Genomic DNA, 56,544 nt, shown 5'->3' on the forward strand with positions numbered 1-56,544 from the left:
GGACGCCGCGGCCCTTGAGTTCGTTGGCCCAGCCCCGCGCGAAGGTCCGGACGGCGGCCTTGGAGGCGGCGTACAGACTGAAGGCCCCGCGCCGTTGTCGGCGGCGGTGGAGGCGTTGAGGATCACCGAGGCGCCCTCGTTGAGCAGCGGCAGCGCCTTCTGCACGGTGAAGAGCACGCCCCGCGCGTTGACACCGAAGGTCTGGTCGAACTGCTCCTCGGTGATCTGCTCCAGCGGCACGAGCGAGGCGGTCGCCGCGTTGGCGAAGACCACGTCGAGGCCCCGGCCCCGGGCGCGGACCGCGTCGTAGAGCCGGTCCAGGTCGGCCAGGTCGGTGACGTCACCGGCCACCGCCGTGACCTTCGCCGCGCCGATGGTCTCCACCGCCGCGTCCAGCTCGGCCTTGCGCCGGCCGGTGATGAACACGTGCGCGCCCTCGTCCGCCAGCCGCACCGCGGTGGCGAGGCCTATCCCGGTGCCGCCCCCGGTGATGACGGCGGTCTTGCCTTCCAGCTGTCCCATGCGAATGACCTCCGTGAAATTCAGTACCGTTCGGTACCGAAAGAGAACGTAGCACATCTGCACCGGCCGGTACGGAAGGCGTAGAGTGGGGGCATGGAGACGCGACAGAAGGGGCCGATCGGCCGCCCGAGGGGCTTCGACGCCGACGAGGCCCTCGAACAGGCCATGCGGGTCTTCTGGAAGCAGGGCTACGAGGGCGCCAGCCTCACCGACCTCACCAGCGCCATGGGCATCACCCGCACCAGCATGTACGCGGCCTTCGGCAACAAGGAGGACCTGTTCCGCAAGGCCCTGGAACGCTACGAGGAGGGCCCCGCCGCGTACGTGGCCCGGGCCCTGCTGGAGCCGACCGCCCGCGAGGTCGCCACCGCGTTCCTGAACGGCGCCGTCCAGGTCAGCACCCGCCCCGACTGCCCGCCGGGCTGCCTGGGCGTCCAGGGCTCCCTGGCCGCCGGAGACACCGGCCTGCCCGTGCGGGACATGCTGGCCACCTGGCGCAACGGGGGCGTCAGCCGGCTCCACGACCGGTTCCGCCGGGCGATCGACGACGGCGACCTGACCGCCGGCACCGATCCCGTGGACCTCGCCCGCTACCTCATGACCATCGGCAACGGCATCGCCGTCCAGGCCGCCGGCGGCGCCACCCGGGAAGACCTCCAGCGAGTGGCCGACCTTGCCCTACGGGGCTGGCCACCCGCCTGACGCCAACACGGAGCGGCTCCCTCTACGGCCGTACGCTCTCGTGGTTCGTCCTGCGCAGCCGGGCCTTCAGCACCTCTTCCGGCCGCGCCACGGCCACCGACGCCTGCGGGCAGTCCCACTCCCGACCCCCGGCGACCGGCCGCAACTGCACGCTGCCTCCGACATGCCCCCTCACCTCCCCCACACGCCCGTCCCTCGCGTCCACAGCATGCGTACCCACTGCGGGCCGCTCCCCCCGCACCACCGACGCCAGGCGCTCGGCCACCCGGACGTTGCACCGCCCCAGGTCGACCAGGGCGAACGGCTCGTCACTCGCGCCGGTCACCGGATCGACACACAGGGACGGCAGTACGACACCGGCGCCCACGAGGGCCTGCCGCAAGGACTCGACGACTTCTTCGGTCGACCGCACCCTTCCTCACCTCCACGCTGAGTTCGTGATTCGCGACACAGCGTGTCTGTTCCGCCCCTAACCTGGCCATACAGGGCGCCCCAACAACCCCTGCTGTGCGACCGGGAGTTCCGTCACCATGCCAGGACCGAAAGACCTCGACCCGTCCTCGTCCCCCCGCGCCCTCCTCGGCGCCGAACTGCGCCACGCCCGCGAGAAGTCCGGCCTGAGCCAGGAAGAGCTGGGCGCCCGCCTGTTCGTCAGCGGCTCGTTCATTGGCCAACTGGAGTCCGGCACGCGCCGGATGCAGCCGGAGTACGCACGTCTGCTGGACGACGTCCTGGGCACGGAGGACTTCTTCCGGCGAAACTGCGCGGCTTCGGCCAAGTCGAAGTATCCGGAGCACTTTGCGGAGGCTGCGGAGGCGGAGGGGGCGGCCACGGAGATCAGGGAGTACGCAACCCTGTTGATCCCCGGACTGCTGCAAACACCCGCGTATACGCGAGCGGTGTGCCGCGCCTACCAACCCACCGCGCCTGACGATGTGATCGAGGCGCTCGTAGCGGCCCGAATGGAGAGGGCCCAACTCCTCGACGATCCAACAGAGCCGCTGTTGTGGGTGGTGCTGGACGAGGCCGCGTTACGTAGGGCGACGGGGGGACGCGAGGTGATGGCCGAGGCGCTTGGCCACATCGTTGCTCTGGTCCGCCGGAACCGAATCATCGTGCAGGTGCTTCCCTTCGCGGCGGGTGCACACGCAGCGCTGGAGGGCGCCATCAAGTTGATGAGCTTCGCCGACGCCCCACCGCTGGGCTATTTCGAGGGCGTTGGGACGGGCCGCCTTGAGGACGATCCCGCAATCGTCCGCTACCAGCGGCAGACGTACGACCTCCTCTCGGCCTGCGCCCTGTCCCCTCAGAACTCCCTGGCTCTTATCGAGGCGATGGCGCAGGATTACGCCCATGAGGAGCGACACTGAGGCGACTTGGTACAAGTCCAGCTACAGCGGCGGCAGCGGCGGCAACTGCCTCGAGGTCGCTCGCTGGCGCAAGTCGACGTACAGCGACGGCAGCGGCGGCGACTGCCTGGAAGTCGCCACCGGGAACCCCGCCGTCATCCCGATCCGGGACTCCAAGAACCCCGACGGCCCCAAACTCCGGTTCCAAGCCGATGCCTGGTCGGTCTTCGTCGACGGCATCAAGGGAGCCCCAGCTTCCACGTGACCTTGGGGCCACTCGCTTCCTTGCCATGGTCGCGCTTCCACGACCCGCGTAAAGGGCGCTCCAGCACGAGGGAGAGGCGAGCGAGCGGCCCGGAAAAGCGGGTGGCCGAGGCACGCCGGTCCCTTCCGTCGGCCACCCAGTCCCCGGCATGAGGGGCGCGATCGCGCCTCGCCAGCACGGCCCGCCGTCTCAGCGGCGAACGGCCGGTGGGTGGTGCGAACCACCAATCGCGAGTGGCAGGGTGGCCGGACATGGGTACGGCGGCGCAGTCGACGGAACGGCGGGCTGGGAGCCATCAGCCCGGCGCCACGAGGGCAATCGGACACTCTGTCCCATCCCTCACCACACCCCACCAGCCAATTCACCCCACCCACGCGGCACAGACCGTCCAATCACCGCCCCCAGCCCCCAGACCGCCCACCGCTCGCCATCCACCACCCACCGGCCGTCAGCCGCCAAGCCGTGGCGGCGTGTCGGAGGCGCCGACGCGCGTCCCGCACCGCCCACCCACCGATCGCCGCTGAGCCGACCCGGCGTGCAGGCGAGACGCGAGCGCGCCCCTCACCCGGCCGACGACGCAGCCGACCCGAGGGACCGACACCGCCGGGACACCCGCTCTCCCCCGGCTGCCCGCACGCTTCTCACCAGTGCTGGAGCGAGCCGAGTCAAGGGTGGGCCGCAGGCCCATCGGCGGAGCCGACGCGACCGCAGGGAGCGCCCTTTACTTGGGTCGCGGAAGCACGACACTGACAAGGAAGCGGGCGGCCCCACGACCACCTGGAAGTCGGGGATGCCTGAGGCGCCGCCAAGGCCTGTGCCTCATGAGCGGCGGCGCTGCTGGCCGAGGCGTGGGCAACGACGCACAGGCCAGGCCCAGCAGGGCACCGGGAACGTCACGTCTCCGTGCCCGACAACGGAAACGGGGCGAACTCGTGCCCCTCCCAGAATCGTCGGAAGGTCTCCTCCGAGTACGGCGCGACGGTCGGCTTGGCGTCCAGGACCTGCACCCGGCACCGTTCCATGTGGCCAGCGCCCCCTCGGACTGCTCCGCACCGGCGGACCGGATCAGCGCGAGGTTCACCTGGAAGGTGCCGAAGAGGTGGGCCTCGGCCAGGGACGGCATGGCGAACAGCCAGTCGGTCTGAACGCGTTCTTGAAGTGTTCTCCCGGCTGAAGCCGGGAGATTCCTGCTTACCTTGCGGTAGCGGGCTTGACGCGCGCGCGCCTGACGACTGCCCTCCCGGCAGCCGGGACGAGCGCGAGGCCCATCCGGTACAGGTGCAGGACGTTGCGTGCCGCGTTGTGGTCGGCGTTGCCCGACCAGCCGCAGTCCGGGTTCCTGCACACGAACACGGCCTGGGACTCCCGGCTGCCCGGCGTGGTGATACCGCACGCCGAGCAGCGCCGGGAGGTACCGGGTGCGGGGACCTTGTGCAGGGTGCCACCATGCTGGGCGGTCTTGTACGTCAGCAGAGTGACCGTGCGGCCCCATGCTTCCCCGCTGATGGAACGGTTCAGCCCGGACTTCTGGGCGACGTTCGTCCCCGGTGCCTCGGTGGTTCCCCTGGCGGATTTGACCATGTTCGTGATGGTGAGTGCTTCGACCACGACAACCCCGTAGGTGCGGGCGATGGCGGTGGTTGTCTTGTGCTGCCAGTCGAGTGCCCGGCGCTTGGCTTTCGCGCGCAGTCCTGCGATCTGGTCATAGGTGTGGTGCAGTCGGCGGCTGGTGCGCTCGCCGGGCTTACGGTGCCGCTTACGCTGGGCGGCGCGCTGTTCCAGGTGCAGGAGCCGTGCCTTCTCCTTGACGGTCAGCCACTCGCCGTGTTCGTGGGTTTCGCCGTCGGAGAGGGCGATGGGCACGTTGATTCCGACGTCGATGCCGACTTCAGGGCCGGTGTGGGGTTCGGGCTTGTTCTCAAGGGTCTGGACTCGGAAGGCGATGTGCCATCCGAGGGCGTCTTTGACCAGCCGGGCCCCGGTGATCCGGTTCTCCGGGTTGCCGCGCTTGCCGACAGGCAGGTCCTTGGTCCAGCGGAAGCGGACCCGGCCCACCCCGGGAATGTTGGCCATTCCCCAGCGGCGGTGCACGCGGACGATGTTCAGGTCCCGGCCCTGCGGAACGTCCACCGACATCACCGACCGGAACCGGCCCTTGAAGTTCGGTGCGTCCGCCCGCCCCTCCCAGCAGTTCTTCCACGCCCGGAAATAGGTCTTGAGGACCGCTTGCGCGGCCTGGGCGGGGAGAACCGCCAGGAAGTCGACGTCCTGACGGGCTTGCCGGATCGCGGCGTCCGCGATCGCGAGTGTCCGCCTGTCTTTCGGCATCATCCGCCACCACGCGTGCAGGCAGTTCCACATCGTGCGGGCGGCGTGCGCCTGAGCATCGGTCTTCGACACCTCGGCAGGCGACAGCGCGAGCCGGGCACGGTGCCCGAACTGCCGCTTCACCAGGATGCCTTGACTCACGAGCGAGAAACTAGCATTGGTTTGCGCCAGCTCGCTGGAACCTCAGTACGGATGTCAGAACGGGTCGCCATGTTGTCCAACTCTCACCGCAACGGGACTGTCCACCCCTCACATTCCGACCGATCACCATGCGTGACGCAGCTCACACCCACGCGGCTAGATGATGGACAGGTACTCCTCGATGGAACGGGCGACCTCCCGCAGGATCGTGCGGGGTACGGACACCGGGTCCCAGATTCCCGCCGTCGATGCCTCGGCACACGTGGCGGCAGCAGCATCGTACGTGCGGTCCGGCCAGGCCGCCTGGACAGTGGCGAGCATGGCCGCGCCGTCAGAGTCCCCGCTGTTGTCGGCCACGGCTCGCAACGGCTGGACCAGTCCGTGGGCCAGTGCCCGGGCAAGGACGTCGGCGGCTGCACGCGTCACCTCTGCGTCGGGACCGGAGTCGGCCGAGGGGACCAGGCGGCCACCGACGGCCGCCAGCGCGGCTGCCGAACCCGGTACGACACCCTCCATGACTGCGGCCTTCGCCAGACGGATGGCAAGGCGCAAGGTGTGCGCCTGTTGTTCGCGCTCGGTATGAGTGGGGGCTCCCACGCGGACGACGGCCACGCCGCCGGCGAGTCGGGCCAGCCGCTCGCGAAGCCGGTCACGGTCGGCGCCGGAACCGCTGTTCTCGATCTCTGTACGTATCTGGTTGACACGGCTGATCATCTGATCCGCTGAGCCGGCACCATCGATGATGGTTGTTTCATCCTTGGTCACCACTGCTCTACGAGCGCGGCCGAGCACGTCTCGAGTGGCAGTCTCCAGCCTGAGCCCGACCTCCTCGGCGATCACTTCGCCTCCCGTCAGGACGGCGAGGTCCCCGAGTTGCGCAAAATGGCCCTGCGATCCGCAGTGCGGTCCCTGGACGGCGACGGAGATGAAGGTGCCCTTCGCGTTGTTGACAACAAGCGCCGACAGGACATCGGCCTCAACGTCACCTGCGACCACCAGCAGGGGAGCACCCGTGGGCTTCACCTTCTCCATCAAGGGAAGCAGGGAGTCGACCGTCGAAATGGCCTGTTTGTGTAGCAGGACGTAGGGGTTCTCGAGGACCGCTACACCTGTCTCCTCGTCGGGGATGAAGTAAGGAGACAGACAATTTCCCCGGAAGGCTGTCCCCTCGACGAGCTTGAGTTCCAGCCCGAAAGTCTGGGACTCCTCGACGACGATGATCCCTTCCCTTCCGATCTTGTCCAGTGCCTCGGCGATCACACGGCCCATCTGCGGGGCCTGCAGAGTGGTCACGACGATCTGAGTCACCTCCTCCTTGGTTTCGACCACTCGCCCGTCGCCCAGGAGCGATTCCGCACGTTGAAGGGTGCTGGGGATGGCGCGGGCAAGGAGAATGGGACTCGAACCAGCGTCAATGGCCTGCTGTAGGTGCCGCAAGGACGCTTCGAGCACGAGGGCTGCGGTCGCAGCACCGTCCCCGGCCTGTCGCCTCATGCTGTGCACCAGGTCGCGCACCAGTTTCGCGCCCATGGCACCCCGGCCAGGAGGCGCCGCCACTTCGCGCACGATCACGAGCGTGTCGGTGAACGGTGCCACCGAGCCGTCACCGCGGCTGACCATGGCCGGGCGTGGTCGCGGGCCGACGGTACGTTTCAAGAGGGCGGCCACCGGTGCCAGGCCGGCCAGTATCTCGGCGCCGAGGCCTCGGACCGGTGTCGCCGGATTCACCGGCCCGGCGGAGAGAGGATCGATCCTCTCCGGCGGCGGCATGTGCGGCTTCCCGCTGCCTTGCGCCCGCTCGGCGATGACGAGGCTGCCGACGCCGTCCAGGACCCAAAGCTTCGGCGTCTGCCGCGCGCGGGCGACGCGCATCTCCTGGCTGAGGTACCGGAAGAGATCCTGCACGGAAACCCGACCGTCGCCGTCCACGTCGGCCGTGCCCTCCCTCAGTCCTTCGATGAGCGCGGAAGTGAACACGGACAGAGCGCCACCGCTGCCCGCCTCCTCCGGAACCAGTTCGAACGCCAACTGCGTTTCGTCGGTAGCGCTGATCACCACCGTGCCGCTGCCGTCGAACGGGCTGCCGAGGTCGACGTGCGCGCTGCCGCCCTTCGCGCCCAACCGAAAGGCGCCACTGAAGCAGCAGTCGAGCAGGAGTACCTTCCGCTCGGCACGGCAGCGCTGGAGCTGCCTGCTGACGAAGTCCGCCGGTACGGCGTAGGACTCAAGGAGGTCCAGGGCCTTCAGGGTGTCAGTACCGGTGAAGTACAGCGCTTCGTCGTAGTCCTTGACGCCGTGGCAGGAGAAATAGACGAGCAGCTCGTCACCGCGCTGCGCGTCGGTGAAGAACCGTTGCAACACCCGTTGGATCGAGTACGCCGGCTGATTCAGAACCTGGGTAACCTCGTAGCGGCCGATCGCGGGGTCCTCAAGGACCCCGGCCAATTCCTCGGCGTCCCGCAGAGGCGCTTCCAACGGGTTCCACCGGGAGTCTTCGTACTGCCCGGTGGCGATCAGGAGGGCTTTACGCCGGCTCATCGGATGCGTCCTGTTCCGCGCCCCCGCCCGTTCTCTCCAGGAAGCCGTCGATCAGTCGCTGCTGCTCCCGTCCGGACAGGCCATTCAGCTCCAGGCTGTCCTCGCCGAGCACCAGTAGGGCACTCCGCCCTGCTGCGCGCTCCGACCATGCCTGCACGGTGGCCACCACCGCCTTGAGCACGGCGGGAGCAAGCGTGACGATCAGAGTGCCGACCACCACCAGATCGCCCGCCTTGCTGCCGGACGGCGCGGTCTTCGTGCCGGCGGGCCCCACCTGCTCGACCCGTTGCCGCAGCAACATCTCCCGTAACTGCCTTGATGCTTCGACACGCTCCTTCTCGTCCGCGTCGGGCCCAGCGATAACGGCGATGCGAAGTCTCGCAGTGTCCATACTGAACATCCTGGCAGAGGCGGGGTGTTGAGTGGCTCTCAGTTGCAGATCGGCCCGCCGCTTCTCGTCCGGAAACGCCCGAGGGCGGCACCCCCGCTTTCGGGGAGTGCCGCCCTCGGTCCGTGCAGGACGGTCGATCAACCGGAACCGGTCGATCAGAAGTCCATGTCACCGCCCGGCATGCCGCCCGGAGCACCGCCGCCGGCGGCGGCCTTCTCCGGCTTGTCGGCGATGACGGCCTCGGTGGTGAGGAACAGCGCGGCGATGGAGGCGGCGTTCTGCAGAGCAGAGCGGGTCACCTTCGCCGGGTCGATGATGCCTTCGGCGATCATGTCGACGTACTCACCGGACGCGGCGTTCAGGCCGTGACCGACGGTCAGGTTGCGGACCTTCTCCACAACCACGCCGCCCTCGAGACCACCGTTGACGGCGATCTGCTTCAGCGGGGCCTCCAGGGCGAGCTTCACGGCGTTGGCGCCGGTCGCCTCGTCACCCGACAGCTCCAGCTTCTCGAAGACCTGGGAGGCCTGGAGCAGGGCCACGCCACCACCGGCGACGATGCCCTCCTCGACGGCCGCCTTCGCGTTGCGAACGGCGTCCTCGATGCGGTGCTTGCGCTCCTTGAGCTCGACCTCGGTGGCGGCACCGGCCTTGATGACGGCCACGCCGCCGGCCAGCTTCGCCAGGCGCTCCTGGAGCTTCTCGCGGTCGTAGTCCGAGTCGCTGTTCTCGATCTCGGCGCGGATCTGGTTGACCCGGCCCTGGACCTGGTCGGCCGAGCCGGCGCCGTCCACGATCGTGGTCTCGTCCTTGGTGATGACGACCTTGCGCGCGCTGCCCAGCAGGTCCAGCGTGGCGTTCTCGAGCTTGAGGCCGACCTCCTCGGAGATGACCTCGCCGCCCGTGAGGATGGCGATGTCGCCGAGCATGGCCTTGCGGCGGTCGCCGAAGCCCGGGGCCTTGACGGCGACGGACTTGAAGGTGCCGCGGATCTTGTTGACGACCAGGGTCGACAGGGCCTCGCCCTCGACGTCCTCGGCGATGATCAGCAGCGGCTTGCCCGACTGCATGACCTTCTCCAGGAGCGGCAGCAGGTCCTTGACGTTGCCGATCTTGGAGTTGGCGATCAGGATGTACGGGTCGTCGAGCGACGCCTCCATACGCTCCATGTCGGTGGCGAAGTACGCCGAGATGTAGCCCTTGTCGAAGCGCATACCCTCGGTGAGCTCCAGCTCCAGACCGAAGGTCTGGGACTCCTCGACGGTGATGACGCCTTCCTTGCCGACCTTGTCCATGGCCTCGGCGATGAGCTCGCCGATCTGGGTGTCGGCGGCGGAGATGGAGGCCGTGGAGGCGATCTGCTCCTTGGTCTCGACGTCCTTCGCCTGCTCGAGCAGGGCGGCGGAGACGGCCTCGACGGCCTTCTCGATGCCGCGCTTCAGGGCCATCGGGTTGGCGCCGGCCGCGACGTTGCGCAGGCCTTCCTTGACGAGGGCCTGGGCGAGAACGGTCGCGGTGGTCGTACCGTCACCGGCGACGTCGTCCGTCTTCTTGGCGACTTCCTTGACCAGCTCGGCGCCGATCTTCTCGTACGGGTCCTCGAGCTCGATCTCCTTGGCGATGGAGACACCATCGTTGGTGATCGTGGGGGCGCCCCACTTCTTCTCGAGGACGACGTTGCGGCCCTTGGGGCCGAGCGTCACCTTGACGGCGTCCGCGAGCTGGTTCATGCCGCGCTCGAGGCCGCGCCGCGCCTCCTCGTCGAACGCGATGATCTTGGCCATGTGAAGTGGTCCCTCCAGGACTGGGGGTGATTCCTTCGGACCGCGCCCGCGCCCGCGACGGACGGCTCGCCTGCCGCGTGGTTCCTTCCCCACCCGGCCTGCGGGCCTCACCGACCCGGTCCTTCGTTGTCACTCTCACCTTCAGAGTGCTAATGCCAATGATTAGCACTCGGCATGGTCGAGTGCAAGCGCCTCTCGGGGATCGAGCCGCGCGGTCAGCCACCCGCGAACAGGCCGAAGGGCCCGTACCCAGCGGGTACGGGCCCTTCGGATGAAGACCGGGTGCTGTGGTGGCCGCGCGTCTCAGGCGCTGAGGCGAACCATGTCGGCCTGCGGGCCCTTCTGACCCTGCGAGATCTCGAACTCGACCCGCTGGCCTTCTTCGAGGGTGCGGTAGCCGTCCATCTGAATCGCGCTGTAGTGGACGAAAACATCCGCACCACCGTCGACCGCGATGAAGCCGTACCCCTTCTCCGCGTTGAACCACTTGACGGTGCCCTGAGCCATGCCTAACTCCCCTATTACTGGCCCTTGCACAGATCCGCACTTCGCGAACCCGGGTCAGACCTCACCCCCCACGACTGGGGGCGTGCGCCGGAACGCGTCGACCGCGGCTGAATGTATCTGTCCAACTGCCGTCTGCAACAGGTCAATCGGACGAGAAATCTGGACGTGCCCGGTCCGGAATGTGGCGAGAATTCGCCTGAATTCGGGTCAAGTTGGGTCACGCAAAGGGAACAAAAGCCGCGAAATACGCCCGCACTTTGGCTACTTCTTGTCGGGCGAGCGGCAGGAATCCAGGGTCCCCGACCTTGCGATCGGGAGCGCGTTCCCCAACTCTACCGTGCTCAACCACATGGAATTGCCCCCTCCGTTTCTCTTACGGAGAGGGCAATACGCGCTACGAGGCGTGTCGGCGGATGTCAGCCGCCGGCGACCGCGGGAATGATGGAGACGCCGGCGCCGTCCGGGGTCGCGGTCTGAAGGCCCTGCTCGAAGCGGACGTCGTCGTCGTTGACGTAGACGTTGACGAAACGGCGCAGCTTGCCCTGGTCGTCCAGGACGCGGGCGGCGATGCCGGCGTGGTTCTTCTCCAGGTCGGCGATGATCTCACCGAGATCGGCGCCCTCGGCGCTGACCTCTGCCTTGCCGCCGGTGTAGGTGCGCAGGATGGTCGGGATGCGAACGGTCACGCTCATGCGAGGCCAGCCTCTCGGAAGGAGTCCAGGTTCGGGCGGATGGTGGCGGTCAGGCCGGTGCCGGCCACCGCGTCGAGGGTCTTCAGTCCGTCGCCGGTGTTGAGGACGACGGTGGTGAGCGACGGGTCGAGTACGCCGTTGTCGATCAGCTTCTTCGCCACACCGACCGTCACGCCGCCCGCCGTCTCCGCGAAGATGCCCTCCGTGCGGGCGAGCAGCTTGATGGCGTCCACGACCTGCTCGTCGGTCACGTCCTCCACGGCACCGCCGGTGCGGCGGGCGATGTCGAGGACGTAGGGGCCGTCGGCCGGGTTGCCGATGGCCAGCGACTTGGCGATGGTGTTCGGCTTCTGCGGGCGGACCACGTCGTGGCCCGCCTTGTACGCCGTGGAGACCGGCGAGCAGCCCTCGGCCTGCGCGCCGAAGATCTTGTACGGCCTGTCCTCGACCAGGCCGAGCTCGATCAGCTCCTTCAGCCCCTTGTCGATCTTCGTCAGCTGGGAGCCGGACGCGATCGGGACCACGATCTGGTCGGGCAGCCGCCAGCCGAGCTGCTCGCAGATCTCGTACGCGAGGGTCTTGGAGCCCTCGGCGTAGTACGGCCGCAGGTTGACGTTGACGAAGCCCCAGCCCTCGCCGGCCGGGTCGCCGATCAGCTCGGAGCAGAAGCGGTTCACGTCGTCGTAGTTGCCCTCGATGCCGACCAGCTCACCGCCGTAGACGGCGGCCATGACGACCTTGCCCTGCTCCAGGTCGTGCGGGATGAACACGCAGGAGCGGAAGCCGGCGCGGGCGGCGGCGGCGCCGACGGCACCCGCGAGGTTGCCGGTGGAGGAGCAGGAGAGGGTGGTGAAGCCGAAGGCGCGGGCGGCCTCGATGGCCTGGGCGACGACACGGTCCTTGAAGGAGTGCGTCGGGTTGCCGGAGTCGTCCTTCACGAACAGCTTGCCGGGCTCGACGCCCAGCTCGCGCCCCAGGTTGTCGGCCTTGACGAGCTTGGTCCAGCCGGGGTTGATGTTCGGCTTGGTCGCGACGTCGGCGGGGACGGGCAGCAGCGGGGCGTAGCGCCAGATGTTCGCGGGGCCGGCTTCGATCCGCCCCCGCAGCTCCTCGGTGTCGTAGGCCGAGAAGTCGTAGGCGATCTCGAGGGGGCCGAAACACTCCTCGCAGGCGAAGACCGGTCCGAGCGGGACCTTGTGGCCGCACTCCCGGCAGCTCAGCGCGGCGGCGGGGCCGAGGTCGACGATGCCGTCGGTGGGGTTCGTGGAGGTTTCGGCAGTCTGCACAGCCATGGAGGCGAGGCCCTTTCTCCTCATCTTCCTCACGACGCATCTCGCCGTGAGACGGATTTGGCACCTTCCCTAGTCGGGAGCCTCGCCACGTCTGTGTGACAAGAACCGACTGGAGGGTTGCCGGGGCTTCAACGGGCCGTATCCCTCTGCCCCTCTGGATGAGCGGTATGTGGTTGTTTTTCGGTGGTGCCCGCGGCGACCCCGGCATGCGGTGGTCCCACGCGTTGTTCAAGACTGTAACCGAAGGCCAGGACGGTTGAGATAGTCGTCCGTACCGCGAGATGGATCACAAAGGAGCCCCGGGACGTGCTGGAAGAAGTCGAGCGCTGGCTGAGCGCACGCTCCTGGTCCGTGTCGGACCGGCCGATCCAGCAGCTCCTGTCCGCCAAGAACGCCACCGGGCAGTCGGTCAGCGTGGTGCTGCCCGCCCTGGACGAGGAGGCGACGGTCGGCGACATCGTCACGGTGATCCGGCGGGAGCTGATGCTCCGGGCCCCGCTCGTCGACGAGATCGTGGTCGTGGACTCCGGTTCGGCGGACCGTACGTCGGAGGTGGCCGCGGCGGCGGGCGCGCGCGTCGTGCACCGCGACGCGATCCTCCCGCGCATCCCCGCCGTACCCGGCAAGGGCGAGGTGCTGTGGCGTTCGCTGCTGGTCACCGGCGGCGACATCGTCTGCTTCGTCGACGCCGACCTGCGCGAGTTCTCCGCCGACTTCGTCTCCGGGATCGTCGGCCCGCTGCTCACCGACCCGGGCGTGCAGCTCGTCAAGGCCATGTACGACCGTCCGCTCGGCGCGGCCGCCGGGCAGGGCGGCCGGGTCACGGAGCTGATGGCCCGCCCGCTGCTCAACATGCACTGGCCGCAGCTGGCCGGCTTCGTCCAGCCGCTCGGCGGCGAGTACGCGGCCCGGCGCTCGCTGCTGGAACGGCTCCCCTTCCCCGTCGGCTACGGGGTCGAGCTGGGCATGCTGGTCGACGCCCTGCACCTGGTGGGCCTGGACGCGCTCGCGCAGGTCGACGTCGGGGTCCGCAGACACCGCCACCAGGACGGGCGGGCGCTGGGCCGGATGGCCGCGGCGATCTACCGCACCGCCCAGCTGCGCCTGGCCCGCGGCCACCTGGTCCGGCCGGCCCTCACCCAGTTCGAGCGGGGCGTCGACGGCTTCGAGCCGCGCACCTACGCCGTGGACACCGAGGAACGGCCCCCGATGACGGAGATCGCGGAGTACGCGGCCCGGAAGGTGGCCTGAGCGTCAGCCGGGGACGCCGTCCGACCAGCGCCAGATGCCGCCGGAGTCCTGCCGGCAGGTCAGGTACTCGCCGCCGCGGCCGTGCGTGCTCAGGCCGTGGTGCTTGTTGGCGCAGAACTGGCCGTCGGCGTAGCAGTTGCCCGCGGGGCTCATCAGCTCGCACGCGCCGCTGCCGGTGCCGCCGCCACCCGTACTACCGCCGGTACCGCCCGTGCCGCCGCTCGTGCCTTCGTCCCGTGTCTTCGACGGCTTCGGGGTCGGCTTCGGGGTGTGCAGCAGGCGCCCGGCGCAGTCGCGGCCGTCGCGGGGGACGGTGAACGTCACGGCACCCGATCCGCCGCTCTGCTCGCAGACCTTCTCGCCGCTGCCCCAGGAGGAGGCCCGCTGCCGGGAGCCCTGGAGGCGGACGGTGTAGTCGACCTTCGCCTTCTTGGCGGCGAGGACGGCCGTCCCGATGCTGCGGCCGGTGAGGTCCGGCAGGGTGACGGGGGCCGGGGTCGGGGTGGGCGTCGGGGTCTCGGTGCTCGGGGACGCCTCGGGGGTGGGGCTGCTGCTGGGCGTGGCGGTCGGGGTGGCGGCGGCGGTCGCCTTCGCGGGCCGCGCCTCCGCCTTCGTACCGGCGTCCCCGTCGCCGCAGCCGGCCAGCGCCAGCGCGGAGGCCGCGATCAGCGCCGCCGCGCCGGCGAGTCTGCTCGTGCGCGGGTGTCTCGTGCGCGGGTGTCTCGTGCGTATGGGCATGGTGCGCCCACCCCCCAGAAAGTTGAAATGTGCACCGCACATCCTCAACCTGTTCACATCTTCTGCACAAGACGCGTGACCGAATCGCCGCCGGGTGACCCGTGGGCACGTTTGAGGTTTTGGGGGCCGGGCTAGGTTGACGCGTATGGCTTCAAGCTTCGGTGCTGCTCAGGTGCTGGTCGCCTCCAATCGGGGGCCGGTCTCGTACGAGGTGCGTGAGGACGGGTCGCTGCACGCCAAACGGGGTGGTGGCGGGCTGGTCTCGGGGCTGTCGTCCATCGGGCCGGACGCGGGGGCGCTGTGGGTGTGCTCGGCGCTGGGCGACGGCGACCGCGAGGCGGTGCGGCGCGGGGTCGGCGAGGACGGCGTACGGATGCTGGACGTACCGGCCGACGTGCACGCGGACGCGTACAACGGGATCGCCAACTCGGTGCTGTGGTTCGTGCACCACATGCTCTACCAGACGCCCCTTGAGCCGGTCTTCGACGCGGAGTTCCGGCGGCAGTGGGCCTCCTACGAGGCGTACAACCGGGCCTTCGCCGAGGCGATGGCCGAGGAGGCGGCCGAGGGCGCGGTCGCGATCGTGCAGGACTACCACCTGACGCTGGTGCCGGGCATGCTGCGCGAGCTGCGGCCCGACCTCAGGATCGGCCACTTCTCGCACACGCCGTGGGCCCCGGTCGACTACTTCCGGCTGCTGCCGGACGACATCGCCGAGCAGGTGCTGCGCGGCATGCTCGGCGCCGACCGGCTCGGGTTCCTCACCCGGCGCTGGGCGGACGCGTTCACCGCGTGCTGCGACGCGGTCGTGGGCGGGCTCGGCGGCACGGAGATCGGCGTGCACGGGCTCGGCGCCGACGCGGACTTCCTGCGCGAGCGGTCGCACGAGGCGGACGTCGAGGAGCGGATGGCGGCGCTGCGGCAGGAGATCGGCACGGCTCCCGACGGGAGCGCGCGCCGCACCATCGTGCGGGTGGACCGGACCGAGCTGTCGAAGAACATCGTGCGGGGGCTGCTGGCGTACCGGGAGCTGCTGACGGAGCGGCCCGAGTGGCGCGAGCGGGTCGTGCACGTCGCGTTCGCGTATCCCTCGCGGCAGGACCTCGCCGTGTACCGGGACTACACCGCCGAGGTGCAGCGGGTGGCCCGGTTGGTCAACGACGAGTTCGGGACGGCGGGGTGGACGCCGGTCGTGCTGAATCTCAAGGACGACTTCGCGCGGTCGCTGGCGGCGTACCGGCTGGCGGACGTGGCGCTCGTCAATCCCGTCCGGGACGGGATGAACCTCGTCGCGAAGGAGGCACCGCTCGTCTCCGACGCGGGGTGCGTGCTGGTGCTGTCGCGGGAGGCGGGGGCGTACGAGGAGCTGGGCGAGGACGCGCTGGTGGTGAATCCGTACGACGTGTCGGGGACGGCGCGGGCGCTGCACGAGGCGTTGTCGGTCGCTCCCGGGGAACGGGCGGAGCGGTCGAAGCGGTTGGCCGCGGCGGGGACGGCGTTGCCTCCGGCGCGGTGGTTCCTTGAGCAGTTGGACGCGCTCAGGGGGTGACTGCGGGGGGGGCGGGCCGGCGCTTGCCGGGTGCCGCCCTCTTTTGGGCGGGTGCCGCCTGGGGGTGCCTCCCAGGCCGTTCAGGCACTGGGGGAGGCACGGCTGCCCGCAGCTAGGGCTATGCGGTACGAATGCCCGTAGCCTGGGCCAGGGCCATAAGCAGCCTCACCACGCCCTCCGGGCCTTCCACCACTACGTCGGCGCGCTCCTTGAGGGCCGTTACCTCGTCGCTGCCGCTGCAGACCAGGAGGCCGGGGGTGCCCTCCTGGCGGAGGGTGTCGACCGCGGCGAAGGCGGGGAGGTCGCCGAGGTCGTCGCCGGCGAAGAGGACGGACGCGGCGCCGAGGGAGTGGACGTACGACCGCAGCGCGGCGCCCTTGTCCATGCCGGGTGGGCGCAGTTCCAGGACCATGCGGCCCGGCTCGACGACGAGGCCGTGCCGGGAGGCCAGGTCGGCGAGGGGGGCGCGCAGGGTTTCGAAGGCGGCCTGGGGGTCGGGGGCGCGGCGGGTGTGGACGGCGACCGCGTGGCCCTTCTCCTCGATCCACGTGCCCTGCTGAGCCCCGGACCGCTCCAGCAGCCCGGGCAGCGCGGCGCGGACGGCGGCGACGCCGGGGTGCGGGTCGGGCGTGGTGAGGGTGCCGGTGGCGGCGTCCCAGCGCTCGGCGCCGTAGTGGCCGAGGACGACGAGGTGGTCGAGGCCGGAGATGCCCGCGAAGCCTCCGTGGCGCACCGCGACCTCTGCGGGGCGGCCGGTGATGACCGCGATCGAGGCGACCTTCGGGGCCAGGGCCGCGAGCGCCGGTACGGCCTCCGGGTGGGCGCGGGCCCGGTCCGGGTCGGGCACGATCGGGGCGAGCGTGCCGTCGAAGTCGAGCGCGATCACCGCGCGGTGGGGGTGGGCGAGGAGGGCGTCGAGCCCTTCGCGTCCGGCCGCCGTGGCGGGCGTCGGCAGGGGGTGTGGGGAGTCGTCTCGGGTGGAGTCCTGGTGGCTGCCCATACGGCGAACCTATCCCGCCGGGGCCCGGCCCACGCATCGACCGTGACCCGCGTCCGGGCGTCCCGGACGCCCGGCACGATGTCCCGCCCTGGAGCGGGCAGCCTCAGCGCTCCGTGCGGCGCGACTCGCGTACCCGGCGCAGCCGGTTGACCGTCACCGGGTCGGACGCCAGGGCGCGCGGGTCGTCCAGGAGGGCGTTGAGGAGCTGGTAGTAGCGGACGGGGGCCAGGCCCAGTTCCTCGCGGATCGCGCGCTCCTTGGCGCCGGGGCCGGAAAAGCCCCGGCGTTCCAGTGCGAGGATGCTCCGCTCGCGCGGGGCGAGCGCGGCCGGGTCGGGTTCCGTCATGTACGGCACCGTAACGCCCGGCGCCGACAGCGGCCGCTACCCGACTACTCCGCGCTGCCCGCCCGCATCGCCGTCGCCTGGATCAGGTCGAGCACCTCCTCGGGGCTGCCGCCGGAGGCGACCGCCTGGCCGATGCGCTTCTTGACGTCCGCGCTGACCGAGGCCCAGGACGTCTTGCCGACCGGGTACAGCTCGGAGAGCAGCAGCTCGTCCAGGAACGGCTTGAGGTTCTCGTCCTCCGTCGCGGTGCTCATGACCTGGGACGCGGAGGTGGTCACCGGCAGCAGGTCGTACTCGCGGGAGAAGTCGAGGACGTTCTCCTCGCTGTAGACGAAGTCGAGGAAGTCGCCGATCTCCTCCTGGTGGCCGTTCTTCTTGAAGGCCGTCATCCAGTCGGAGACACCGAGGGTGCTCTTGCTCTCGCCGTCGACGCCGGGGGTGGTCACCATGCCGTACTTCACGCCCTTGTCGGACGCCGCCTTCATCAGCGAGGGGTGGCCGTTGAGCATGCCGACGTCGCCGTTCGCGAAGGCGGCGAAGGCGTCCGCGCGGTTGAGCTTGCCGGGCGCGACCGGGCCGGTGAGGCCCTTGCCGACCAGTTCGTCCTTGAGCCAGGTGAAGGTGGTGACGTTCTGCGGCGAGTCGATGGAGTAGGTGCCGACGTCGTCGGTGTAGCCGCCGTCGCCGCTGAGCATCCACTGCATCGTCTCGGCCTGTGCCTCCTCGGAGCCCAGCGGCAGGGCGTAGGGGTACTTCACGCCCTTGTCCTTGAGCGCCTCGGCGGCCTCGGCGAGGTCGTCCCAGGACTTGGGCGGCGTGACGCCGGCCTCGCTGAAGAGGGTCTTGTTGTAGAAGAGCACCCGGGTGGAGGCGGCGAAGGGCAGCCCGTACTGGACCCCGTTGACCTGGCCGGCGCCGGCGAGCTGGGAGACGAAGTCGGCCTGGACCGGGATGGAGAGCACGTCGTCGGCCCGGTAGAGCAGGTTCTTGTCCGCGTAGTCGGAGTAGGCGCCGATCTGCGCCATGTCGGGCGCCTCGCCGGCCTCGACCATCTCGCGGACCTTGCGGTCGACGTCGTTCCACGAGTAGACGGTGACGTCCACGTGCACGTCGGGGTTCTTCGCCTCGTAGGACTTGACCAGCTCGTCCCAGTAGTTCTTGGAGCTGTTGTCCTTGCCGTCTCCGTAGTCGGCGGCGACGAGCTCGAGGGTCACCTCGCCGGAGTCGCCGGTGAGGCCGCAGCCGCCGAGAACCGCCGTCATGCCCAGCGCGGACACCACCGCGATCGTTCCTGTCCTACGCCGCTGCACCCTGAATCCCCAACCCTGCGTTGTCCGTTTAACGGATTAAGGTCTACACCACGGCAGTGGACTAGACCTCTCCCGGGTAGACGGGCCACACTGTCCCCGTGAGACATGTCATCGCCCTCGATGTGGGCGGCACCGGGATGAAGGCCGCCCTGGCGGGGCCTGGGGGCGAGTTGCTGCACCAGGCGCGCCGGGCCACCGGCCGCGAACGCGGCCCCGAGGCGGTCGTCGCGGGCATCCTCGACTTCGCCGCCGAACTGCGGGCCTACGGCGCCGACCGGTTCGGCGAGCCCGCCGGTGCCGCCGGCGTGGCCGTCCCCGGCATCATCGACGACGAGCACGGCGTCGCCGTGTACGCGGCCAACCTCGGCTGGCGCGACGTACCGCTGCGGACGCTGCTCGGCGACCGGCTCGGCGGCATCCCGGTCGCCCTCGGCCACGACGTGCGCACCGGCGGGCTCGCCGAGGGCCGCATCGGCGCCGGGAAGGGCGCCGACCGATTCCTGTTCGTGCCGCTGGGCACGGGGATCGCGGGCGCCATCGGCATCGACGGCCGGGTCGAGTCGGGCGCCCACGGCTTCGCGGGCGAGATCGGCCACGTCGTCGTACGCCCCGGTGGCATCCCCTGTCCGTGCGGGCAGCGCGGCTGCCTGGAGCGGTTCGCGTCCGCGTCGGCGGTCAGCCAGGCGTGGGCCGACGCCTGCGGCGACCCGGACGCGGACGCCGCCGACTGCGCCAAGGCCGTCGAGTCGGGCGACGCCCGCGCGCTCGCGGTCTGGCAGGACGCCGTGGACGCGCTCGCCGACGGGCTGGTCACCGCGCTCACTCTGCTGGACCCGCGCGTGCTGATCATCGGTGGCGGCCTCGCCGAGGCGGGGGAAACCTTGTTCACACCACTGCGGGACGCCGTCCGGCGGCGCGTCACCTTCCAGAAACTGCCGGAAATCGTCCCCGCGGCACTGGGGGACACCGCCGGCTGCCTGGGTGCCGGGCTGATGGCCTGGGACCTGCTCGGCACCACTCCCACGACCGCGACTCCCCCGGAGGTAACCACCTGATGGCCCCAAGCAAGGTTCTCGCCGGTGCCCGGGTGGTACTGCCCACCGGGACCGTGGACGACGGCCGCGTGATCGTCGACGGCACGCGCATCGCGGACACGGCTCCCCCCGACGCGGAGGTCCTCGACGTCTCGGGCCACTGGGTGGTGCCCGGGTTCGTCGACATCCACAACCACGGCGGCGGCGGCGCCTCCTTCACCGGCGGCACGCCCGAGGACATCCTCAAGGGCGTCGAGACCCACCGCCGGCACGGCACGACCACGGTGGTCGCCTCCGCCGTCACCGGCGAGCTGGACTTCCTCGCCCGGCGCGCCGGGGTGCTCGCCGAGCTGGCCCAGCAGGGCGACATCGCCGGCATCCACTTCGAGGGGCCGTTCATCTCCCCGTGCCGCAAGGGCGCGCACGACGAGCAGCTGCTGCGCGATCCCGACCCGGCGGAGGTGCGCAAGCTGGTCGACGCGGCGCACGGCCACGCGAAGATGGTGACGCTGGCCACCGAGCTGCCGGGCGGCCTGGACTCCGTACGGCTGCTCGCCGAGCACGGCGTGATCGCGGCGGTCGGGCACACCGACGCCACCTACGAGCAGACGGTTCAGGCCATCGACGCGGGCGCCACGGTCGCCACGCACCTCTTCAACGCGATGCCGCCGCTCGGCCACCGCTCCCCCGGTCCGATCGCGGCGCTCCTCGAGGACGAGCGGATCACCGTCGAGCTGATCAACGACGGCACGCACCTGCACCCGGCCTCGCTCCAGCTGGCCTTCCACCACGCGGGCGCCGCCCGGGTCGCCTTCATCACCGACGCGATGGACGCGGCCGGCTTCGGCGACGGCCGCTACCTGCTCGGCCCGATGGAGGTCGAGGTCGCGGACGGTGTGGCCCGGCTGGTGGAGGGCGGCTCGATCGCGGGCTCCACGCTCACCCTGGACCGCGCCTTCAAGCGGGCGGTGACGGTGGACGGGCTGCCCGTCGGGGACGTCGTCGCGGCCATCTCCGCCAACCCGGCCCGGCTCCTTGGCCTGGCCGACCGGGTCGGCTCCCTGGAACCCGGAAGGGACGCCGACCTGGTGGTCCTGGACGACGCCTTCGACCTGGTGGGCGTGATGCGCCGGGGCGCATGGGTGGTCGATCCCCAACTGGGCTGATCCGTCCCCGGGTCCGCCACCCGAGCGATGGCCGGTGGCGGCCCGGGGGCTGGGCCCGCCGCCGTCTGTTTGGCATGATCGTGTCCACACGGCAGCCGCAGGCGATCGGGGGAGGTCGGCCCAGGTGATCCTCACCGTCACACTCAACACCGCGCTCGACATCACCTATCGCGTCCCGGCCCTGAGGCCGCACGCCTCCCACCGGGTCACCGGGGTGACGGAGCGGCCCGGCGGCAAGGGGCTGAACGTGGGCCGGGTGCTGGCGGCCCTCGGGCACGAGGTGACGGTCACCGGCTTCGCGGGCGGCACCACCGGAGACGTCGTGCGCGAGGGACTGACCGGCGTCCACGGGGTGAGCGACGCGCTGGTGCCGGTCGCGGGGTCGACGCGGCGCACCATCGCCGTCGTCGACGAGCGCACCGGCGACACCACCCAGCTCAACGAAGCAGGTCCGGTGGTCGCCCCCGCCGAGTGGAACGCCTTCCTGGAGGCGTACGAGGGTCTGCTCGCCGGCGCCGCCGCGGTGGCCCTGTGCGGCAGCCTGCCGCCGGGCGTCCCGGTGGGCGCCTACGCCGGGCTGGTGCGCACCGCGCGCGCCGCGGGCGTGCCGGTGCTGCTCGACACCAGCGGGGAGCCGCTGCGGCGGGGCCTGGCCGCCCGCCCGGACCTGATCAAGCCGAACGCCGACGAGCTGGCCGAGCTGACCGGTTCGCACGAGCCGCTGCGGGCCACGCAGGCCGCCCGGCGCCGCGGTGCCCGCTCGGTGGTCGCCTCGCTGGGCGCCCAGGGGCTGCTCGCGGTGACCCCGGAGGGCCGCTGGCGGGCCGCGCCGCCCGCCCACGTCCACGGCAACCCGACCGGTGCGGGTGACTCGGCGGTCGCGGGGCTGCTCTCCGGCCTGGTGGAGCACCTGCCCTGGCCGGACCGGCTGGCCCGCGCGGTGGCCCTGTCGGCGGCGACGGTGCTGGCACCGGTGGCGGGCGAGTTCGACCGGGCGGCGTACGAGGAGCTGCTCGGACGCGGCGTCGCGGTGACGGCGGAGGCGGGCGCGGCGTGATGACCGGGCACCGCCCGGGAGCGCCCTAGTCCTTGACCTGGCCCTTCTTCAGGGAGAACTGGTCCAGCAGGACGTTGCACTTGTCGCCGTCGGCGCAGGACAGCGAGATGGTGTTGGTGCCCTTGTTGAGCGTGGGCCAGGCGTAGGTCTTGGTCCAGCCCTTGGCGAAGTCGCCGTCCTCGGCGTGCGCGAAGTTGCCCAGGTTGAGCTTGCTGCCGAACTCCTTGCCGTTGACCGACAGGGTCATCGACTGGTCCTCGCCGGCGGCGCTGTACGTGGTGAAGAGCGTGTAGAGACCGTCCTCGGGGATGCCGTCGACGGTCCAGGTGACCGAGGCGCCCGGCTGGTTGAGGTTGGTCACGTAGACGCCGCCCTCGGACTGGGCGCCCTCGATGTCCGAGGCGAGGGAGGCCGTGCCGCCCAGCCGCATCGCCTTCGCCTCGACGTCCGGCAGCTCGGCCTCCTCCTCCGCGCCGTCGCTGGCGGAGGGGCTCGGCTGGGTGGTCTCGGACTGGGTGGGGGCGGTGTCGCCCCCCGCTTCGTTGCCGCCCTTGTCGTCCTCGGAGCCGCTGCTCGTCATGGCCACGGCGATACCGATCACCACGGCGGCGACGACCGCCACCGCGCCGATCAGGAGACCCTTGGTGTTGGGGCCGCGGCGTCCGCCGCCCCCGCCGTGCCCGGAGGGCTGCTGCGGGCCCGCGGGACCGCCGCCACCGCCAGGGAACGTCTCCGGCGCGGCGTAGTGCGCGTTCGGCTGCCCGTACGCCCCCTGCTGCTGCCCGTAGGCGCCCTGCTGCTGCGGGGCGGCCTGGCCGTAGGCGGCGGTCGGGGCGGTCTGGCCCTGCGGTGCCCCGTACTGCCGTGTGCCGACGGGACGCACCCGGTTGACCGAGTTCGGGTAGCCGTAGCCACCGGACGGCGGCTGGGCCCCGTTGGCCTGCCCGTCGGCGTAGAGGTAGCCGAAGGGGTCGTCGTCCTCGGGCGTGCTCGCGCCGTTGTTGCCGGGCGTCATCCCTAGGTCTCCTAACCAGATGCGGTGCGTGGTGCGGTACGGGTGAGATGGCGAGCCTACCCGTTCCTACTGACCCGAAAGGGTGACTCAGACCGCATCAGCGCGCCGACCTGGTGATCATCCGGCCCGGCGGTGCTGTTTGGGACGAGATCGTTTCTCGACGTACATCCGTTCGTCAGCCGACTTCAGCACTTCGTCCGCCGTCATGCCGCAGTGGGCCCAGCCGATGCCGAAGCTGGCGCCCACCCGCACGGCCCGGCCCTCGGCCCGGATCGGCTGGATGATCTCGCCCCGCAGCCGCACGGCGAGGTCCTGGGCGTCGGCGCGGCCGAGCCCGTTGGCGAGGATCACGAACTCGTCGCCGCCGAGGCGGGCCACCGTGTCGCCGTCGCGCACCCCGCCGCTGAGCCGGCGGGCGACCTCGATCAGTACGGCGTCGCCCGCGTTGTGCCCGAAGCGGTCGTTGATCGACTTGAAGCCGTCCAGGTCGCAGAAGAGGACGGCGAGGCCCTTGGTGCCGTCGTCGCGGCCGTCCTCGGGGGCCACGGCGTGCACATGGTGGTCGAAGGCGCCGTACGGCTCGGTGACGGCGCCGAAGTCGAAGGTGTGGCCGCCGGAGTCGAGCACGGCCGGGTGCCCGTACGCCGCGTCCATGGCGTCGGCCACGGCCGAGTGCGCCGACTGGGGGCGCTGGCACAGCCGCGCGGCGAGGCGGGAGCGCAGCTCGGCGGAGTTGGGCAGGCCGGTGAGGGAGTCGTGGGAGGCGCGGTGGGCGAGCTGGACCTCGTGCCGCTTGCGCTCCTCGATGTCCTCGACGTGGGTGAGCAGGAAACGCGGCCCGTCGGCGGCGTCGGCGACGACGCTGTTGCGCAGCGAGACCCAGACGTAGGTGCCGTCGCGCCGGCCCAGGCGCAGCTCGGCCCGGCCGCCCTCGGCGGAGGTGCGCAGCAGGGTGCCGATGTCCTCGGGGTGCACGAGGTCGGAGAAGGCGTAGCGGCGCATCGCGGAGGCGGGGCGGCCCAGCAGGCGGCACAGCGCGTCGTTGGTGCGCAGGATCCGGCCGTGCTGGTCGCCGCCCATCTCGGCGATGGCCATGCCGGAGGGGGCGTACTCGAAGGCCTGCCGGAAGCTCTCCTCGCTGGCCCTGAGCGCCTGCTGGTCGCGCTCCAGGCGGACCAGGGCGCGCTGCATGTTGGAGCGGAGCCGGGCGTTGCTGATCGCGATGGCGGCCTGGAACGCGTACATCTGCAAAGCCTCGCGGCCCCAGGCGCCGGGGCGGCGGCCGTTGCGCGGGCGGTCCACGGACAGGACGCCGATCAGCTCGCCGCTGTTGCCACCGCCCTGCGGGCCGGGCGCGTACATCGGGGCGAAGAGCCGGTCCGAGGGGTGCCACTCGTCCTCGAAGCGCGGCGCGGGCCCGTCGGTGTACCACTGCGGGACGTCGTCGTCGTCGAGGATCCAGCCCTCGGTGTGGGGTATGAAGATCAGGTCGCCCCACTGCTCGCCCATGTTCAGGCGCCGGTCCCAGGAGTCGCGGGAGCCCGCCCGGCCGGTGATCAGCGCCTCGGCGGCCTGGTTGCCGGCGAACGCGGCGACGACGAGATCGCCGTCGGGGCGGACCAGGTTGACGCACGCCAGCTCGTACCCGAGGGCCTGGACGACGCCGTCGGCGACGGCCTGCAGGGTGTCGGCCAGGCTGCGGGCCTTGTTCATGTCGGCCATGGCCTGGTGCAGTTGCCGCAGGGACGCAAGGCGGACATAGGGTTCCGACTCGGTCTCCATGCTCGCCCTCCCCCCGAGACCTCGCAGTGAATCAAGGGTTGTCTTCGGCGCCTTTACAGATGGTGCCCTTGCAGGTTCCCCGCCACTGAATCACAGCGCGCTGCCCACTCGGTACACAGGGTCAACAATTACCGCTTCTTGTGACTCAAGTCACAGCTAAAGATGAACAATTGAGTGGGGTTCCTGCGTTTTCCCTGTGCGTTTACCGAACGCAAACTTTGTAGGTATGCGCACGCCTCGTTCTGTGGGCCTAGGTCCCGGTTCCGCCCGAGGTCCGATGCCCGGCCGGCCGCCCGGCGATTAGCGTGGCGGAGTGCCGAATACTCCGTCTCTCACGCCCCTCGCGTCCCCCGCGTCGCCGTTCCCGTCGCCCGCCTCCGGGCATGCTGAGGGGGTGAGCAACGAGGAGTTCCGTGCCGCCATGTCCCGGCTGGCCTCGGGCGTGGTCCTGGTGACCGCGCAGGAGCCGCCGCTCGACCCCGACGACCCGCTGGCACCGCGCGGCGAGGACGTCGGAATGACGGCCACCGCCTTCATGTCGGTGTCCCTGGACCCGCCGCTGGTCCTGGTCAGCCTGCGCGAGGGTTCCCGCATGGACGACCTGCTCGACGAGCAGCCGCTGTGGGCGGTCTCCGTCCTCTCCGAGAGCCAGCGGCACATCGCGGGCCGCTTCTCGATGAAGGGCCGCGTCAGCGACCGGCTCCTGTTCGCGGACATCCCCTACGTGCGGGGCGGGACGACCGGCGCGCCCCTGGCCGGCGGGGCCCTGGCGACCCTGGAGTGCCGCACCGAGCAGCGGGTGCCGGCCGGGGACCACACCCTGGTGATCGGCCGCGTGCTGACCGCCTCGCTGCCGAGCGCGGACGGGGGGCCGCTGGCGTACTTCAAGGGGCGGTACCGGCAGCTGGGCTGAGCGGTAATCCGCTCGTCCGGAGTGCGGGCGCCTGCTTAGGGTGCGCCCATGACGACCAGCACGACGCTCCGCGTGGAGAAGATCACCCCCGCGAACATCGAGGCCGCCCTCGCCATCCGGGTGCGCCCCGACCAGGAGTTCGCCGTCGACCCGGTGGTGAAGTCCCTCGCCGAGGCCTACGTGCATCCCAAAAAGGCCTGGCCGCGCCTGATCCTCGACGGCGACCGTCCGGTCGGCTTCCTCATGGGCTTCTTCGGCATCGACTGGTACGACGACGGCAGCGCACCGCGCTCCGGCCTGTGGCGGCTGAACATCGCCGCCGAGGAGCAGGGCCGGGGATACGGCCGCTTCGCCGTGGAGTCGGTGGCCGCCGAGATCCGGCGCCGCGGCGGCAGGGAGTGCTTCGTCACCTGGCACCCGGGCGAGAGGGGCCCCGAGAACTTCTACCTGGGCCTCGGCTTCCGTCCGAACGGGGAGAAGGCCGAGGAGGAGACGGTCGGCGTGCTGGAGCTGGGCTGAAGTCGCGAGGCCTACGCGCCCTCACGCTCAGTCCCAGTCCCGCGCGGAGCGCCCCCGCTTGGTCTGTGAGCGCTGCTTCTTCTCCCGCAGCCGGCGTTCGTTGATGCCGCGCGGGATACGGGTCGGCCTGCGGGGCCTGGGCGGGGGCGCGGTGGCCTCGGCGAGGAGGGCGGCGAGGCGCACGGCGGCCGTCTCGCGGTTGCGCCACTGGGAGCGGTGCTCGGCGGCGCGGACGGTGACGATCCCGTCGGCCAGCCGCCCGGCCAGCCGCTCGAGCGCCCGCTGCTTCCACACCTCGGGCAGGGCCTCGGTCCTCGCCAGGTCGAAGCGCAGCTCAACCGCCGTGTCGGTGGTGTTGACGTGCTGTCCGCCGGGCCCCGAGGAGCGCGAGAAACGCCACATGAGCTCGGCCTCGGGCAGGGAGACGGAGCCGCGGATGACGTGGGGACCGGACATGCCCACCATGTTCCCGTCCCCGGCGGTCCGCGTCACCCGAATATCCTGATCCCGCTCTCGGTAAAGAAAGTAAAGAGAGGTGGAACCTTGAGGACCCCTCTCGTCGTTCATGGTGGTAGCTGTAGCTTTCTTGCCGTACGTAAACGAGGGAAGGGACTCCCAACAATGGCTGTAAGCCTGTCCAAGGGTGGCAACGTCTCGCTCACCAAGGAGGCTCCGGGCCTGACCGAAGTCACCGTGGGCCTCGGCTGGGACGTCCGTACCACCACCGGCACAGACTTCGACCTCGACGCCTCCGCGATCGCGGTCAACCCCGAGGGCAAGGTCTACTCCGAAGCCCACTTCATCTTCTTCAACAACAAGCAGACGCCGGACAACACGATCGTCCACACCGGTGACAACCGCACCGGCGAGGGCGCCGGCGACGACGAGGCGATCAACGTCAACCTGGCGGGCCTGCCGGCCGACGTCGAGAAGATCGTCTTCCCGGTCTCGATCTACGACGCCGAGAACCGCTCGCAGAACTTCGGCCAGGTGCGCAACGCCTACATCCGCATCCTCAACCAGGCCGGCGGCGCCGAGATCGCGCGCTACGACCTGTCCGAGGACGCGGCCACCGAGACCGCCATGGTCTTCGGCGAGCTGTACCGCAACGGCGCCGAGTGGAAGTTCCGCGCCGTCGGCCAGGGCTACGCCTCGGGCCTCGTGGGCATCGCCCAGGACTTCGGCGTGAACGTCTGACGTTCACCCGCCCGTTCGCCGAGTACGAAGGCCTCCCGGTCGTCCGCCGGGGGGCCTTCGGCGTCACCGGAGCAGACGCCAACAGGCGCTCTGAACGGGCGTTTCACGTGAAACGCCGCATAGGATCACGACGTGCGCACCCCCCGTCTGCTCGTAGCCGCCGCCACCGTCACCGCCCTCGCGGCGTGCAGTGGCGGCGGCGCGGTCGACGGGCACCCCGGCGCCTCGGGCGTGCGCGACCCGTACTTCCCCAAGGCGGGCAACGGCGGCTACGACGTCGGCCACTACGACCTGGTCCTGGACTACGACCCCGAGGCCGAGCACCTCACCGGCACCGCGACGATCACCGCGCGCGCCACCCGGGACCTGTCCGCCTTCAACCTGGACCTCAAGGGCCTCGACGTCGAGAAGGTCGCGGTCGAGGGCCGGGACGCCCGCTTCAACCGGGCCGGGCAGGAGCTGACGGTCCGCCCGGCCGACGAGCTGGACGACGGGGAGACGTTCCGCGTGAGCGTCCGCTACTCCGGCGAGCCGGAGACGATCACCGATCCCGACGACTCCGAGGAGGGCTGGCTGCCCACCGCCGACGGCGCGGTCGGGCTCGGCGAGCCGACGGGCTCGATGGCCTGGTTCCCCGGCAGCCACCATCCCTCCGACAAGGCGACGTACGACCTCGCGGTGACGGTGCCACAGGGCCTCGGCGCGGTCTCCAACGGCGAGTTGACGCATGAGCGGACCCGTGACGGCCGTACGACGTTCACCTGGCACACCGCCGAGCCGATGTCGAGCCACGTCGTCACGGTCGCCGTCGGCGAGTGGGAGACCGACCGCTCCACCACGGACGACGGTCTGCCGGTGTACACGGCCGTCGACCCGCGGCAGGCCGACGCGAGCCGCACGGTGCTGAAGCGGATTCCCGAGATCGTGGAGTGGGGCGAGGAGAACTTCGGCCCCTATCCCTTCTCCTCCACCGGCGCGATCGTCGACCGCGCCGAGGACGCCGGCTACGCCCTGGAGACCCAGAACCGGCCCTACTTCCCCGGCGCCCCCGACACCGTCCTGCTCGTCCACGAACTGGCGCACCAGTGGTACGGAAACTCCGTCAGCCCGAAGACCTGGCAGGACATGTGGCTGAACGAGGGCTTCGCCACCTACGCGGAGTGGCTGTGGGAGGAGGACCACGGCGGCGACACCGCCCAGGAGACGTTCGACGCGCTCTACGACGGGACGTACTACCCGGACGAGGCCGCGAACGAGTCGATCTGGGCCTTTCCGCCCGCTGACCCGCCCGACGCGGCGCACATCTCCGACAGCCCCGTCTACCAGCGGGGCGCGATGGTCCTGCACAAGATCCGCGAGACGGTCGGCGACGACGCCTTCCGGAAGCTGCTGCGGGGCTGGGCCGCCGCCCACCGCCACGGCAACGCCGGCACCGGGGACTTCACGGCGTACGTCGAGAAGTCGGCGCCCGACGAGGACTTCTCGGAGGTCTGGGAGGACTGGCTGCGCGGGGACGGCAGGCCCGGGTCCCCGTGAGGCACCGCCCCGCCGGGCGCCTCACCCCTCGTAGGCGTCGAGCAGCCGGGCCAGGTCCGGCGGCCAGAGCGGCTCGGGGGCCTCGGCGAGTTCGGCCCGGCTCCACCAGCGCCAGGTGAGGATGCCGTCGGCGGCGTGGGCGGCGGCCAGGTGGGGGCCGGTGGGCTCGCGGCGGGGGCCGTGGGCGACGTAGATGTGCTCGTGCTGGCGGACGGGGCCGACGCTCAGGTGGGTGAAGTCGTGTTCCCAGGTGCAGAGCAGCGCTCCCGGTTCCAGGTCGGTCCAGCCGGTCTCCTCGCGCACCTCGCGCAGGGCGCCCTCGCGGGGGCTCTCGTCCGCTTCGAGGCCGCCGCCGGGCATCGCCCAGTGCACGCCGACCTCGATGTTGTCGTAGCGGAAGAGGAAGACCGCGCCCTCGGGATCGAGTACGGCGACGCGGGCGGCGCGGCGCGGGGTGCGCGGCTCGGCGCTGTCCAGTTCCCTGCGCAGCACCGTGCAGGGGCGGCCGGCAGCGAGGTCGCGGCGGTGGTCGACGGCCGTGTAGCCGAGGGCCGTCCAGAAGGCGAGCGCGTCGGTGTTGCCGTCGAGGACGGCGAGCCGTACGGCGGTGCGGCCCCGGGACCGGAAGCGCTCCTCGAGGAGGGACGCGAGCCGCCTGCCGTACCCCTGCTGCCGCAGGCCCGCGTCCACCATCAGCAGCCCGATCCACGGGTCCGGGTCGGCCGGGTCGGGATGCCGGGCGAGGGTGACCGCGACCCCGGCCAGCCGGCCCGCGTCCCTGGCGAGCAGCACCTCGGCGCCCGGTCGCGCCAGTTCGTCGGCGAGCGAGGCCGCCACCTGCTCCGGGCGGATGTCGTGCGGGTCCGGGAAGTCGCCGCCGAGCGCGTGGAAGGCGTGGTTCGAGGCGTAGAGGGCGGTGAGTTCGGTGAGCAGGGGGCCCGGGATGTCGTGGTCGGGGGTGAGCGGGAGCGGGAGCGGGGTGAGGATCACGGGGGCAACCTATCCGGGCGTCGGCCCCGCCGCCCGGGTCAGTCCAGGTCGGACAGGTCGAGTACGAAGCGGTGGCGGACGTCGCCCCGGGTCAGGCGGTCGAGGGCCTCGTTCACGCGGGCGGAGGGGAGGAGTTCGATGTCGGCGGTGATGTCGTGTGCCGCGCAGAAGGCGAGCATCTCGGCGGTCGTCCTGCTGCCGCCGCTGCCCGCGGAGCTGAGCTTCTTGCGGCCGATGAGCAGGTCGAGAGTGTCCACGGTGACCGGTCCGAGGTACCCGAGGTGGCTGAGCGTGCCGTCCATGGCGACCAGGCGGAGGTAGGGGCCGAGCCAGCCCGCAGTGGTCCTCATGGCTCTCCCCGCTCTTTCAGACAGACTGTTCGGTCTATTTCTGTTCCGAGCGTAGCGCGGATGCAGCGAAAGGCAAACCAACTGTTCTGTCCGGTACCCTGCGGGGATGCCCGACCAGCCCCTGACCTCACGCGGAGCCGCCACCCACCGGCGCATCCTCGACGTCGCGACCCGGGAGTTCGCCGAACACGGGATCGCCGGGGCGCGGATCGAGCGGATCGTGGCCGCCGCGCGCACCAACAAGGCGCAGCTCTACGGCTACTTCGGCAACAAGGACGGGCTGTTCGACGCGATCTTCTTCGCGTCGCTCGACCGCATCGTGAACGTCGTGCCGATCGACGCCGACGACCTCGCGGACTGGGCCGTGCGCCTCTACGACGAGTATCTGCGCCGCCCCGACCTCATCCGGCTGGCCACCTGGGCGCGGCTGGAGCGGCGTCCGGCGGGGCACCTGGTCGACGACGCCGACCGTCGCGACGACGCCAAACTGCGCGCCATCGCCGAGGCCCAGGCGGCGGGGCGGGTGCGGCCGGGGGACCCGTTCGACGTGCTGGCCGTCGTCATCGCCATGTCGATGGCCTGGTCACCGGTCAGCAACGTCTACGCGGCGACCGCCGACGAGCCCGCGCAGACGCACGAACGCCGTCGCGCCCTGCTCCGCGACGCGGTCCGCCGCGCCACCTCGCCGGACTGACCGGGGCCACCGCCCGGCTCCGGCGGCCGGCGTCGCGTGTCCCGCGTTCCCCCTTGTCCCCTGTCCGCTCAGGCGTTCCCGGGGGCGCGGTCCCGCTGGTGCCGGGTGAGCCGGGAGACGAACAGCACGACCGGCACGGCTCACGACGCGTACTCCGTACGCCACCGTGACGTGTCAGTGGCGGGCGGCGACCGGTCTCACGGCCGTGACACCATCACCTGCGTGCTCGACATCGGCTACGCCCTCTCCACCCGCTTCCCGGACCCGCCGCAGACGGACTACCGCCGCGCGGACGTCCGCGCGCTGCGGCACGACCTGTTCTGCGGGGACGTGTACCTCGCCGACACCAAGGCGGACCGGGAGGTGTCCACAGCCTGGGGATGGGTGCCGGTGCTCGACTTCGCCTGGGCGCTGTGCGACATCGTGGAGCACGTCGACCGGGACCCGGCGGGCTCCCGGGCCGCCCGGCCGCAGCGGGCGGAGCTGGACTTCACCGAGTCCACGGACCGCCTGCTCTTCGAGCGCCGCTTCGGCTGGGTCGACATCGAGGCGGAGTGGCTGCCGGCGGACGAGGCCCCGCTGTCCTTCTCGCACACCGAACTGCGCCGGGAGGCCCGGGACTTCCTGCACGATCTGCTCGCCGACCTCACCGACATGCACGAGGACCTGGCGGACAACCCGGCGATCTGGTCCCTCCAGGCCCGCTTCCCCCGGCTGGCCTGACGCGGACCGGCGCCCGTGGACGCCCGGACCGGCGTCCACGAGCGGGGGCCGGGGGGCCTACTCCCCCGCCAGCACCCGCACCCCCAGCTCGGCCGCCAGCACCGGTGCCAGGTCGAGGAGCTGGGCCGGGCTGATCACGGCGCCCGACAGCCGGTCCACGCCCCGGGCCAGCTCCAGCGGGGCGGCGCCGCGCAGGTCGACGTCGACGAGGGTGGCCGCGCTGAGGTCCGCCTCCTTCAGGGCGCAGTCCACGAACTCGACCCGCTCCAGGCGGGCGCCCCCGAAGTCCGGCTCGACCAGGACGCAGCTCTCGAAGACGACGTCCTTGAGCCGGGCCCGGCGCAGGTTCAGGTAGTCGATCTTGCCGCCGCGGATCAGGACCCGTTCAAGGACGGCGCCGTGCAGCTGGGTGCCGCCGAGGCGGGCGTCGAGCAGCTCGACGTCGCGCAGGGTGGCCTCCGCGAGGTTCGTGCCCACGCCCCGTACGCCGCTGAGGACCGAGTCGAGCAGCCGGGCCCGGGGCAGCGACGCCTCGTCGAGCGCGCACCCCGTCAGCGCGCAGTCCATGAAGCGGGCGCCCGCGCCGTCCTGCCCGGCGAGGTCCGTCTCCAGGAACTCCAGCGCGTCGTAGTCCCCGTCCGGCTCCAGTCCCCCGTCCTCGTACGGCCGGAGCGGGGGCAGCCGCAGCTCCGGGCGCCGCGCCGCCCGCACCTTCGCCGCACCCGCGCCCCCACCCGCACGCGTGCCCGTCCCGCCGCCGCCCGCCGCTCTCCTCGCCATGCCCCCATGCTGCACCCCGCCACTGACAACCCGCGCCGGCCTGCGCGAACGTCTCCTGGCCCGGCGGCATGTCACAAGCGGGGCCCCCTCGGCCGTCGTACTGGCAGACAGGCGCCGCGCAGGCGACCCCGACCCGAGGGAGAACCCGAGCCATGCATCGCATCACCGTCATCGGCGGCGGCTTCGCCGGACTGACCGCGGCCATCACCGCCGCCGAGGCGGGCGCCGGGGTCACCGTCCACGAGGCCCACCACACTCTCGGCGGGCGGGCCCGGACGGCCGACGGCCCCTACCGGACCAACGACGGCCCGCACGCCCTCTACAACGGCGGCCCGCACTGGGCGTGGCTGCGGCAGCGCGACCTGATCGGCCCGCTCGCGCCCATCCCACCGCTGGAGGCGGCCCGGCTGCGGCTGCGCCACAAGGGCGCGCTGCGCCGTACCCCGCCCTTCGCCATGCTGAAGCTGCTGCGCCGTGGGGTCAGGCCGGCGCCCGTCGACACCGACTTCCTGACCTGGGCCACCACGATCGCGGGCGAGGAGGGCGCGCGGGCCGCCGCCCACTACTGCGCCGTCGCCCTGTTCCACCACGACCCGGGGTCGTTGTCCGCGGCCTTCGTGCAGGAGCGGCTGCGCCGGGCCGCCAAGCTGCCGCCCGAGGCGCACTACCCACGCGGCGGCTGGGCCGGGGTCGTGGACCGGATGGCCGCCCTGGCCTGGAATCTCGGCGTCCGGGTGGAGACGCTCTCCCGCGTCGAGACGCTGCCCACCGAGACACCCGTCGTGGTCGCCACCTCCCTCGACGCGGCCCGCCGCCTGCTGGACGACTCCTCGCTGACCTGGCCGAGCGGCCGCACCGCCCTGGTCGACCTGGCCGTACGGACCCGGCGCGGTGACGCCTTCGCGGTCTCGGACCTGGACGCGCCGGGCTGGATCGAGCGGTTCACCGCGCAGGACCGCACGCTGGCGCCGGCGGGCGAGCAGCTGATCCAGGGGCAGATCCCCATCGCGCCCGACGAGTCGAAGGCCGACGGAACGGCGCGGGCCGAGGAACTGCTCGACCTCGGCTTCCCCGGCTGGCGCGAGCGGCTGACCTGGCGGCGCGAGGCGGTCGCGAACGGCCGTACCGGCGCCGTCGACCTGCCCGGCACCACCTGGCGCGACCGGCCCGCCGTCGACCGCGGCGAGGGGGTGTATCTCGCCGGTGACCAGGTCGCCGCGCCCGGTCTGCTCTCCGAGGTCTCCTTCAACAGCGCCCTGACCGCGGTATCGCTCGCCCTCGGCCGCCGGGAAGTTGACCTCAAGCGGGCTTGAGGTCGTTGGGTGGGGTCCGTACCCGTCGCTCCCTCGTCCCGGATCCGTTGGAGGACCCATGCACGCCATCCGTCTGCACGCCTTCGGCCCGGCCGAGAACCTCGTCCTGGACGAGGTGGAGGACCCCGCGCCCGGTCCGGGCCAGGTCCGGATCGCCGTCCGCGCGGCGGGCGTCCACCTCCTGGACACCGCCCTGCGCGAGGGCATCCAGGGCCCGACGCCCGCCCTCCCCGACCTGCCGACGATCCCCGGCCGCGAGGTCGCCGGCGTCGTCGACGCCCTCGGGGAGGGCACGCCCGAGAGCCTGCTGGGCAGTCGCGTCGTCGCCCACCTCGGCTTCGCGCCCGGAGGCTACGCCGAACTCGCCGTCGCCGACCTCGCCCGCCTGCACGAGATCCCCGCCCGGCTGGACTTCGCCGAGGCCGTCGCCATGATCGGCACGGGGCGTACGGCGATGGGGATCCTGCAGTTCGCCGGCCTCGGGCCCGGCTCCGTGGCCGTGATCCCCGCCGCGGCCGGCGGCATCGGCACGCTGCTGGTGCAGTACGCCAGGAACGCCGGCGCCACGGTGGTCGGCCTCGCGGGCGGCCCGGAGAAGGCCGCTCGCGTCGCCGCGAACGGCGCCGACCTCGCCGTCGACTACAAGGACCCCGCGTGGCCGGCGAAGGTGCGCGCCCACCTGGACGGGGAGCGTGCCACCGTCGTCTTCGACGGAGTCGGCGGGGACGTGGCACGCGATGCCGTCGCCCTGCTCGGGCCGGGCGGCCGGCACCTGGTCTTCGGCTGGTCGGGCCAGGGCCTGCACGACGGCGTCCCCTACCTCGTCGACGGCGTCTCCCAGCAGGTGCTGGGCCCCGTGATGATGCAGCGGACCGGCGGCGCCGACCCCGTACGCACCCTTGAACTGCGCGCCCTCGCGCAGGCCGCCGAAGGGCGGCTCACCCCGGCCGTGCAGCGCTTCCCGCTGGCCGGGGCCGCCGCCGCGCACCGCGCGCTGGAGAACCGGGAGACGACCGGGAAGGTGGTGCTGGAACCATGACCGTCGGCAAGCGGCGCCGGCCCGCCCAACAGGATGCGATACGCCCCGATTCATGGTCTTCTGGCCAGATGAGTGGCACCCGCACAGGTGGACCCGCCGCGCCCGCGGAGGCCGATCCCCGCCGCTGGTGGGGGCTGGTCGTGATCGCCCTCGCCCAGCTGATGGTCGTCCTCGACGCGACGATCGTGAACATCGCGCTGCCCTCCGCGCAGCGCGACCTGAACATGTCGGACGGCAACCGCCAGTGGGTGATCACCGCGTACACCCTCGCGTTCGGCGGTCTGCTGCTGCTCGGCGGCCGGGTCGCGGACCTGGTGGGGCGCAAACGCACCTTCGTCATCGGGCTGATCGGCTTCGCGGCCGCCTCCGCGATCGGCGGCGCCGCCACCACCCCGGCGATGCTGTTCGGCGCCCGCGCCCTCCAGGGCGTCTTCGCCGCCGTCCTCGCGCCGTCCGCGCTGTCACTGCTGACGACCACCTTCACCGACCCCAGGGAGCGCGGGAAGGCCTTCGGCATCTACGGCGCGCTGGCCGGCAGCGGCTCGGCGATCGGCTTCATCGTCGGCGGCGTGCTCACCGAGTACCTGAACTGGCGCTGGTGCCTGTACGTCAACATCCCCATCGCGATCATCGCCGTGATCGGCGCGTTCGTCCTGCTGCACGACCGCCCCGGCCACTCCGGTGCCCGCCTCGACGTGCCCGGCGTGATCCTCGGCTGCGGCGGTCTCGTCGCCCTCGTCTACGGCTTCAGCGAGGCGCAGCCCCGCGGCTGGACCGACCCGCTGGTGCTGGGCCTGTTCGTCCTGGCCGTGGTCCTCCTGGCCGGCTTCGTGTGGTGGCAGACCCGCGCGCCGACGCCGCTGCTGCCGCTGCACGTCATCCGGGAGCGCAACCGCGCCGGCTGCTTCCTGACGATGATGCTGGCGGTCATCGGCATGTTCGGGCTGTTCCTGTTCATGACCTACTACCTCCAGGTCATCCTGGGCTACTCCCCCGTGCGGACCGGCCTGGCGTTCCTGCCGCTGACCGCCGCGATCGTCATCGGCTCGACCCAGATCTCGGCCCGGCTGCTGCCGCACGTGGGCCCGCGCATGCTGATGGTGCCCGGCATGCTCCTGGCCTCCGGCGGCATGGTGATCCTGACCCGGATGACCGTGCACTCGGACTACGCCGCCGAGATCCTGCCCGCGCTGCTCCTGATGGGCCTCGGCATGGGCCTGACCTTCATGCCGGTGTTCTCCACGGCCACCGCCGGGGTCGCCCCCAAGGACTCCGGCGTGACCTCCGCGACGGTCAACACCTCGCAGCAGGTGGGCGGCTCGATCGGCACGGCGCTGCTCAACACCATCGCGACCAGCACCAGCGCCACCTGGATCACCGCCCACCTCACCGACCCCTCCCAGCGGGAGCTGATCGTCCGGGAGGGCATCGTCCACGGCTACACGGTCGCCATCTGGGTGGCCGCCGGCGTCATGCTGCTGGCCGCCGTGGTCGCGGGCCTGATGGTCACGGCCAAGGCCCCGAAGCACGGCACCCCGGCCGACCGCCCGGCGTCGGAGCCGTCGCCCGAGGAGGCGGGGGCCCCGCCGCCCGCGGGGTCGCGAAACCCGCGTGACCACCGCAGCCCGCGCCGGTAGCGTCGGGCGGTGTGATCGACGTTCCGGAGGGGCTCGCGGCCGCGCAGGCGAAGTACAACGGGGAGGCGGGGCGCGCCTTCGTCGACGGGCTGCCCGCGCTGGCGGCCGGCTTCCTTCAGCGGTGGGAGCTGCGGCTCGACGGGCCGTCGATGCACGGGTGGGCGGCGCTGGTGCTGCCGGTCGTGCGCCGCGACGGCACCGAGGCCGTGCTGAAGCTCCAGATCCTCGACGCGGAGACCGAGGGCGAGCCCCTCGCGCTGCGCGTGTGGGACGGGGACGGCGCGGTGCGGCTGCTCGATCACGACGCGGCCACCGGCACCATGCTCCTGGAACGCCTGGACGCGGGCCGCATGCTCAGCGACGTGCCGGACTCCCGCGAGGCCGTCCTCGTCATCGCCCGGCTGCTCGCCCACCTCACCGCGACCCCCGCGCCGCCCGGCGTGCGCCGTCTCGGGGACATCGCGCGGGGCATGCTGGAGCGCACGCCCGCGACACTGGAGCGCCTCGCGGACCCGGCGGAGCGGCGGCTGGTCGCGGACTGCGCCGCCGCCGTGCGCGAGGTCGCCGACGAGCCCGGGGACCGGCTGCTGCACTGGGACCTGCACTACGACAACGTCCTCGCCTGCGACCGCGCCCCCTGGCTCGCCATCGACCCCAAGCCGCTGGCCGGCGATCCCGGGTTCGACCTGCTGCCCGCGCTCGACAACCGCTACGACCCGGCCGAGACGCGGTGGCGCTTCGACGCCATGACCGAGGTCCTCGGACTGGACCGGGAGCGGGCCCGCGCCTGGTCCCTCGGCCGCGTGCTGCAGAACTGCCTGTGGAACGTCGAGGACGGCGATCCCCTGGAGACCGAACAGCTGGAGATCGGGCGGCTGCTGCGCGACCTGTGAGCCGGCGTCGGCGTCGGGCGGCCGCCGCCGGACGTCAGCTTTGCGGGTGCGCGTCCCGGGGCCGGTCCCGCTCCCGCTCCCGCTCCCGGCGTCCGCCTCCCTCCAGCGCGCCCGGCAGTTCCGTCCTGCGCCGTATCCGCAGCTTGCGGTAGGTGCTGGTCAGATGGGTCTCCACGGTGCGCCGGGCGAGGTGCAGCAGATCGGCGATCTCGGTGTTCGTGCGGCCGTCGGCGGCCAGTTCGGCGATCCGGCGCTCGCTGCCGGTCAGCGCCCCCGCACCGGTGCGGGACGCCACCGGGCCGCGTGCGCCGCCCTCGCGCAGGGCCTGCCCGGCCAGGGCGAGCCAGCGCAGGGCGCCCTTGCGTTCGGCGAGTTCGGCGGCCTCCCGCAGCCGGCCGCGGGCGCGTCCGCGCTCACCGGCGGCCAGCAGCTGGCGGCCCTGGGCGAGCAGCGCCGGTATCAGCTCCATGTCGGTGTCGGCGGGCGCGTCCCGCAGGGTCCGTACGGCCTCCTCGGCCAGCTCGAGACCGCGTCGCCCGCCGGTCGCGGTGCCCAGCACGCGCAGGGCGCGGCCCACGGTGCGCGGGGTGTTCCACACCCTGGCCAGCCGCAGTTCCTCCGTCGCCAGGGCCAGCGCCTCCGGTCCGCCGCCCAGCGCCAGCCGGCACTCCGCGACCGCCGTCCGCCACGGGGTGACGACCGGGCTGACCACCTCGCGGGCCGCCTGGCGCCGCCCGCACTCCAGGAAGTCGTGGAGCGCTCCCGCCAGGTCGCCGGTGGCGGCGCGCAACACGCCCCGCGCGTACAGGTAGCGGTTCAGCTCCCAGTTCTCCGGCACCTCGCGCAGGTCGAACCGGTCGGCGTAGCGCTGCGCCTCGTCGGTGCGGCCGGTGTGGACGAGGGCCATCAGGGCGTGGGCGTCGCGGTTGGAGGGGCCGGTGCCGGGGCCGGGGACGGGAGAGAGCAGCCGGGCGTGGTCGCCGCGGGCGGCGGCGATGTCGGCGCGGGTGTTGAGCAGCGCGTGCTGCATCGGATGCAGCAGCGAGGGGTGCTGTCCGGCCAGGCCGCGTTCCACGAGCCGGTCCGCCTCGTCGAGTTCGTCGGCCCACTGGGCGACCGCGGCGGCCGTGCCCAGCAGGAAGGGCTCGGCGAGCGGGTCGGTGGGCTGTGCGAGCAGCTTCCGTACCCGGGTCATGGCCTCCTCGGCGGAGACCAGCGCGGCCGTCGCCGCGTACCGCACGAGCAGGGCCTGTCCGGCGGTGCCCACCAGCTCGGGGGATTTCTCACCGGTCTCGGCCAGCCACCGGTACACCTCCTGCCGGGTCGCCAGGTCCTGGTCGGACAGCAGCGCGGTGGCGGTCTGCACGGTGCGGGCCAGGCCCGGGTGGCCGGACAGCCGGCCCTCCGTGCGGCGCAGCACCTCCATCGCCGTACGGATCTCGCCCCGGCCGGCCAGGGCGGTGCCGAGGGCGACGGCCGTACGCACCCGGTTGCGGGGCTCGGCCGGCAGGTGCTGGGCCTCGGCCAGGCGCGCGATGGCGGCCGGGGTGTCGGCCGACGCGTACTCCAGGGAGCCCAGTTCGGTCAGCAGCCGCTGGCGGAGGTCGTCGGACAACGGCTCGTCCAGCGCCCGGCGCAGGTAGCCGACGGCGTCGGCGGGCCTGGCGTCGTGCACGGCCACCGTCACGGCGTCCCGCAGGACGCGCAGCGCCCAGGTCAGGCCGACGGCCGGGGTGCGCAGCAGATGCCGGGCGACCACCTCGACCCGGTCGCCGCGGCGCAGCATGGCCTCCGCCGCCACCCGGTGCACGGCCTCCCGGCGCGGCCGGGGCCAGCCGCTCAGCACGGCGTCGCGCAGCAGCGGGTGCGCGTAGCGGGGGCGGCCGCCCGCGTCGGGGCGCAGCAGGCCGAGCCGTGTCATGGCGGCGAGCCAGCCGGCGATCCGCGCGGGATCGGCCCCGGCCGCCTCGGCGAGCACGTCGACCGGGTCGGTGGCGCCGGACGGAGGGGAGGGGGTACGCCACTGGGTCGTCCGGTCCGGCGCGTGCGCGGGCGGATCGGTACGGCCGTGGGCGGCGCCGTGCACGGGCTCCTGCCGACCGTCGTACGGGCCAGGGCCAGGGCCAGGGACAGGGCCAGGGCCCGGGTACGACGGGTATCGCCCCTCGTCGGCGAGTTCGGCGGGGTGCGGATAGGGGCCGTACTCCCAGAACTCCCCGAACTCCGGGGGCCCCGGGGGCTGCGCGCGCAGGTCCGGCCCCCCGTAGCCCGGATCGGGCTCTGCGCGCCCCGCGTCCGCGCTCCACACGTCCCGGCAGCCCGGGGCGATGTTCACGGGGCGGCGGGTCCGCGCCGCCGATGCCTCGTGGGTCTGCCGGCGCGGGATGGCGAACGGCGGCGTCTGAGGGTGCGGGAGGGCATGCCGCGGCTCGCCCCGGCGGGACGGCGGGGCCGCGGCGGGCCACGCCTGCTCCAGGGCCGCGAGGCAGCGGGCGACGTCGGCCGTCGCCGGACCCGCGCTGTTCAGCCACCAGGAGACGGCGGCCGGATAGGACCCGGGGTACAGCGCCGCGCAGCTGTCGGGCACCGGCGGGAGGCCGTCGGGGTGCGGGGTGCCGCCCAGGTCGTCCAGCAGGGCGTGCAGCAGCAGCGGGCTGCCCGCACCGGCCCGCACGCACTGGGCCGTCCACCGGGCGCTCGCGTCGGGGAAGGCGGCACGGACCAGCCCGGCGGCCGCCGGGTCGCTGAGCGGGGCGAGGGTGTGGGTGCGCACGAGGGACGGCGACAGCGCCTGGGTGAGCCCGGCGGGCCGCGGGTCGATGTCGTACTGGCTGCGTTCGGTGGCGACCAGCAGAAGCGGTAATCGGTCGACGCGCCGGGCCGCCTCCGCCAGCCAGCGGCGCGAGGAGTCGTCGGCGAGGTGCACGTCGTCGACGGCCACCAGCAGCGGGCCCTCGTCCGCCTGCGAACGCAGCAGCCGCCACAGCCGGGCCGCGCTGCCCCGGTCGTCGCCGCCGGGCACCGGGTCCGTGAACTCCGGTACCGGACCCAGGAGGTGAAGGACCGTCGCGAAGGGCACCCCGGTGTCCTCGGGCGAGCAGCGCACGCGCAGCACCCGCAGCCCGCGGTCCGCGGCGTGCCGGGCCGCGGTCTCCAGGACGGCGGTGCGTCCGGTGCCGCTGGCCCCGCGCACCAGGACGAGGCGGCCGGAGCCTGCCCGTGCGCGCTCGATCTCGGCGGCGAGCAGCGCCTGGGCGTCGTCGCGTTCACGGAGCGGTCCGGTCATCGGTGCCTCCTGTGGTGGATGGTGCTCCCCCGGTCTGTGAGACGAACGAGTGCGCCGAAGGGTGGTGCGAAGTGGCGCGGGTCACGGTGGCGCGCGGCCGCCTCCACGGGCCCACGCGCCCTTGCACGGACCCTTCTGACCTGCCGGGACACCCGCTCGGCGGCCACTGGTGGGGGCCGGCGCGCTGGTCTCGTGGTGTGCCTCGTGGTGCTCCACGATTGCGAAGTCCCAGCAGTCACATAAGTGTGGAACACGCACATCCGCTACCGGCCTGTGCTGTGCGGCGGGCTCGTGAACAGGGGGGAAACGGTTGCTCAACTCACCCCGGAACACCACCACATCCACCCACGGCTCCGGCGGAGCCGTCGGCGTCGCCGACCGCCGTGTCCCGGTGGCGGTGACCGCTCCGGACCCGATCAGCCGCGAGGGCGCGATCAGCCAGTTGCGCCGGCACCCGGAGATCGACCTGCGCGAGGAGTCGGGCCCCGGCACGGTGGCCCTCCTCATCGAGGACGCGCTCGACGACGCGGCGCTCACCCGGCTGCGCCGGATCGTGCGCAGCGAGGGCGCGCGTGCCGTGCTCGTGATCGGCGCGATCAGGGAGAGCGAACTGCTCGACGTCGTCGAGTGCGGAGTCGGCGCCATCGTCTGGCGGCACGAGGCCACCGCCCACCGGCTGGTGCAGGCGGTACTGGCCGCCTCCCGCGGCGACGGCGACCTGCCCGCGGACCTGCTGGGCCGGCTCATCAGCCAGGTGGGCACCCTGCACCGGGGCGCGGCGGGCCGCCCCGGCGCGCCTTCGCTGGGCCTCGCACCCCGAGAGGTGGACGTCCTGCGGCTGGTCGCCGAGGGTCTCGACACCGGAGAGATCGCCGGCAAGTTGTCCTACTCCGAACGCACCGTCAAGAACGTCATGCACGGTCTCACCACGCGGCTTCATCTGCGCAACCGCGCCCACGCCGTGGCCTATGCCCTTCGGGAAGGCTACATCTGACCGAACGGGCAATCGTGAGCGGACCCTTTGGACCGTCCGGGCAGGGTGTCCTGCCCGGCCGTCGTCCCCGGCGCGCGTGCGGGCGGGACGGCACCCGGGGCACGATCGGTATCAGGTGTGACTGGTATGACAGGCGACGGCAGTTGACGGGCCGTACGGACTCAAGTGCGGGCAGGGCGGGAGCGCGAGCGTGATCCACGAGGTGGACGAAGTCCTCAAATCCCTTCTCAAGAGCGGGGCGCTGACGGGCTCGGGCATCGACGTGGCCTTCGAGGCACCCACCCGTGACTGGGCGGCCCGGCGCAACGCCCCCGTGGTCAACAGCTACCTGTACGACATCCGTGAGGACGTGGGCCGTCGCCAGCGCGGCCAGATGCCGGTGCGCGACCAGGACGACGTCATCGTCAAGCGCCGCCGGCCGCCCCGCTGGTTCCGGCTGTCGTACCTGGTGACGGCCTGGACGAAGACCCCGCAGGACGAGCACCGGCTGCTGTCGGCCGTACTGGCGACGCTGCTGCCCCACGAGGCGCTGGCGCCCTCCGAACTCCCCGCTTCGCTGGGCGCGCTGGGCCTGTCGGTGCCGCTGACCGTGGCCGGCGTCCACACCGAGTCCCGTTCCCTCGCCGAGATCTGGTCCGCCCTGGGCGGCGAGCTGAAGCCGTCCCTCGACCTGGTGGTCACCGTGCCCTTCCCGGCCGTCCCCGACTACGACGCCGGACCCCCGGTCACCGAGGGCGCGACGGTTCTGGTGGGCGGCCTGGACGGCGACCCGCCCATGTCCACCGGACGTTCCCACCGGCCGCACCAGGTGGCGGCCGCCCGCGCCGCCCGCAAGAAGGCGCTGGGCCGCAAGGACGCGACCGACCGCCGTACGGGCCGACAGTGAACGCCCCCTACGCCGACTCGCCGCCCGACGCACCCGCCGCACCCGCCGCGCCGGTGCCCGACACGTCCGGCCGGTACGACGCGTCCGGCCCCTCCGTCCCCTCCGGCCCCTCCGTCCCGTACGACGATCCCGCCCGGGTGCTGCTCGCGCGCCTCGCCGTCCTGCGGGAACGGGTGACCGCCCTGGTCGAGCACCGCAGCACCGACGACCCCACGGCCGACGACCCGCTGCGCGGCCTGTACCTGTCCGACGAGGCCGTCCACCACCTGTTGCGCACCTGGCAGTCCGGCGACGAACCCGGGGCCGTCGAGCCGGTCTCCGTCGACGGCCCGGCAGGACCCGGGGACCGGCTGGCGCGGCTGGCCGGACGGACGGGGGGGCTGACCGAGCTGGACCGCGCCGTCCTGCTCATCGCCCTCGCCCCGGACGTCGACCGCACCTTCGAGCCGCTCTACGGCTACCTCAACAACGACGTGAGCCGCCGTCGCGCCACCCTGGACCTCGCCCTCGAACTGTGCGGGGTGCCCGCACACCTGGCCGCGGCCCGCTCCCGGTTCCACGCCTCCGCGCCGCTGCGCGCCCTCGGCCTGCTGGAGGTGGAGGAGCCCGAGCGCCCCTTCCTCACCCGTTCACTGCGGGTCCCGGACCGGCTGATCGGCCACCTGCTCGGCGACGACACCCCGGACGCCGCGCTCCTCGGCCTGCTGGTCCCGATGCCGGACCCGCTGCCCGCCTCCGGGGCCGGCGGCGCCGACGACTTCGTACGCCGTCTGGCCACCCGGCTGCACGACGGCCCGCTCACCGCCTACCTGCGCGAACCGCGCGAGGGCGACGGCCTGGCCGTCCTGGCCTCGGTGCTGGACGCCGCGAAGACCGACGCGCTGCGCTGCACCGGGCCCGAGGACCACGTCCCCGAGCTGCTGCGCGAGGCCCGCCTCAGCGGCCGGGCGGTCGTGGTGTCGGGCCTGCCCGAGAAGCCGGGGCCCCTGGTGCGGCAACTGACCGCGGCGACGGACGTCACCGTGCTGATGACCGACCCACGCCCCTACGACCCGCAGTGGTCCCCGGCCGACCCGCTGGTCCTGGACGCCCCGGGCCGCCTGGCCGGCGGCGCGGCCGCCTGGCGGGCCGCGCTGGGCGCCGAGGCCGACGGGTTCGACCTGGCCGGCGCCGTCGCCCCGTACCGGCTCGGCGGCGACCGCATCCAGCGGGCCGCGCACGGCGCCCGCTCCCTCGCCGCCTTCGAAGGCACCCCGCTCACCGCCGACCACGTCCGGCTCGCCGCCCGCCTGCAGTCCGCCTCCGGCCTGGAGAGCCATGCCCGGCGGATCCGGCCCGACGTGGACTGGCGGGACCTCGTCCTGCCCGACAAGCCCCTCACCCAGCTGCGCGAACTCGCCCTGCGCGCCCGCCACCGCGACCAGGTCCTCGGCGAATGGCGGCTCAGCGCGGGCGGCGGGCGCGGGCGGGGCGTCCTCGGCCTGTTCGCGGGCGAGTCCGGCACCGGCAAGACCCTGTCGGCGGAGGTCGTCGCCGCCGACCTGGGCCTCGACCTGTACGTGGTCCAGTTGTCGTCGGTCGTGGACAAGTACGTCGGCGAGACCGAGAAGAACCTGGAACGGATCTTCACGGAGGCCGACCGCACCGACGCCGTGCTCCTCTTCGACGAGGCCGACGCAGTCTTCGGCAAGCGCTCCGAGGTCAAGGACGCGCACGACAAGTACGCCAACATGGAGAGCGCCTACCTGCTCCAGCGGCTGGAGTCCTTCAACGGCATCGCCCTGCTCACCACCAACCTGCGGGCCAACATCGACGAGGCGTTCACCCGGCGACTCGACCTGGTGGTGGACTTCCCCTTCCCGGACGCCGGGCAGCGGCTGGCGCTGTGGCGGCACGGACTGTCGCACGTCCCCTCCGCCGAGGGCATCGACCCGGGGCCGCTGGCCCGGAACTTCGAGCTGGCCGGCGGTTCGATCCGCAGCGCGGTGGTCACCGCCGCCTATCTCGCCGCCGGACGCGGGGGAACGGTGACGGCGGACGACCTCCTTGAGGGCGCCCGCCGTGAGTACCGCAAGGCCGGGAGACTGGTCCCGGGGGAAGGCGGCTGGTGACCGCCGGGACCGCCTCGGCCGTCAGCCCTTCTTCGGGTGGATGATCTCCCACTCCTGGTCGTCGACGTTGCTGCAGTTGTCGAGCACCATCTTGGAGAAGAGGGCGCCGCCGTTCGCGCCCTCCACACCGAGACACTTCTGGTTGCTGGAGAAGTTGCGGATCCAGTAGTCGCCGCTCTCCTGCTTGTCGACCCACCAGAGCTGGTTGTCGCTCGCGGTGGTGCTGTCACAGGTGAACTCGGTGACGGGCGTCCCCACGGCAGCGGCACCGTGGTTGGGCAGGTCCATGCAGAACTTGTCCTTGATGTTCCGGATCTGGAAGAGCGGCGCCCCACCGGGCCCGCCCTTCTCGTACTTCACCTCAAGGTCCCAGATCTGGTTGTCCCCGTCGGTGTCGTCGCAGACGGCCTGCTGGACGGGCCCGTCGGCCACGCCCTTCTCCCGCCCGGGGAGTTCGGCACACATGTGGCTGGTGGTGTTCCGCAGCAGGATGTTCTGGGCGGGGACCACCGGCTTCACGGCCGGCTTGGCGGGTTTCTTGGACTCCCCGCCGCTCTTGTCCCCGCCGCCGCCGTCGTCCTTCTCCGGCTCCTGCGTGGCCGACGGCTGCTGCGCCTGCGGCTCGGCGGGCGCGGACTCGGCACTGCTGGGCAGCGTCTCCGGACTCGCACTCGGACTGGGTGCGAGTGCGGCGCCCGCCTCCTGCGTCTGCTCGGTCGCACTCGTTTGGACCTGCGGCTTGTACGCGATCCAGATCATCACGAACGCGAGCGCGAGCGCGACGAAGATGCCGAAGAAGGTCGCCAGCCAACGTGGCAGGAACCCGCGTTGCACGTACGTGCCCTCGACCTCTGTGGGGTCGACTCCGGAACGCCGCACGGCCAGCGTGTAGGGCCGCTCCTCCTTCGAACCGAACCAGATGATCTGGCGGGGCTTGAGGGTCGTCTCCAGGAACGCCGCACGGCCGGGCTCGATCTGCACGTTGCCCGGGCGGATCTCGTACGAGAGGTGATCGCCGGTGTCGCTGCCCGAGACCGACGCCGTGACCTTCGTATTGCCCAGGTTGTCCACCGCGAGCTTCGGCCGGCCCCTGAAGCGTCCTTTCACCGTCGGCGGCACCAACTCCGCCCGCACCTCGGTGAACGCGGTGATCGTCAGGTTGCCCTCAGGCACCGTCACGGCATCCGGATGCTCCGTCGGCGTGATCCGCACCGCATACGGGTTCGGCCCCGCCACCGCATCCGGCGTACGCGGGGGCGCGAACGTCAACTCGACCGTCCCCGTCGTCCCCGGATACAGGCGCAGGGTCTGCGGCTCGATCGTCGTCCAGGGAGCGATGTCCCCGACCGGCTCGAACCGGTACTCGTCCACCACGTCACCGGTATTACGCACCCTCAGGCGCACACGGGTACTACTGCCGGGGTCCACAGTCGCGGACGCGGGCTCCAGCGAAGTCCACAGGCTCACGAGGCGAGGCTATGGAGCAACTCCCCGTCCGTCAGCGGCACTCGGGGCAGGAACGCGTGCCCCGAGGTGCCTGATCAAACGGCTGTTCGGACCACGCGTCATTCCTTCGACGGGTGGATGATCTTCCACTCCTGGTCGTCGGTGTTGGTGCAGTCGGCGATGTTCAGCGGGGTCTCGGTCCCGCCGTTCTGGCCCTTCACGTTCAGGCACTTGTTGTTGCTCGCGAAGTTCCGGATCCAGTAGTCGCCGCTCTCCTGCTTGTCGACCCACCAGAGCTGGTTGTCGGCCAGCGTGCCCTTGCAGTGGAACTCGATGATCGGCGTGCCGACGGGACGGGCGCCGAACTCCCCCAGATCCATGCAGAACTGATCCGTGGTGTTCCGGATCTGGAAGAGCGGAACCCCGCCGGGACCGCCCTTCGGGTACTTCACCTCGAGGTGCCAGTACTCGTTGTCGCCCTTTTCGTGGCAGTTGGCCTGCTGGACGACCCCGTTGATCTTGCCCTTTTCCCGTCCGGGAATGTCGGCGCACATCTTGGTGGTGGCGTTGCGCAGCATGACGTTCTTGGCCGGCACCACCGGCTTCACCGCGGGCTTCTTGGGCTGGTCGCCACCGCCACCGCCACCTCCGCCACCGCCTCCGCCGCCGTCGTTCTTGGGTTCCTCGGAGGCCGGCTGCTCGGGTTCCTCGGCGGGCGCGGACTCGGCGGTGCTGGGCAGGGTCTCGGGCGTGGCGCTGGGGCTGGGCGCGAGTGCGGCGCCCGCCTCCTGCGTCTGCTCCGTCGCACTCGTGCGGACCTGAGGCTTGTACGCGATCCAGATCATCACGAACGCGAGCGCGAGCGCGACGAAGATGCCGAAGAAAGTGGCGAGCCAGCGCGGCAGGAAGCCCCGCTGGACGTACGTACCCTCGACTTCCGTCGGATCCACCCCGGAACGGCGCACACCCAGCGTGTACGGCCGCTCCTCCTTCGAACCGAACCAGATGATCTGCCGGGGCTTGAGGGTCGTCTCCAGGAACGCCGCACGGCCGGGCTCGATCTGCACGTTCCCCGGACGGATCTCGTACGAGAGGTGATCGCCCGTGTCACTGCCCGAGACCGACGCCGTGACCTTCGTATTGCCCAGGTTGTCCACCGCCAGCTTCGGCCGGCCCCGGAAGCGTCCCTTCACCGTCGGCGGCACCAACTCCGCCCGCACCTCGGAGAACGCGGTGATCGTCAGGTTGCCCTCAGGCACCGTCACCGCGTCCGGATGCTCCGTCGGCGTGATCCGCACCGCATACGGGTTCGGCCCCGCCACCGCATCCGGCGTACGAGGGGGCGCGAACGTCAACTCGACGGTGCCGGTCGTCCCCGGATACAGGCGCAGGGTCTGCGGCTCGATCGTCGTCCAGGGAGCGATGTCCCCGACGGGTTCGAACCGGTATTCGTCGACGACATCACCGGTGTTGCGCACCCGCAGCCGCACACGCGTACTGCTGCCGGGGTCGACGGTGGCGGACGCGGGCTCCAGGGAAGTCCAAAGGCTCACACGCCGACGCTACGTGAGCCCCGATGGGCCGTCAGGAGTCGCAAGGGCAAACTTGGTTGCCCCGGCCGACGCCGTCAGACCGTGATCCGGACCGCCTCCAGTTGCAGCTTCTCGGTGTCCATGTTGCTGCCGAAGTAGCGCCACTCCGGCGTGGTGCAGCCCTGTTGCAACCAGCCCTTGTCCTTGACGTGGGCATTCACGCAGACGATGCCCTCCCCGGTCGCGAGAGTGAACCCCTCCATCGGCGAGACCGCCTCCTTGGTGCTGCCGAGGTACATGTCGGCCTTGTCGTCGACAATCTCCCAGTTGGCACCGTTGGGATATCTCTCGACGATGTGGGCTCCGTTGCCGGTGACGCCCTTGGTCCCGGACACGGCGATGTTCAGGGCTTTGATCGGGAGGCCCTTGCCCACGGTCCCGGCCTCGGCGCCGTCGCACATGGGGTCCTGCCAACCCTGGTCGGCCACGTACGCGCGGTAGCAGACGTGCCGACCGTCGCTGCGGGCGGCGATCTCCTTCACGGCCGTGGCAGCGGTACGCACCGGTTTCTTGGATTCCTTGGACTCGCCGCCGCCCTTGTCGCCGTCGCCCTTGTCTCCGCCGCCGTCGTCCTTCGGCTCCTGGGTGACCGACTCCTGCGCCTGCGGCTGATCGGCCGGCGCGGACTCGGCCGAACTGGGCAGGGTCTCCGGGGACGCGCTGGCGCTCGGTGCGAGTGCGGCGCCCGCCTGCTGCGTCTGCTCCGTCGCGCTGGTGCTGACCTGCGGCTTGTACGCGATCCAGATCATCACGAACGCGAGCGCGAGCGCCACGAAGATCCCGAAGAAGGTCGCCAGCCAGCGCGGCAGGAACCCGCGTTGCACGTACGTGCCCTCGACCTCTGTGGGGTCGACTCCGGAACGCCGCACGGCCAGCTTGTACGGCCGCTCCTCCTTCGAACCGAACCAGATGATCTGGCGGGGCTTGAGGGTCGTCTCCACGAACGCCGCACGGCCCGGCTCGATCTGCACGTTCCCCGGACGGATCTCGTACGAGAGGTGATCGCCGGTGTCGCTGCCCGAGACCGACGCCGTGACCTTCGTATTGCCGAGGTTGTCCACCGCGAGCTTCGGCCGGCCCCGGAACCTGCCCTTCACCGTCGGCGGCACCAACTCGGCCCGCACCTCGGAGAACGCGGTGATCGTCAGGTTGCCCTCAGGCACCGTCACCGCGTCCGGATGCTCCGTCGGCGTGATCCGCACCGCATACGGGTTCGGCCCCGCCACCGCATCCGGCGTACGAGGGGGCGCGAAGGTCAGCTCGACCGTCCCCGTCGTCCCCGGATACAGACGCAGCGTCTGCGGCTCGATCGTCGTCCAGGGAGCGATGTCCCCGACCGGCTCGAACCGGTACTCGTCCACCACGTCACCGGTATTACGCACCCTCAGGCGCACACGGGTACTACTGCCGGGGTCCACAGTCGCGGACGCGGGCTCCAGCGAAGTCCACAGGCTCACGAGCCGACCTTAGAGAGGCCCCCGCGGCCTGTCTCAGGAGCCGGGGCAGAGTCGATTGCCCCAAAGGGCACGCCGGGCGGGTAGCACGGCCGGTCACATCGGGGATTCGCCCCGGGCCATCCGCTCGCCGACCTGCGCGGCCTCGACCTCTTCGGAGTGGCCCGGGTCGGAGACGGACTCCCCGTGCCCGTTGTTGGTGCCGGCCACCTTGCCCTGGGACTGCTGGAAGACGTGATGGGCCTCGTGGAAGAGCGTCGCGTCGTCCAGGGACCGTTGGGCGACGATGTGGGAGCCGCTGGTGTAGGCGATCGCGTTGAGGTCCATGGCCGACCGCTGGGCCACCGCGTTGTCGTGCATCGTGACGTGCCCGAAACTCATCCCGTACTCACGCTCGGCCGGTTCGCGGATGCGGTCCGGCAGCGGCTTGCCGGGCGTCTTGATCGCGTCGTCCACCGAGACCCGCGGCTCCTCGAAGAAGCCGCTGTCCACCGAAACCCTGCGCTGCACGTCGGCGGTGTCGGCCGCCTCCTGGCCGTGGCCGCAGCCGGGGCTGTGCTCGTGCCTGGCCCGCTGGACGGCACGGGACACCGCCGCGTTCCCGGCCTGGCTCTGCAGTGCCAGCATCCGGCCGGCCGTGGTGCCCGGCGCGGCGGAATGACGGGCCGGGCTCTGCTTGTCGGCCTGTTGGGCAGCCTGTGTTCCGTGTGTGCGCACAACGCTCCCTCGGCGGATACGCGGGTACTTGGGTACTCGGGTCGGCACATGATGACGCCTCTCGCAGGTCTACCCGCACGGTCCGTCGGACGCAACGGCTGCGGGGGCAGGCCTTGAGGGCAGGGGCGTAGGGGCGAACACCGCTCGTTCGTCCCGTCCTTGAGCAGCTCGACGCTCAGGCCGAGGAGAGCTGCGCCGCTATCTCGTCCTCCCACTCCTTCTGCCGCTCGGGGTCGTTGAGTGAATTCGCCCACTCCTCTTCGCGCGCATTCTCCCACTCTTCGGCCGACTGCTTGTGTTTCTCCGGATTGTACTTCTCGGGATGATGCTTGTCCGGTCCGCAGTTGAGAGTCTTGAGGAACTCACGCATCTTTGCGCGAACGTCGTCGGGAACGTTCTTTCCCGCAGGGACGGCCGGCCCGGCTGCGAGCGCATAAATTTCCTGTGCTTTTAGCTGCCGCTCGCCCTGTTCGAGGGGCTTCAGCACGTTGAAGCCCTCCTTCGTCGCATCACGCTTTCTGTTGCCCTTGCCGTCCTTGGACTTCACGAACTCCCTGGCCTCCGGCTCGGCCCCTTCCTGCGGATCCGTGGTACGGGCCCACGTTTCGGGATGCCGCACCGCCTCATAGCGTTTGGCGAACTTCTTCCCACCCTTGTAGGCGGCGATACCGCCCAGGGCTGCCGCCGTCGTGCCTCCTGCGACAGCGGATCCGACCGGGCCGCCGACCGCCCCGACCGCAGACGCGATCACCACCGCGCCGGCTGCGGTACGCGCCACGTTGCCCGCCGCGTTGAGGGCTCGCTTGACCTCTTTCCCCGTCTGCTTGCCCACCGCGTAATCCCTGAGACTGGCCATGTGCGCCAGCAGTTCCTGCCTGAGCCCGTCGATGCGGTCCCGCTCGTTCTGAATACCGTCCAGGGCGTCCTCGGGCGACTCGGTCTGCGCGCCCGGCAGTTTGGAGCATTCCCGGGCCAGATTCCCTGTCGCCTCTCCCAAGTTGTCGAGCAGGACCCGGAAATCGGCCGACCGCGCTGCGGCTACACCCGTGAAATGCTTCTTGAGCTCATCCTTCTTTTTATGAGTCCGCAGAGCGACATAGGTGTCACGAACAACGAATATTCCGGAGAACGTCATGATGAGGACGCCACTGGCATCCCCGAGAGCAGCCAGTCCTCCCAGGTCGCCGGAATTCTTTATCGCACTATTTGCGATTTTCGGGCCGTCATTGATGGTCATGAGACCGTTCGTGGTGAAGCCGACGGCCTTCGACTTCTCCTTTTTCCTGTCCTGATGGGACTTCGGTCCCGTTTCCTTGCTCCCCTTGCGACCGGCCCACGCGTCACGTCCGTCGTTGAGCGCCCCCAGTGCGTCGTTCACCACATTGACCCCGGCCTCGGTCTGCGCCTGCTGCGCGGTGGAGCGCACCAGCCCGGTGTTCGAGGTCTCCGCCCCATGCGACTGAAGCGGAGCTCCGACCGGGGCAGTTCCGCGCAGGACCACCGTGTCCGCCGGGTCGAGCCACTTCCTGATCTTGGTGGAGCTGAAGGGGCGCTTGATCTGTTCCATAGTCGTCTTGCCCGTTTTCCCGGCATCCGACGTCCCCGGCTCTTCCGTCTGCTCCGCGTCTTCCGGGGTCTTCTTCGCCTTGGCCGCCTTCTCCGCCTTGGCCGCCTTCTTCGCCTTGGCCGCGGGCGTCATCTTCGCCTCGGCCGCCTTCTCCGCCGCCTCGGCCTCGGCCTCGGCCTTCGCCTTCGCCGCGTCGGCCTCGGCCTGTTCCGCCTCGGCCTGGACCGTCTTCGCCGCGGTGTGAGCCGTCTTCGCCGTGGTCTCGGTCGTCCCCGCCCGCACCTGCTGCCGCGCCGCGGCGGCAGCCTGCTCCTGCGCCTCGGTCGCCTCCCCCGACTGCTTCTCCGCCTCTTCACCGGCTTGCCTCGCGGCCGTCCGCGCCTCTGCCGCAGTCGTCCGGTGCGCCTCCGCCGTTGCGCCGGCTTCCGCCGCCCGCGCCCGCGCCTGCTCCGCGGCCCTGCCATGCGTGGCTACGTCGGCCTCAGCCTGGGCATGCCCCATCTCCGCCTCAAGGGCATCCTTCAGCAGTCGCTCTGCCTCGCCTCGGGCCTTCGCCGCCTGCTGCTGCGCCGTTTCCTTGGTCTTCTCCCACTTCTTCGCGTCAAGCCCGGCCGCCGTCCCGGACTTCTTCGCGGTGCCGGCCTCGGCCTTCTGCTCCCGCACGGTGGTCTCGGCCTTCTCCGCCTTGGCCAGCGCGTCGGTCGCGACCTTGGTCCACTTCCCCACCTCGCTGTCGGCCCCGGCCAGCTCCTCCGCCTCGGCTTCGGCCTTCGCGGCCTGCTGCAACGCCTTGTCGCCGGCCGCCGCCTTCTGCTTCTCCGCGGCCTCGGCCGCCTTCTTCTCCTCCTCCGCCTTCTTGGCCTGCTGCGTGTACTTGACCACGTCGGCTTCGGCGGCCTTCTGCTGCTTCTCCGCCTCCTCGGCCTGCTGCGTGAACTTGACCACGTCGGCTTCGGCCTTCGTCTGCTCCTGCTCGGCCGCCTTGGCCTCCTGCGTGAACTTCTTTTCCTTCTTCTGAGCCTCGGCCGCCATGCCGCGCGCCGCTTCCATGGCCTCGAGGCGCTCCTGCGCAGCCGCCTTGGCCTGCTTCTGGTCCTGATCCGCCTTGTCGGCGGTCCCCGTATGCGTCCGCTGGTCGGCCTCGGCCGTTCTCTGGTCCCGTTCCGCCGCCTCGGCCTCACCCGTGTGCCGCTCCTGGTCGGCCCGGGCGCCGGCCGCCTTCTCGCGTGCCTCCAGCGCCTTCCCGGACTGCTGCCACACCACGTCCGCGGCCCTGGACCGCTCCAGCGACGCGTCCGCGACGTCCTTCTTCCGGTCCGCCACCGCCTTCACGGCCAGCTCCTTGGGCGACTTCGCGCCCTCCCCCTGAGCCTTCCCCCCGGTCTGCTGCTCGGGCTCCCGCACCGGCGTGATCGCCATGTCGTCCACCGCCGCCGAAGAGCTCGCCTGCTCCTGGACTCCGGTCCCGGACTGCTCACGCGTGGTCGCCGCACGCTGGATCGCCAGGGTGACCGCCCGGTTTCCCGCCTTGGCCTGCAAGGAGGCCAAGGGGGGCGGCTGCGCCCGCGGGTGGTTGCGGGCCGGAGCGGTGGCATTCGTGCGACGGGTCTGCGATTCGTGCAAGCGGTCCGACACGGACAACCCCTCCTGACGGCCCGTCACCACCCCGCCCCGGCAAGGCCACGACCCCCGGCGCGACGGGACGGCGCGTTCCCCAACCGGGTGTGATCGCAAGATGACATCCTGGCGAACTGACACTCAACACACGATGTTGAAGAGAAACGGCAGCCGACCACCAGGGAAAGACGGGGAGTCTGCCCCAACGGGCACGGCCGGGGGCAACGAACCTGCCCCCGTACAGGCACCCGGGGACGTTTCGGCGGAAGCAACGCGCGCGTGAGGCTGAGGGGCGTCCTGTCTCGTACCCCGAGGAGAGCAGAGCATGCCGTCCTACCTGTCGCCCGGCGTCTACGTCGAGGAGGTGGCCAGCGGCTCGCGCCCGATCGAGGGAGTGGGCACCTCAGTGGCGGCCTTCGTCGGTCTGGCCCCGACCGGCCCGCTGAACGAGCCCACGCTGGTGACCAACTGGACGCAGTACGTCGCGGCCTTCGGTGACTTCACCGGCGGGTACTACCTCGCGCACTCCGTCTACGGGTTCTTCAACAACGGTGGCTCCGCCGCCTACGTCGTCCGGGTCGGCGGCTCCGCCGACGACGCGGCCGCACACGACGCCGCGGACGGCGCCGCCGCCCCCGCCGCCGTCACCGGCAGCACCGTCAAGGCGCTGTCCGCCGCCGAGCCCAAGCAGCTCGGCACGTTCGCCGTGACGGCCACCGGCGAGGGCCACAGCGGCCCGCTGACCGTCGAGGTCGCCGACCCCGAGGGCGAGGGCCCCGCCGAGCGCTTCAAGCTGATCGTCAAGGACGGCGACAAGCCGGTCGAGACCTTCGACGTGAGCGCCAAGAAGGGCAACCGCTCCTACGTCGTCACCCAGGTCAAGGAGCGTTCCAAGCTCATCACCGTGACCGAGGCCGCGCCGTCCGCGCAGCTGGTCCGGCCGGAGAACCAGACCGTGGCGCTGCCCGCGCCGCCGTCCGCGGCCCCCGCCGTTCCGGTCGGCCGGGGCGACAGCGCGCACCCCGGCCCCGCCCAGTACCTCGGCGACTCCTCGGACCGCACCGGCTTCGGCGGCCTGGAGGCGATCGACGAGATCTCCATGGTCGCGGTGCCCGACCTGATGGCCGCCTACCAGCGCGGTGCGATCGACATGGACGCCGTCAAGGCCGTCCAGCTCGGTCTCATAGCCCACTGCGAGCTGATGGGCGACCGCGTCGCCATCATCGACCCGCCGCCCAGCCAGAACGCCCGTCAGATCCGCGTCTGGCGCCAGGAGACGGCCGGCTACGACTCCAAGTACGCGGCCCTGTACTACCCCTGGATCAAGTCCTTCGACCCGGCCACCGGCCAGTCCCGTCTGGTCCCGCCGAGCGGCCACGTCGCCGGCATCTGGGCCCGCAACGACTTCGAGCGCGGTGTGCACAAGGCTCCCGCCAACGAGGTCGTGCGCGGCGCCATCGACCTGGAGCTGCAGATCACCCGCGGCGAGCAGGACCTGCTCAACCCGATCGGCGTCAACTGCATCCGCTCCTTCCCCGGCCGCGGCATCCGCGTCTGGGGCGCGCGCACCATCTCCTCCGACCCGGCGTGGCGCTACCTGAACGTCCGCCGGTACTTCAACTACCTGGAGGAGTCGATCCTGATCGGCACCCAGTGGGTGGTGTTCGAGCCGAACGACCACAACCTCTGGGCCCGCATCCGTCGCAACGTCTCGGCGTTCCTGGTCAACGAGTGGCGCAACGGCGCCCTCTTCGGCCAGAGCCCCGAGCAGGCCTACTACGTCAAGTGCGACGAGGAGACCAACCCGCCGGAGTCCGTCGACCTCGGCCGGGTCGTCTGCGAGATCGGCATCGCGCCGGTCAAGCCCGCCGAGTTCGTCGTCTTCCGGCTGGCCCAGTTCTCCAGCGGCGGCGGCGAGCTGGACGAGTAGGCGGACCGCGTTCCCCCGGCCGCTCCCACACTTCTAGAAGGACAGCGAACCCATGGCTCTCCCCAAACCAGAAGACGTACTCGTCGCACCGAATTTCGGCATTCAGATCGACGGTGTGATGGTTGAGTACCTCAACTCGGTGACCAACCTGCAGATCGAGCAGGACGTCATCAAGTACCAGCAGAACCAGGGCACGACCGGCCGCAACAACGTCACCCTGATGCCGGGCGTGGCCAAGGACGGCTCGGTCCAGGTCGAACGCGGCATGAGCCAGTCGGGGGTGTTCACCCAGTGGATCAACGACTCCATGGCGGGCCGGATGGCCACCGCCCGCAAGAACGCCACGATCATCGTGATGGACTACGAGGACAACCCGGTCAAGCGCTGGAACCTGCGCAACGCCTGGTGCAGCAAGGTCGTGGCGGGCACCCTGAAGGCGGGTGACACCAACGCCCTCACCGAGACCATCACCATCGTGTTCGAAGAACTGGTCGTCGAGTAATGCGCCGTGCGACTGCCAAGGCACCTGCCGCGGCATCCCAGACCGCGGCGGCGGGAGCGGACTTCCCCCGTTCAACTCCCGCCGCCGCGCCGGCGGAGGCGCCGGCCGGCGCTCCCGCCGGGCCTCCCGTCGACACGGCGCCGCGGCAGGAGCTGCGGACCGAGTTCCCCTTCGAGCTGCCGCGCGGCTACGTCGACGAGTCGGGCACGGTGCACCGTGACGGTGTGATGCGCCTGTCGACGGCACGGGACGAACTGATCCCGCTGCGCGACGTGCGGGTGCAGGAGAACCCGGCGTACCTGTCGGTGGTGCTGCTCGGCCGGGTCATCACCCGGCTGGGCACGCTGGCGATGGTGCACGACGGGGTCGTGGAGAACATGTTCGCCTCCGACCTGGCGTTCCTCCAGGACTTCTACCGCCAGATCAACGCGGAGGGGCACACCCGGGCGGCCGTTCAGTGCCCGCACTGCTCGGAGCCCTTCGAAGTGGAACTCGGCGGGAGCCGCCTGGGGGAATCGTGACGTACGCGACCGACCGGATGCACGAGGAGATCGCGTACGTCGCCTACCACTTCCACTGGAGCCTGGAGGCGATCCTGGACCTGGAACACCAGGACCGCCGCCGGTACACGGACCAGATCGCGTCCCTCGTGACGCGGGGCATGGCGGAGGGCTGATCGGTGGGATTCCTGGACCGGCTGCGGGGCCGTCGGGACGGCGTCGGCACGGGCGGCGGCACCCTGCCCCCGGCCGGGGCCTCGGACACGGGCACAGACACGGGCACGGGCTCCGGCACGGGCGGGAGTACGGCACGTACGACCGGCCCCGCGCCCGTGGCCGTCGCCGCCTGGACGGGCCTGCCGCCGATCCAGCGGGCGACGGGTACGGCACGTACGGGAGTGGCGGACGCCGGTTTCGGCGGCCGCCTTCCGACGTGGCAGAACCCGTCGTTCACGGGCGCGCCGTCTCCCGCGGTGCTGAACCCGGCGGCCGGCGACAGCCTGCTGTCGGGCGCGTTCGAACCGTCCGCCCGCCCGACGTCGTCCACTCCGCCGGCCCCACCGAGCGGCGCACAGCCGGTGCAGCGGATGCCGGTCGCC

General features: G+C 71.6%; 50 protein-coding genes, 2 pseudogenes and 1 riboswitch (2 of these 53 cut by a window edge). Of the genes and pseudogenes, 26 read left to right on the forward strand and 26 right to left on the reverse strand.

The window, feature by feature from the left end:
• Positions 1 to 522 (reverse strand): annotated as a pseudogene (locus tag ACGH7X_RS17460) (SDR family NAD(P)-dependent oxidoreductase); it reaches 227 nt to the left of the window's first position.
• A gap of 93 nt (positions 523 to 615) precedes the next feature.
• Between ACGH7X_RS17460 and ACGH7X_RS17465 the strand changes: the two are divergent.
• Positions 616 to 1,224 carry a TetR/AcrR family transcriptional regulator gene (locus ACGH7X_RS17465; RefSeq protein ID WP_399886272.1) on the forward strand — a complete coding sequence of 203 codons (609 nt, stop codon included), beginning with the start codon at positions 616 to 618 and terminating at the stop codon, positions 1,222 to 1,224.
• A gap of 22 nt (positions 1,225 to 1,246) precedes the next feature.
• Here ACGH7X_RS17465 and ACGH7X_RS17470 read toward each other — a convergent pair whose 3' ends face one another.
• Entirely contained in the window at positions 1,247 to 1,636 is a 390-nt protein-coding gene (locus ACGH7X_RS17470; protein ID WP_399886273.1) for a hypothetical protein, read from the reverse strand.
• Positions 1,637 to 1,754: 118 nt separating this feature from the next.
• Between ACGH7X_RS17470 and ACGH7X_RS17475 the strand changes: the two genes are divergently transcribed.
• Entirely contained in the window at positions 1,755 to 2,594 is an 840-nt protein-coding gene (locus ACGH7X_RS17475; protein ID WP_399886274.1) for a helix-turn-helix domain-containing protein, read from the forward strand.
• Positions 2,578 to 2,838 carry a DUF397 domain-containing protein gene (locus tag ACGH7X_RS17480; RefSeq protein ID WP_399886275.1) on the forward strand — a complete coding sequence of 87 codons (261 nt, stop codon included), beginning with the start codon at positions 2,578 to 2,580 and terminating at the stop codon, positions 2,836 to 2,838. Before ACGH7X_RS17475 ends, ACGH7X_RS17480 begins: the two co-directional genes overlap by 17 nt.
• Before the next feature lie 893 nt (positions 2,839 to 3,731).
• Here the strand turns inward: ACGH7X_RS17480 and ACGH7X_RS17485 are convergent.
• From ACGH7X_RS17485 to thrC, 8 genes are all read right to left on the reverse strand, one after another.
• Entirely contained in the window at positions 3,732 to 3,860 is a 129-nt protein-coding gene (locus ACGH7X_RS17485) for a hypothetical protein (protein WP_399886276.1), read from the reverse strand.
• Between the two features lie 169 nt (positions 3,861 to 4,029).
• On the reverse strand, positions 4,030 to 5,307 hold the full coding sequence (locus ACGH7X_RS17490; protein ID WP_399886277.1) for an RNA-guided endonuclease InsQ/TnpB family protein: 1,278 nt from the start codon (positions 5,305 to 5,307) through the stop codon (positions 4,030 to 4,032).
• 156 nt (positions 5,308 to 5,463) lie between these two features.
• Positions 5,464 to 7,845 carry a chaperonin GroEL gene (groEL, locus tag ACGH7X_RS17495; protein WP_399886279.1) on the reverse strand — a complete coding sequence of 794 codons (2,382 nt, stop codon included), beginning with the start codon at positions 7,843 to 7,845 and terminating at the stop codon, positions 5,464 to 5,466.
• Positions 7,832 to 8,236, reverse strand: coding sequence for a hypothetical protein (locus ACGH7X_RS17500; protein ID WP_399886280.1), 405 nt, complete (start codon positions 8,234 to 8,236; stop codon positions 7,832 to 7,834). The genes groEL and ACGH7X_RS17500 overlap by 14 nt, the downstream gene beginning before the upstream one ends.
• A gap of 155 nt (positions 8,237 to 8,391) precedes the next feature.
• Positions 8,392 to 10,020: a chaperonin GroEL gene (gene groL, locus ACGH7X_RS17505; RefSeq protein WP_356718250.1), complete on the reverse strand. Its 1,629-nt coding sequence runs from the start codon at positions 10,018 to 10,020 to the stop codon at positions 8,392 to 8,394.
• Positions 10,021 to 10,323: 303 nt separating this feature from the next.
• Positions 10,324 to 10,527 (reverse strand): cold-shock protein, encoded by a 204-nt coding sequence (locus ACGH7X_RS17510; RefSeq protein WP_004929928.1) that lies wholly within the window; start codon positions 10,525 to 10,527, stop codon positions 10,324 to 10,326.
• A gap of 416 nt (positions 10,528 to 10,943) precedes the next feature.
• Entirely contained in the window at positions 10,944 to 11,219 is a 276-nt protein-coding gene (locus tag ACGH7X_RS17515) for a MoaD/ThiS family protein (protein ID WP_399886281.1), read from the reverse strand.
• The gene (gene thrC / locus ACGH7X_RS17520) at positions 11,216 to 12,511 is read right to left on the reverse strand and encodes a threonine synthase (protein ID WP_399886282.1); all 1,296 of its coding nucleotides are present in this window, start codon (positions 12,509 to 12,511) and stop codon (positions 11,216 to 11,218) included. Before thrC ends, ACGH7X_RS17515 begins: the two co-directional genes overlap by 4 nt.
• A 17-nt stretch (positions 12,512 to 12,528) precedes the next feature.
• Positions 12,529 to 12,676, reverse strand: a riboswitch (SAM riboswitch).
• Between the two features lie 141 nt (positions 12,677 to 12,817).
• Between thrC and ACGH7X_RS17525 the strand changes: the two genes are divergently transcribed.
• Positions 12,818 to 13,762 (forward strand): glucosyl-3-phosphoglycerate synthase, encoded by a 945-nt coding sequence (locus tag ACGH7X_RS17525; RefSeq protein WP_399886283.1) that lies wholly within the window; start codon positions 12,818 to 12,820, stop codon positions 13,760 to 13,762.
• A 3-nt stretch (positions 13,763 to 13,765) separates the two neighbouring features.
• Here ACGH7X_RS17525 and ACGH7X_RS17530 read toward each other — a convergent pair whose 3' ends face one another.
• A complete protein-coding gene (locus ACGH7X_RS17530; RefSeq protein WP_399886284.1) occupies positions 13,766 to 14,500 on the reverse strand; it encodes a hypothetical protein in 735 nt (244 codons plus the stop codon).
• A gap of 145 nt (positions 14,501 to 14,645) precedes the next feature.
• Here ACGH7X_RS17530 and ACGH7X_RS17535 point away from each other — a divergent pair, with 145 nt between their 5' ends.
• A complete protein-coding gene (locus ACGH7X_RS17535) occupies positions 14,646 to 16,049 on the forward strand; it encodes a trehalose-6-phosphate synthase (RefSeq protein ID WP_399886285.1) in 1,404 nt (467 codons plus the stop codon).
• A 118-nt stretch (positions 16,050 to 16,167) separates the two neighbouring features.
• On the opposite strand, the gene otsB is transcribed toward ACGH7X_RS17535, so the two are convergent.
• The 3 genes from otsB to ACGH7X_RS17550 all read right to left on the reverse strand — a co-directional run bounded on the left by otsB (position 16,168) and on the right by ACGH7X_RS17550 (position 18,657).
• Positions 16,168 to 17,049 carry a trehalose-phosphatase gene (gene otsB / locus ACGH7X_RS17540; RefSeq protein ID WP_399886286.1) on the reverse strand — a complete coding sequence of 294 codons (882 nt, stop codon included), beginning with the start codon at positions 17,047 to 17,049 and terminating at the stop codon, positions 16,168 to 16,170.
• Between the two features lie 103 nt (positions 17,050 to 17,152).
• On the reverse strand, positions 17,153 to 17,395 hold the full coding sequence (locus tag ACGH7X_RS17545) for a DUF3263 domain-containing protein (protein ID WP_399886287.1): 243 nt from the start codon (positions 17,393 to 17,395) through the stop codon (positions 17,153 to 17,155).
• Positions 17,396 to 17,439: 44 nt separating this feature from the next.
• Positions 17,440 to 18,657 (reverse strand): extracellular solute-binding protein, encoded by a 1,218-nt coding sequence (locus ACGH7X_RS17550; RefSeq protein ID WP_399897118.1) that lies wholly within the window; start codon positions 18,655 to 18,657, stop codon positions 17,440 to 17,442.
• A 185-nt stretch (positions 18,658 to 18,842) separates the two neighbouring features.
• Between ACGH7X_RS17550 and ACGH7X_RS17555 the strand changes: the two genes are divergently transcribed.
• From ACGH7X_RS17555 to ACGH7X_RS17565, 3 genes are all read left to right on the forward strand, one after another.
• Positions 18,843 to 19,760, forward strand: coding sequence for an ROK family protein (locus tag ACGH7X_RS17555; protein ID WP_399897121.1), 918 nt, complete (start codon positions 18,843 to 18,845; stop codon positions 19,758 to 19,760).
• The gene (gene nagA, locus ACGH7X_RS17560; RefSeq protein WP_399886288.1) at positions 19,760 to 20,905 is read left to right on the forward strand and encodes an N-acetylglucosamine-6-phosphate deacetylase; all 1,146 of its coding nucleotides are present in this window, start codon (positions 19,760 to 19,762) and stop codon (positions 20,903 to 20,905) included. The genes ACGH7X_RS17555 and nagA overlap by 1 nt, the downstream gene beginning before the upstream one ends.
• A gap of 124 nt (positions 20,906 to 21,029) precedes the next feature.
• The gene (locus tag ACGH7X_RS17565; protein WP_399886289.1) at positions 21,030 to 21,962 is read left to right on the forward strand and encodes a 1-phosphofructokinase family hexose kinase; all 933 of its coding nucleotides are present in this window, start codon (positions 21,030 to 21,032) and stop codon (positions 21,960 to 21,962) included.
• A gap of 25 nt (positions 21,963 to 21,987) precedes the next feature.
• On the opposite strand, the gene ACGH7X_RS17570 is transcribed toward ACGH7X_RS17565, so the two are convergent.
• Both ACGH7X_RS17570 and cdgB read right to left on the reverse strand, forming a co-directional pair.
• Positions 21,988 to 22,977, reverse strand: coding sequence for a carbohydrate-binding protein (locus ACGH7X_RS17570; protein WP_399886290.1), 990 nt, complete (start codon positions 22,975 to 22,977; stop codon positions 21,988 to 21,990).
• Between the two features lie 117 nt (positions 22,978 to 23,094).
• Entirely contained in the window at positions 23,095 to 24,759 is a 1,665-nt protein-coding gene (gene cdgB, locus ACGH7X_RS17575; RefSeq protein ID WP_399886291.1) for a diguanylate cyclase CdgB, read from the reverse strand.
• Positions 24,760 to 25,072: 313 nt separating this feature from the next.
• Here cdgB and ACGH7X_RS17580 point away from each other — a divergent pair, with 313 nt between their 5' ends.
• The gene (locus ACGH7X_RS17580; RefSeq protein ID WP_399886292.1) at positions 25,073 to 25,672 is read left to right on the forward strand and encodes a flavin reductase family protein; all 600 of its coding nucleotides are present in this window, start codon (positions 25,073 to 25,075) and stop codon (positions 25,670 to 25,672) included.
• A gap of 48 nt (positions 25,673 to 25,720) precedes the next feature.
• Entirely contained in the window at positions 25,721 to 26,191 is a 471-nt protein-coding gene (locus ACGH7X_RS17585) for a GNAT family N-acetyltransferase (protein WP_399886293.1), read from the forward strand.
• Positions 26,192 to 26,218: 27 nt separating this feature from the next.
• Here ACGH7X_RS17585 and arfB read toward each other — a convergent pair whose 3' ends face one another.
• Positions 26,219 to 26,656, reverse strand: a complete 438-nt coding sequence (arfB, locus tag ACGH7X_RS17590) for an alternative ribosome rescue aminoacyl-tRNA hydrolase ArfB (protein WP_399897124.1) — start codon at positions 26,654 to 26,656, stop codon at positions 26,219 to 26,221.
• A gap of 156 nt (positions 26,657 to 26,812) precedes the next feature.
• Between arfB and ACGH7X_RS17595 the strand changes: the two genes are divergently transcribed.
• Positions 26,813 to 27,388: a TerD family protein gene (locus tag ACGH7X_RS17595; RefSeq protein WP_399886294.1), complete on the forward strand. Its 576-nt coding sequence runs from the start codon at positions 26,813 to 26,815 to the stop codon at positions 27,386 to 27,388.
• Positions 27,389 to 27,520: 132 nt separating this feature from the next.
• The gene (locus ACGH7X_RS17600) at positions 27,521 to 28,924 is read left to right on the forward strand and encodes a M1 family metallopeptidase (protein WP_399886295.1); all 1,404 of its coding nucleotides are present in this window, start codon (positions 27,521 to 27,523) and stop codon (positions 28,922 to 28,924) included.
• Positions 28,925 to 28,945: 21 nt separating this feature from the next.
• Here the strand turns inward: ACGH7X_RS17600 and ACGH7X_RS17605 are convergent, their stop codons facing one another.
• Both ACGH7X_RS17605 and ACGH7X_RS17610 read right to left on the reverse strand, forming a co-directional pair.
• Positions 28,946 to 29,914, reverse strand: coding sequence for a GNAT family N-acetyltransferase (locus tag ACGH7X_RS17605; protein WP_399886296.1), 969 nt, complete (start codon positions 29,912 to 29,914; stop codon positions 28,946 to 28,948).
• A gap of 38 nt (positions 29,915 to 29,952) precedes the next feature.
• Positions 29,953 to 30,243 (reverse strand): annotated as a pseudogene (locus ACGH7X_RS17610) (NAD(P)-dependent alcohol dehydrogenase); the annotation flags it as partial.
• A gap of 127 nt (positions 30,244 to 30,370) precedes the next feature.
• On the opposite strand from ACGH7X_RS17610, the gene ACGH7X_RS17615 reads away from it, so the two are divergent.
• Positions 30,371 to 30,958, forward strand: coding sequence for a TetR family transcriptional regulator (locus ACGH7X_RS17615; RefSeq protein WP_399886297.1), 588 nt, complete (start codon positions 30,371 to 30,373; stop codon positions 30,956 to 30,958).
• 222 nt (positions 30,959 to 31,180) lie between these two features.
• Positions 31,181 to 31,681 carry a hypothetical protein gene (locus ACGH7X_RS17620; protein WP_399886298.1) on the forward strand — a complete coding sequence of 167 codons (501 nt, stop codon included), beginning with the start codon at positions 31,181 to 31,183 and terminating at the stop codon, positions 31,679 to 31,681.
• A 57-nt stretch (positions 31,682 to 31,738) separates the two neighbouring features.
• On the opposite strand, the gene ACGH7X_RS17625 is transcribed toward ACGH7X_RS17620, so the two are convergent.
• The gene (locus tag ACGH7X_RS17625; protein ID WP_399886299.1) at positions 31,739 to 32,461 is read right to left on the reverse strand and encodes a pentapeptide repeat-containing protein; all 723 of its coding nucleotides are present in this window, start codon (positions 32,459 to 32,461) and stop codon (positions 31,739 to 31,741) included.
• Positions 32,462 to 32,613: 152 nt separating this feature from the next.
• Between ACGH7X_RS17625 and ACGH7X_RS17630 the strand changes: the two genes are divergently transcribed.
• From ACGH7X_RS17630 to ACGH7X_RS17645, 4 genes are all read left to right on the forward strand, one after another.
• Positions 32,614 to 33,774, forward strand: a complete 1,161-nt coding sequence (locus ACGH7X_RS17630) for an NAD(P)-binding protein (protein WP_399886300.1) — start codon at positions 32,614 to 32,616, stop codon at positions 33,772 to 33,774.
• A 58-nt stretch (positions 33,775 to 33,832) separates the two neighbouring features.
• Positions 33,833 to 34,813 (forward strand): zinc-binding dehydrogenase, encoded by a 981-nt coding sequence (locus ACGH7X_RS17635; protein ID WP_399886301.1) that lies wholly within the window; start codon positions 33,833 to 33,835, stop codon positions 34,811 to 34,813.
• 68 nt (positions 34,814 to 34,881) lie between these two features.
• Entirely contained in the window at positions 34,882 to 36,450 is a 1,569-nt protein-coding gene (locus ACGH7X_RS17640) for an MFS transporter (protein ID WP_399886302.1), read from the forward strand.
• Positions 36,451 to 36,461: 11 nt separating this feature from the next.
• A complete protein-coding gene (locus ACGH7X_RS17645; protein ID WP_399886303.1) occupies positions 36,462 to 37,343 on the forward strand; it encodes an aminoglycoside phosphotransferase family protein in 882 nt (293 codons plus the stop codon).
• 34 nt (positions 37,344 to 37,377) lie between these two features.
• Here ACGH7X_RS17645 and ACGH7X_RS17650 read toward each other — a convergent pair whose 3' ends face one another.
• Positions 37,378 to 40,629 (reverse strand): AAA family ATPase, encoded by a 3,252-nt coding sequence (locus ACGH7X_RS17650; protein WP_399886304.1) that lies wholly within the window; start codon positions 40,627 to 40,629, stop codon positions 37,378 to 37,380.
• 310 nt (positions 40,630 to 40,939) lie between these two features.
• Between ACGH7X_RS17650 and ACGH7X_RS17655 the strand changes: the two genes are divergently transcribed.
• The 3 genes from ACGH7X_RS17655 (at position 40,940) to ACGH7X_RS17665 (ending at position 44,620) form a co-directional block, all read left to right on the forward strand.
• Positions 40,940 to 41,623, forward strand: coding sequence for a LuxR C-terminal-related transcriptional regulator (locus ACGH7X_RS17655; RefSeq protein WP_399886305.1), 684 nt, complete (start codon positions 40,940 to 40,942; stop codon positions 41,621 to 41,623).
• Between the two features lie 190 nt (positions 41,624 to 41,813).
• Complete coding sequence (locus ACGH7X_RS17660) at positions 41,814 to 42,509, forward strand: DUF4255 domain-containing protein (protein ID WP_399886306.1); 696 nt, start codon at positions 41,814 to 41,816, stop codon at positions 42,507 to 42,509.
• A gap of 137 nt (positions 42,510 to 42,646) precedes the next feature.
• On the forward strand, positions 42,647 to 44,620 hold the full coding sequence (locus tag ACGH7X_RS17665; protein WP_399897127.1) for an ATP-binding protein: 1,974 nt from the start codon (positions 42,647 to 42,649) through the stop codon (positions 44,618 to 44,620).
• Positions 44,621 to 44,641: 21 nt separating this feature from the next.
• On the opposite strand, the gene ACGH7X_RS17670 is transcribed toward ACGH7X_RS17665, so the two are convergent.
• The 5 genes from ACGH7X_RS17670 to ACGH7X_RS17690 form a co-directional block, all read right to left on the reverse strand.
• Positions 44,642 to 46,087 (reverse strand): RICIN domain-containing protein, encoded by a 1,446-nt coding sequence (locus ACGH7X_RS17670; protein WP_399886307.1) that lies wholly within the window; start codon positions 46,085 to 46,087, stop codon positions 44,642 to 44,644.
• Positions 46,088 to 46,185: 98 nt separating this feature from the next.
• Positions 46,186 to 47,619, reverse strand: a complete 1,434-nt coding sequence (locus ACGH7X_RS17675) for a ricin-type beta-trefoil lectin domain protein (RefSeq protein ID WP_399886308.1) — start codon at positions 47,617 to 47,619, stop codon at positions 46,186 to 46,188.
• A gap of 74 nt (positions 47,620 to 47,693) precedes the next feature.
• Positions 47,694 to 49,115 (reverse strand): hydrolase, encoded by a 1,422-nt coding sequence (locus ACGH7X_RS17680; protein WP_399886309.1) that lies wholly within the window; start codon positions 49,113 to 49,115, stop codon positions 47,694 to 47,696.
• 93 nt (positions 49,116 to 49,208) lie between these two features.
• A complete protein-coding gene (locus tag ACGH7X_RS17685) occupies positions 49,209 to 49,829 on the reverse strand; it encodes a DUF4157 domain-containing protein (RefSeq protein ID WP_399886310.1) in 621 nt (206 codons plus the stop codon).
• Between the two features lie 175 nt (positions 49,830 to 50,004).
• A complete protein-coding gene (locus ACGH7X_RS17690; protein WP_399886311.1) occupies positions 50,005 to 53,031 on the reverse strand; it encodes a hypothetical protein in 3,027 nt (1,008 codons plus the stop codon).
• A 307-nt stretch (positions 53,032 to 53,338) separates the two neighbouring features.
• Between ACGH7X_RS17690 and ACGH7X_RS17695 the strand changes: the two genes are divergently transcribed.
• The 5 genes in view from ACGH7X_RS17695 to ACGH7X_RS17715 are tightly spaced (at most 52 nt apart) and all read left to right on the forward strand, a layout consistent with a single transcriptional unit that may run on beyond the window.
• A complete protein-coding gene (locus ACGH7X_RS17695; RefSeq protein WP_399886312.1) occupies positions 53,339 to 54,943 on the forward strand; it encodes a phage tail sheath subtilisin-like domain-containing protein in 1,605 nt (534 codons plus the stop codon).
• Positions 54,944 to 54,995: 52 nt separating this feature from the next.
• The gene (locus ACGH7X_RS17700) at positions 54,996 to 55,445 is read left to right on the forward strand and encodes a phage tail protein (RefSeq protein WP_399886313.1); all 450 of its coding nucleotides are present in this window, start codon (positions 54,996 to 54,998) and stop codon (positions 55,443 to 55,445) included.
• Positions 55,445 to 55,966: a hypothetical protein gene (locus tag ACGH7X_RS17705; protein ID WP_399886314.1), complete on the forward strand. Its 522-nt coding sequence runs from the start codon at positions 55,445 to 55,447 to the stop codon at positions 55,964 to 55,966. Before ACGH7X_RS17700 ends, ACGH7X_RS17705 begins: the two co-directional genes overlap by 1 nt.
• Positions 55,963 to 56,121 carry a DUF6760 family protein gene (locus tag ACGH7X_RS17710; RefSeq protein ID WP_399886316.1) on the forward strand — a complete coding sequence of 53 codons (159 nt, stop codon included), beginning with the start codon at positions 55,963 to 55,965 and terminating at the stop codon, positions 56,119 to 56,121. Before ACGH7X_RS17705 ends, ACGH7X_RS17710 begins: the two co-directional genes overlap by 4 nt.
• A 3-nt stretch (positions 56,122 to 56,124) precedes the next feature.
• Positions 56,125 to 56,544 carry the 5' end (the start) of a hypothetical protein gene (locus ACGH7X_RS17715; protein WP_399886317.1) on the forward strand. It continues 3,417 nt past the right edge of the window, so 420 of the gene's 3,837 nt are visible here — the first part of the coding sequence; its start codon is at positions 56,125 to 56,127; its stop codon lies beyond the right edge, outside the window.

This window comes from Streptomyces sp. BBFR51 (genome assembly GCF_044591655.1).
Taxonomy (GTDB): Bacteria; Actinomycetota; Actinomycetes; order Streptomycetales; family Streptomycetaceae; genus Streptomyces.

Excerpts from the sequence above, each read along its gene's own strand:
- ACGH7X_RS17555 (WP_399897121.1), top strand. The coding sequence starts at position 18,843 with ATGAAGGCCGCCCTGGCGGGGCCTGGGGGCGAGTTGCTGCACCAGGCG.
- ACGH7X_RS17485 (WP_399886276.1), bottom strand. The coding sequence starts at position 3,860 with ATGGAACGGTGCCGGGTGCAGGTCCTGGACGCCAAGCCGACCGTCGCG.
- ACGH7X_RS17595 (WP_399886294.1), top strand. The coding sequence starts at position 26,813 with ATGGCTGTAAGCCTGTCCAAGGGTGGCAACGTCTCGCTCACCAAGGAG.
- ACGH7X_RS17625 (WP_399886299.1), bottom strand. The coding sequence starts at position 32,461 with ATGGCGAGGAGAGCGGCGGGCGGCGGCGGGACGGGCACGCGTGCGGGT.
- ACGH7X_RS17570 (WP_399886290.1), bottom strand. The coding sequence starts at position 22,977 with ATGACGCCCGGCAACAACGGCGCGAGCACGCCCGAGGACGACGACCCC.
- ACGH7X_RS17635 (WP_399886301.1), top strand. The coding sequence starts at position 33,833 with ATGCACGCCATCCGTCTGCACGCCTTCGGCCCGGCCGAGAACCTCGTC.
- groL (WP_356718250.1), bottom strand. The coding sequence starts at position 10,020 with ATGGCCAAGATCATCGCGTTCGACGAGGAGGCGCGGCGCGGCCTCGAG.
- ACGH7X_RS17705 (WP_399886314.1), top strand. The coding sequence starts at position 55,445 with ATGCGCCGTGCGACTGCCAAGGCACCTGCCGCGGCATCCCAGACCGCG.
- ACGH7X_RS17585 (WP_399886293.1), top strand. The coding sequence starts at position 25,721 with ATGACGACCAGCACGACGCTCCGCGTGGAGAAGATCACCCCCGCGAAC.
- arfB (WP_399897124.1), bottom strand. The coding sequence starts at position 26,656 with ATGGTGGGCATGTCCGGTCCCCACGTCATCCGCGGCTCCGTCTCCCTG.
- thrC (WP_399886282.1), bottom strand. The coding sequence starts at position 12,511 with ATGGCTGTGCAGACTGCCGAAACCTCCACGAACCCCACCGACGGCATC.
- ACGH7X_RS17695 (WP_399886312.1), top strand. The coding sequence starts at position 53,339 with ATGCCGTCCTACCTGTCGCCCGGCGTCTACGTCGAGGAGGTGGCCAGC.
- ACGH7X_RS17500 (WP_399886280.1), bottom strand. The coding sequence starts at position 8,236 with ATGGACACTGCGAGACTTCGCATCGCCGTTATCGCTGGGCCCGACGCG.
- ACGH7X_RS17530 (WP_399886284.1), bottom strand. The coding sequence starts at position 14,500 with ATGCCCATACGCACGAGACACCCGCGCACGAGACACCCGCGCACGAGC.
- ACGH7X_RS17515 (WP_399886281.1), bottom strand. The coding sequence starts at position 11,219 with ATGAGCGTGACCGTTCGCATCCCGACCATCCTGCGCACCTACACCGGC.
- ACGH7X_RS17465 (WP_399886272.1), top strand. The coding sequence starts at position 616 with ATGGAGACGCGACAGAAGGGGCCGATCGGCCGCCCGAGGGGCTTCGAC.
- nagA (WP_399886288.1), top strand. The coding sequence starts at position 19,760 with ATGGCCCCAAGCAAGGTTCTCGCCGGTGCCCGGGTGGTACTGCCCACC.
- ACGH7X_RS17535 (WP_399886285.1), top strand. The coding sequence starts at position 14,646 with ATGGCTTCAAGCTTCGGTGCTGCTCAGGTGCTGGTCGCCTCCAATCGG.
- otsB (WP_399886286.1), bottom strand. The coding sequence starts at position 17,049 with ATGGGCAGCCACCAGGACTCCACCCGAGACGACTCCCCACACCCCCTG.
- ACGH7X_RS17510 (WP_004929928.1), bottom strand. The coding sequence starts at position 10,527 with ATGGCTCAGGGCACCGTCAAGTGGTTCAACGCGGAGAAGGGGTACGGC.
- ACGH7X_RS17550 (WP_399897118.1), bottom strand. The coding sequence starts at position 18,657 with ATGACGGCGGTTCTCGGCGGCTGCGGCCTCACCGGCGACTCCGGCGAG.
- ACGH7X_RS17630 (WP_399886300.1), top strand. The coding sequence starts at position 32,614 with ATGCATCGCATCACCGTCATCGGCGGCGGCTTCGCCGGACTGACCGCG.
- cdgB (WP_399886291.1), bottom strand. The coding sequence starts at position 24,759 with ATGGAGACCGAGTCGGAACCCTATGTCCGCCTTGCGTCCCTGCGGCAA.
- groEL (WP_399886279.1), bottom strand. The coding sequence starts at position 7,845 with ATGAGCCGGCGTAAAGCCCTCCTGATCGCCACCGGGCAGTACGAAGAC.
- ACGH7X_RS17650 (WP_399886304.1), bottom strand. The coding sequence starts at position 40,629 with ATGACCGGACCGCTCCGTGAACGCGACGACGCCCAGGCGCTGCTCGCC.
- ACGH7X_RS17615 (WP_399886297.1), top strand. The coding sequence starts at position 30,371 with ATGCCCGACCAGCCCCTGACCTCACGCGGAGCCGCCACCCACCGGCGC.
- ACGH7X_RS17700 (WP_399886313.1), top strand. The coding sequence starts at position 54,996 with ATGGCTCTCCCCAAACCAGAAGACGTACTCGTCGCACCGAATTTCGGC.
- ACGH7X_RS17545 (WP_399886287.1), bottom strand. The coding sequence starts at position 17,395 with ATGACGGAACCCGACCCGGCCGCGCTCGCCCCGCGCGAGCGGAGCATC.
- ACGH7X_RS17475 (WP_399886274.1), top strand. The coding sequence starts at position 1,755 with ATGCCAGGACCGAAAGACCTCGACCCGTCCTCGTCCCCCCGCGCCCTC.
- ACGH7X_RS17640 (WP_399886302.1), top strand. The coding sequence starts at position 34,882 with ATGAGTGGCACCCGCACAGGTGGACCCGCCGCGCCCGCGGAGGCCGAT.
- ACGH7X_RS17480 (WP_399886275.1), top strand. The coding sequence starts at position 2,578 with ATGAGGAGCGACACTGAGGCGACTTGGTACAAGTCCAGCTACAGCGGC.